The sequence below is a fragment of the Jeotgalibacillus alimentarius genome (genome assembly GCF_000829445.1).
GTDB classification, from domain to species: domain Bacteria; phylum Bacillota; class Bacilli; order Bacillales; family Jeotgalibacillaceae; genus Jeotgalibacillus; species Jeotgalibacillus alimentarius.
In genome coordinates, this window is the sequence record NZ_JXRQ01000029.1 from 57,672 (window position 1) to 115,342 (window position 57,671).

At 44.3% G+C, this 57,671-nt stretch carries 60 protein-coding genes and 2 pseudogenes (2 of these 62 cut by a window edge); 33 read left to right on the plus strand and 29 right to left on the minus strand.

Annotated features, from left to right (window positions below; genetic code table 11):
• Positions 1-371, minus strand: partial view of an SRPBCC family protein gene (locus KP77_RS15200; protein ID WP_041123601.1) — the 5' portion only. The gene continues 100 nt to the left of window position 1, outside the view; the window shows 371 of its 471 coding nt (coding positions 1-371); its start codon is at positions 369-371; its stop codon lies off the left edge, out of view.
• A gap of 158 nt (positions 372-529) precedes the next feature.
• Here KP77_RS15200 and KP77_RS15205 point away from each other — a divergent pair, with 158 nt between their 5' ends.
• A complete protein-coding gene (locus KP77_RS15205) occupies positions 530-1,339 on the plus strand; it encodes an SGNH/GDSL hydrolase family protein (RefSeq protein ID WP_041123602.1) in 810 nt (269 codons plus the stop codon).
• Positions 1,340-1,642: 303 nt separating this feature from the next.
• Here KP77_RS15205 and KP77_RS15210 read toward each other — a convergent pair whose 3' ends face one another.
• The 6 genes from KP77_RS15210 to KP77_RS15235 form a co-directional block, all read right to left on the minus strand.
• A complete protein-coding gene (locus KP77_RS15210; protein ID WP_041123603.1) occupies positions 1,643-1,951 on the minus strand; it encodes a hypothetical protein in 309 nt (102 codons plus the stop codon).
• A 14-nt stretch (positions 1,952-1,965) separates the two neighbouring features.
• On the minus strand, positions 1,966-2,934 hold the full coding sequence (msrB, locus tag KP77_RS15215; RefSeq protein WP_041123604.1) for a peptide-methionine (R)-S-oxide reductase MsrB: 969 nt from the start codon (positions 2,932-2,934) through the stop codon (positions 1,966-1,968).
• Entirely contained in the window at positions 2,931-3,719 is a 789-nt protein-coding gene (locus KP77_RS15220) for a hypothetical protein (protein ID WP_041123605.1), read from the minus strand. The genes msrB and KP77_RS15220 overlap by 4 nt, the downstream gene beginning before the upstream one ends.
• A gap of 99 nt (positions 3,720-3,818) precedes the next feature.
• On the minus strand, positions 3,819-4,187 hold the full coding sequence (locus KP77_RS18560) for a response regulator (protein WP_052474321.1): 369 nt from the start codon (positions 4,185-4,187) through the stop codon (positions 3,819-3,821).
• A 198-nt stretch (positions 4,188-4,385) separates the two neighbouring features.
• On the minus strand, positions 4,386-4,757 hold the full coding sequence (locus tag KP77_RS15230; RefSeq protein ID WP_041123606.1) for a VOC family protein: 372 nt from the start codon (positions 4,755-4,757) through the stop codon (positions 4,386-4,388).
• Positions 4,754-5,017 (minus strand): hypothetical protein, encoded by a 264-nt coding sequence (locus KP77_RS15235; RefSeq protein ID WP_041123607.1) that lies wholly within the window; start codon positions 5,015-5,017, stop codon positions 4,754-4,756. Before KP77_RS15235 ends, KP77_RS15230 begins: the two co-directional genes overlap by 4 nt.
• 437 nt (positions 5,018-5,454) lie before the next feature.
• Here KP77_RS15235 and argC point away from each other — a divergent pair, with 437 nt between their 5' ends.
• The 8 genes from argC (at position 5,455) to KP77_RS15275 (ending at position 15,589) form a co-directional block, all read left to right on the plus strand.
• Positions 5,455-6,486 (plus strand): N-acetyl-gamma-glutamyl-phosphate reductase, encoded by a 1,032-nt coding sequence (gene argC, locus KP77_RS15240; protein ID WP_041123608.1) that lies wholly within the window; start codon positions 5,455-5,457, stop codon positions 6,484-6,486.
• Between the two features lie 56 nt (positions 6,487-6,542).
• Entirely contained in the window at positions 6,543-7,769 is a 1,227-nt protein-coding gene (gene argJ, locus KP77_RS15245; RefSeq protein WP_041123609.1) for a bifunctional ornithine acetyltransferase/N-acetylglutamate synthase, read from the plus strand.
• Positions 7,732-8,505 carry an acetylglutamate kinase gene (gene argB / locus KP77_RS15250; RefSeq protein ID WP_041123610.1) on the plus strand — a complete coding sequence of 258 codons (774 nt, stop codon included), beginning with the start codon at positions 7,732-7,734 and terminating at the stop codon, positions 8,503-8,505. Before argJ ends, argB begins: the two co-directional genes overlap by 38 nt.
• On the plus strand, positions 8,502-9,656 hold the full coding sequence (locus KP77_RS15255) for an acetylornithine transaminase (RefSeq protein WP_041123611.1): 1,155 nt from the start codon (positions 8,502-8,504) through the stop codon (positions 9,654-9,656). The genes argB and KP77_RS15255 overlap by 4 nt, the downstream gene beginning before the upstream one ends.
• A gap of 274 nt (positions 9,657-9,930) precedes the next feature.
• Positions 9,931-10,992, plus strand: coding sequence for a carbamoyl phosphate synthase small subunit (locus tag KP77_RS15260; RefSeq protein WP_041123612.1), 1,062 nt, complete (start codon positions 9,931-9,933; stop codon positions 10,990-10,992).
• The gene (locus tag KP77_RS15265; RefSeq protein WP_041123613.1) at positions 10,985-14,053 is read left to right on the plus strand and encodes a carbamoyl phosphate synthase large subunit; all 3,069 of its coding nucleotides are present in this window, start codon (positions 10,985-10,987) and stop codon (positions 14,051-14,053) included. Before KP77_RS15260 ends, KP77_RS15265 begins: the two co-directional genes overlap by 8 nt.
• Positions 14,050-14,991, plus strand: coding sequence for an ornithine carbamoyltransferase (argF, locus tag KP77_RS15270; protein ID WP_041123614.1), 942 nt, complete (start codon positions 14,050-14,052; stop codon positions 14,989-14,991). Before KP77_RS15265 ends, argF begins: the two co-directional genes overlap by 4 nt.
• Before the next feature lie 127 nt (positions 14,992-15,118).
• Complete coding sequence (locus tag KP77_RS15275; protein ID WP_041123615.1) at positions 15,119-15,589, plus strand: hypothetical protein; 471 nt, start codon at positions 15,119-15,121, stop codon at positions 15,587-15,589.
• A gap of 253 nt (positions 15,590-15,842) precedes the next feature.
• Here the strand turns inward: KP77_RS15275 and KP77_RS17690 are convergent, their stop codons facing one another.
• The 3 genes from KP77_RS17690 to KP77_RS15290 form a co-directional block, all read right to left on the minus strand.
• Positions 15,843-17,048 carry a general stress protein gene (locus KP77_RS17690; protein WP_052474323.1) on the minus strand — a complete coding sequence of 402 codons (1,206 nt, stop codon included), beginning with the start codon at positions 17,046-17,048 and terminating at the stop codon, positions 15,843-15,845.
• A gap of 325 nt (positions 17,049-17,373) precedes the next feature.
• Entirely contained in the window at positions 17,374-18,201 is an 828-nt protein-coding gene (locus tag KP77_RS15285) for an aldo/keto reductase (RefSeq protein ID WP_041123616.1), read from the minus strand.
• A 102-nt stretch (positions 18,202-18,303) separates the two neighbouring features.
• A complete protein-coding gene (locus KP77_RS15290; protein ID WP_041123617.1) occupies positions 18,304-19,047 on the minus strand; it encodes a Cof-type HAD-IIB family hydrolase in 744 nt (247 codons plus the stop codon).
• Between the two features lie 419 nt (positions 19,048-19,466).
• On the opposite strand from KP77_RS15290, the gene KP77_RS15295 reads away from it, so the two are divergent.
• The 10 genes from KP77_RS15295 to KP77_RS15340 all read left to right on the plus strand — a co-directional run bounded on the left by KP77_RS15295 (position 19,467) and on the right by KP77_RS15340 (position 30,121).
• On the plus strand, positions 19,467-20,453 hold the full coding sequence (locus KP77_RS15295) for a LacI family DNA-binding transcriptional regulator (protein ID WP_041123618.1): 987 nt from the start codon (positions 19,467-19,469) through the stop codon (positions 20,451-20,453).
• 21 nt (positions 20,454-20,474) lie between these two features.
• Positions 20,475-21,803: an ABC transporter substrate-binding protein gene (locus KP77_RS15300; RefSeq protein ID WP_041123619.1), complete on the plus strand. Its 1,329-nt coding sequence runs from the start codon at positions 20,475-20,477 to the stop codon at positions 21,801-21,803.
• Between the two features lie 263 nt (positions 21,804-22,066).
• Positions 22,067-23,344, plus strand: coding sequence for a carbohydrate ABC transporter permease (locus KP77_RS15305; RefSeq protein WP_152614759.1), 1,278 nt, complete (start codon positions 22,067-22,069; stop codon positions 23,342-23,344).
• Between the two features lie 12 nt (positions 23,345-23,356).
• On the plus strand, positions 23,357-24,178 hold the full coding sequence (locus KP77_RS15310; protein WP_041123621.1) for a carbohydrate ABC transporter permease: 822 nt from the start codon (positions 23,357-23,359) through the stop codon (positions 24,176-24,178).
• A 180-nt stretch (positions 24,179-24,358) separates the two neighbouring features.
• Positions 24,359-25,087, plus strand: a complete 729-nt coding sequence (locus KP77_RS15315) for a ThuA domain-containing protein (RefSeq protein WP_041123622.1) — start codon at positions 24,359-24,361, stop codon at positions 25,085-25,087.
• 3 nt (positions 25,088-25,090) lie between these two features.
• Positions 25,091-26,113 carry a Gfo/Idh/MocA family protein gene (locus tag KP77_RS15320; RefSeq protein WP_041123623.1) on the plus strand — a complete coding sequence of 341 codons (1,023 nt, stop codon included), beginning with the start codon at positions 25,091-25,093 and terminating at the stop codon, positions 26,111-26,113.
• Between the two features lie 9 nt (positions 26,114-26,122).
• The gene (locus KP77_RS15325; RefSeq protein WP_041123624.1) at positions 26,123-27,160 is read left to right on the plus strand and encodes a Gfo/Idh/MocA family protein; all 1,038 of its coding nucleotides are present in this window, start codon (positions 26,123-26,125) and stop codon (positions 27,158-27,160) included.
• 98 nt (positions 27,161-27,258) lie between these two features.
• On the plus strand, positions 27,259-28,227 hold the full coding sequence (locus KP77_RS15330) for a sugar phosphate isomerase/epimerase family protein (RefSeq protein WP_041123625.1): 969 nt from the start codon (positions 27,259-27,261) through the stop codon (positions 28,225-28,227).
• Positions 28,228-28,491: 264 nt separating this feature from the next.
• Positions 28,492-29,322 carry an STAS domain-containing protein gene (locus KP77_RS15335; protein ID WP_041123626.1) on the plus strand — a complete coding sequence of 277 codons (831 nt, stop codon included), beginning with the start codon at positions 28,492-28,494 and terminating at the stop codon, positions 29,320-29,322.
• 136 nt (positions 29,323-29,458) lie between these two features.
• The gene (locus KP77_RS15340) at positions 29,459-30,121 is read left to right on the plus strand and encodes a GNAT family N-acetyltransferase (protein ID WP_041123627.1); all 663 of its coding nucleotides are present in this window, start codon (positions 29,459-29,461) and stop codon (positions 30,119-30,121) included.
• A 193-nt stretch (positions 30,122-30,314) separates the two neighbouring features.
• On the opposite strand, the gene KP77_RS15345 is transcribed toward KP77_RS15340, so the two are convergent.
• From KP77_RS15345 to KP77_RS15360, 4 genes are all read right to left on the minus strand, one after another.
• Positions 30,315-31,478: a serine-tRNA(Ala) deacylase AlaX gene (locus KP77_RS15345; protein WP_041123628.1), complete on the minus strand. Its 1,164-nt coding sequence runs from the start codon at positions 31,476-31,478 to the stop codon at positions 30,315-30,317.
• Entirely contained in the window at positions 31,475-32,197 is a 723-nt protein-coding gene (locus tag KP77_RS15350) for a CBS domain-containing protein (protein ID WP_041123629.1), read from the minus strand. The genes KP77_RS15345 and KP77_RS15350 overlap by 4 nt, the downstream gene beginning before the upstream one ends.
• 435 nt (positions 32,198-32,632) lie before the next feature.
• Positions 32,633-32,842 carry a hypothetical protein gene (locus KP77_RS15355; protein WP_041123630.1) on the minus strand — a complete coding sequence of 70 codons (210 nt, stop codon included), beginning with the start codon at positions 32,840-32,842 and terminating at the stop codon, positions 32,633-32,635.
• 12 nt (positions 32,843-32,854) lie between these two features.
• Entirely contained in the window at positions 32,855-33,115 is a 261-nt protein-coding gene (locus KP77_RS15360) for a DUF4190 domain-containing protein (RefSeq protein ID WP_041123631.1), read from the minus strand.
• A 217-nt stretch (positions 33,116-33,332) separates the two neighbouring features.
• Between KP77_RS15360 and KP77_RS15365 the strand changes: the two are divergent.
• Positions 33,333-34,076: pseudogene (locus tag KP77_RS15365) on the plus strand (alpha/beta hydrolase).
• Between the two features lie 26 nt (positions 34,077-34,102).
• Here the strand turns inward: KP77_RS15365 and KP77_RS18565 are convergent.
• Positions 34,103-34,234, minus strand: a complete 132-nt coding sequence (locus KP77_RS18565; RefSeq protein WP_268747478.1) for a hypothetical protein — start codon at positions 34,232-34,234, stop codon at positions 34,103-34,105.
• 172 nt (positions 34,235-34,406) lie between these two features.
• Here KP77_RS18565 and KP77_RS15370 point away from each other — a divergent pair, with 172 nt between their 5' ends.
• Positions 34,407-34,535: a hypothetical protein gene (locus KP77_RS15370; RefSeq protein WP_041123632.1), complete on the plus strand. Its 129-nt coding sequence runs from the start codon at positions 34,407-34,409 to the stop codon at positions 34,533-34,535.
• Positions 34,536-34,599: 64 nt separating this feature from the next.
• Here the strand turns inward: KP77_RS15370 and KP77_RS18245 are convergent, their stop codons facing one another.
• Positions 34,600-34,737 carry a hypothetical protein gene (locus KP77_RS18245; protein ID WP_160289542.1) on the minus strand — a complete coding sequence of 46 codons (138 nt, stop codon included), beginning with the start codon at positions 34,735-34,737 and terminating at the stop codon, positions 34,600-34,602.
• Positions 34,738-34,942: 205 nt separating this feature from the next.
• Between KP77_RS18245 and KP77_RS15375 the strand changes: the two genes are divergently transcribed.
• Positions 34,943-36,709: a PAS domain-containing sensor histidine kinase gene (locus KP77_RS15375; RefSeq protein WP_041123633.1), complete on the plus strand. Its 1,767-nt coding sequence runs from the start codon at positions 34,943-34,945 to the stop codon at positions 36,707-36,709.
• 16 nt (positions 36,710-36,725) lie between these two features.
• Here KP77_RS15375 and KP77_RS15380 read toward each other — a convergent pair whose 3' ends face one another.
• From KP77_RS15380 to KP77_RS15390, 3 genes are all read right to left on the minus strand, one after another.
• Complete coding sequence (locus KP77_RS15380; protein ID WP_041123634.1) at positions 36,726-38,048, minus strand: TrkH family potassium uptake protein; 1,323 nt, start codon at positions 38,046-38,048, stop codon at positions 36,726-36,728.
• Positions 38,049-38,356: 308 nt separating this feature from the next.
• Entirely contained in the window at positions 38,357-38,917 is a 561-nt protein-coding gene (locus tag KP77_RS15385) for an NADPH-dependent FMN reductase (protein ID WP_041123635.1), read from the minus strand.
• A 57-nt stretch (positions 38,918-38,974) separates the two neighbouring features.
• On the minus strand, positions 38,975-39,325 hold the full coding sequence (locus tag KP77_RS15390; RefSeq protein WP_041123636.1) for a hypothetical protein: 351 nt from the start codon (positions 39,323-39,325) through the stop codon (positions 38,975-38,977).
• 161 nt (positions 39,326-39,486) lie between these two features.
• On the opposite strand from KP77_RS15390, the gene KP77_RS15395 reads away from it, so the two are divergent.
• A complete protein-coding gene (locus KP77_RS15395) occupies positions 39,487-40,626 on the plus strand; it encodes a zinc-dependent alcohol dehydrogenase (RefSeq protein WP_041123637.1) in 1,140 nt (379 codons plus the stop codon).
• Between the two features lie 242 nt (positions 40,627-40,868).
• Positions 40,869-41,723 (plus strand): zinc transporter ZupT, encoded by an 855-nt coding sequence (gene zupT, locus KP77_RS15400; protein ID WP_041123638.1) that lies wholly within the window; start codon positions 40,869-40,871, stop codon positions 41,721-41,723.
• 37 nt (positions 41,724-41,760) lie between these two features.
• On the opposite strand, the gene KP77_RS15405 is transcribed toward zupT, so the two are convergent.
• The 4 genes from KP77_RS15405 to KP77_RS15420 all read right to left on the minus strand — a co-directional run bounded on the left by KP77_RS15405 (position 41,761) and on the right by KP77_RS15420 (position 46,442).
• Positions 41,761-42,243, minus strand: coding sequence for an STAS domain-containing protein (locus tag KP77_RS15405; RefSeq protein WP_041123639.1), 483 nt, complete (start codon positions 42,241-42,243; stop codon positions 41,761-41,763).
• A gap of 93 nt (positions 42,244-42,336) precedes the next feature.
• The gene (locus tag KP77_RS17695) at positions 42,337-43,872 is read right to left on the minus strand and encodes a methyl-accepting chemotaxis protein (protein WP_052474326.1); all 1,536 of its coding nucleotides are present in this window, start codon (positions 43,870-43,872) and stop codon (positions 42,337-42,339) included.
• Positions 43,873-43,985: 113 nt separating this feature from the next.
• Positions 43,986-45,491: a cryptochrome/photolyase family protein gene (locus KP77_RS15415; protein WP_041123640.1), complete on the minus strand. Its 1,506-nt coding sequence runs from the start codon at positions 45,489-45,491 to the stop codon at positions 43,986-43,988.
• 126 nt (positions 45,492-45,617) lie between these two features.
• Positions 45,618-46,442 carry an SDR family oxidoreductase gene (locus KP77_RS15420; RefSeq protein ID WP_041123641.1) on the minus strand — a complete coding sequence of 275 codons (825 nt, stop codon included), beginning with the start codon at positions 46,440-46,442 and terminating at the stop codon, positions 45,618-45,620.
• A 129-nt stretch (positions 46,443-46,571) separates the two neighbouring features.
• Between KP77_RS15420 and KP77_RS15425 the strand changes: the two genes are divergently transcribed.
• On the plus strand, positions 46,572-46,829 hold the full coding sequence (locus KP77_RS15425) for a hypothetical protein (protein ID WP_041123642.1): 258 nt from the start codon (positions 46,572-46,574) through the stop codon (positions 46,827-46,829).
• On the opposite strand, the gene KP77_RS15430 is transcribed toward KP77_RS15425, so the two are convergent.
• Together KP77_RS15430 and KP77_RS15435 are read right to left on the minus strand one after the other, a co-directional pair.
• A complete protein-coding gene (locus KP77_RS15430; protein WP_052474329.1) occupies positions 46,818-47,693 on the minus strand; it encodes a hypothetical protein in 876 nt (291 codons plus the stop codon). The two genes, KP77_RS15425 and KP77_RS15430, sit on opposite strands and share 12 nt — an antisense overlap.
• A 52-nt stretch (positions 47,694-47,745) precedes the next feature.
• The gene (locus KP77_RS15435; RefSeq protein WP_041123643.1) at positions 47,746-48,768 is read right to left on the minus strand and encodes a tetratricopeptide repeat protein; all 1,023 of its coding nucleotides are present in this window, start codon (positions 48,766-48,768) and stop codon (positions 47,746-47,748) included.
• A 165-nt stretch (positions 48,769-48,933) separates the two neighbouring features.
• Between KP77_RS15435 and KP77_RS15440 the strand changes: the two genes are divergently transcribed.
• From KP77_RS15440 to KP77_RS18250, 8 genes and pseudogenes are all read left to right on the plus strand, one after another.
• Complete coding sequence (locus KP77_RS15440; protein ID WP_041123644.1) at positions 48,934-49,257, plus strand: nucleotidyltransferase family protein; 324 nt, start codon at positions 48,934-48,936, stop codon at positions 49,255-49,257.
• Entirely contained in the window at positions 49,233-49,439 is a 207-nt protein-coding gene (locus KP77_RS18345; protein WP_052474331.1) for a nucleotidyltransferase substrate binding protein, read from the plus strand. Before KP77_RS15440 ends, KP77_RS18345 begins: the two co-directional genes overlap by 25 nt.
• Complete coding sequence (locus KP77_RS18660; RefSeq protein WP_407637939.1) at positions 49,436-49,612, plus strand: nucleotidyltransferase substrate binding protein; 177 nt, start codon at positions 49,436-49,438, stop codon at positions 49,610-49,612. The genes KP77_RS18345 and KP77_RS18660 overlap by 4 nt, the downstream gene beginning before the upstream one ends.
• Before the next feature lie 203 nt (positions 49,613-49,815).
• Complete coding sequence (locus KP77_RS15450; protein WP_052474334.1) at positions 49,816-50,241, plus strand: MerR family transcriptional regulator; 426 nt, start codon at positions 49,816-49,818, stop codon at positions 50,239-50,241.
• Between the two features lie 38 nt (positions 50,242-50,279).
• Positions 50,280-51,590, plus strand: a complete 1,311-nt coding sequence (locus KP77_RS15455) for a hemolysin family protein (protein ID WP_041123645.1) — start codon at positions 50,280-50,282, stop codon at positions 51,588-51,590.
• Between the two features lie 200 nt (positions 51,591-51,790).
• Positions 51,791-52,795 (plus strand): sodium:calcium antiporter, encoded by a 1,005-nt coding sequence (locus KP77_RS15460; protein WP_041123646.1) that lies wholly within the window; start codon positions 51,791-51,793, stop codon positions 52,793-52,795.
• 133 nt (positions 52,796-52,928) lie between these two features.
• Positions 52,929-53,252, plus strand: a pseudogene (locus tag KP77_RS15465) (sodium:calcium antiporter); the annotation flags it as partial.
• Positions 53,253-53,320: 68 nt separating this feature from the next.
• Entirely contained in the window at positions 53,321-53,491 is a 171-nt protein-coding gene (locus KP77_RS18250; RefSeq protein ID WP_160289543.1) for a hypothetical protein, read from the plus strand.
• A gap of 144 nt (positions 53,492-53,635) precedes the next feature.
• Here KP77_RS18250 and KP77_RS15470 read toward each other — a convergent pair whose 3' ends face one another.
• The 4 genes from KP77_RS15470 to KP77_RS15485 all read right to left on the minus strand — a co-directional run.
• Positions 53,636-53,818, minus strand: a complete 183-nt coding sequence (locus KP77_RS15470; protein WP_041123648.1) for a CsbD family protein — start codon at positions 53,816-53,818, stop codon at positions 53,636-53,638.
• A 19-nt stretch (positions 53,819-53,837) separates the two neighbouring features.
• Entirely contained in the window at positions 53,838-56,138 is a 2,301-nt protein-coding gene (locus KP77_RS15475) for a bifunctional diguanylate cyclase/phosphodiesterase (protein WP_235420742.1), read from the minus strand.
• Between the two features lie 171 nt (positions 56,139-56,309).
• Complete coding sequence (locus tag KP77_RS15480; RefSeq protein ID WP_160289544.1) at positions 56,310-57,404, minus strand: Ger(x)C family spore germination protein; 1,095 nt, start codon at positions 57,402-57,404, stop codon at positions 56,310-56,312.
• Positions 57,401-57,671, minus strand: the 3' portion of a protein-coding gene (locus KP77_RS15485; RefSeq protein ID WP_041123651.1) for a GerAB/ArcD/ProY family transporter. 815 nt of this gene lie beyond the right edge of the window; only the last 271 of its 1,086 coding nucleotides appear in the window; the start codon falls outside the window, past its right edge; it ends in the stop codon at positions 57,401-57,403. The genes KP77_RS15480 and KP77_RS15485 overlap by 4 nt, the downstream gene beginning before the upstream one ends.

A 57,671-nucleotide genomic window follows, 5' to 3' on the forward strand; every position in this document is an offset into this window, starting at 1 on the left:
ATCATACCTTTAAATAACGAGCGGGCAAACCCCTGTGTTGTGATCGTTCCGTCAAATGTAACGAATGTACTGTTTTCATCTTCAGCACTGAATGTATAACGGAAGTTAATCTTTACACCATTTTGCTCACTGGTTACGGCATAGGATTTATTTTCAACGAACTCAGTTACAACGAGCTCTGACTGAACTTTCCGTCCGCCAAGGTCTCTCACTTCTTCATACCTGGTTCCTTTTGCCGGCGGCCCATCCGTCAGTTTCTTTATGCTGACCACCTGATCCATGATTTCAGGGGATTTCTCCATTTGAATGGTTTCCTGAAATACCGTTTCAAGCGGCCGTTCAATCACCATTGTCTGATTTAATGCACCCATCACTTGACCCTCCTGTACACTTTTACTTTTTTCCATTATAACGTGTTCACCGGTCTTATGCTGAGTAGACGACAGACGCCCTATTGAGTAATTGTTACATTTGTGTTACAATTGCATTTATAACGTGTTACTGAAAAACGAAAGGATGTACCTGACTGATGAAACATTTATCTAAGTTGCTGCTAATCAGCTGTGTGTTCCTCGTACTCATGGGAATGGTACGCGGTGAATACCGTTCGAAACAAAGTGCTGTAGCTGAAGAACTGCAAAAGCTTAATCCTGCATATAATGATGAACTCTCATATATAGATTTCTTAACCTACCGCGTCTTAAAAAACGGATCAGCCCGCGTCGCCACGCTTGGAAGCAGTGTGACAAAAGGCGTTGGTGCCGGTACACCGTCACAAACATGGCGTGCCCTGCTGCAGAATGAAATCCGCAGCACATCAAGACCGCTTAAGCATGTGACCATTGCAAACCATGGACATTCAGGCTACACATCAGAAATGCTCCTTCGTCCGGAAGTGATTGAAGGCGTACTGAAGAGCAGACCTGATCTGCTGATTCTCGAAACATCCGTGATTAATAACTACCGTCAGAGTGTCACGCTTGATGTCACAAAAGCGTCTCTAGAAGAACTCTATCGCACATTCACACAACGGATTCCTGGCGTTGAAATTCTCTTCATCTCTCCAAATCCGATTTTAAAAACAAACCTGACTGAATCAGGCCTGAATGAACTCGGACTGACATTTGCCGACTACAACAACCTGACAAAAGCAGTAGCCGCTGAAAACGGCTGGCACTACTTCGATACACATGATGCGATTTTAAATGAAATGACTGAGCGCAATATTGCACTCGAGGATATGCTCGATGATAAAATCCATCCAAATGCCCTTGGCTATGAGATGTGGTTTAACCAGCTGTACAATAACAAATTAACATTGCCGAATTTTGGCGAGTAAATGGAAAGAGCCTGAGAATCGTCTCAGGCTCTTTTAACCGTTTCGCTGCGCTTCAGGCGGATGCTTCTTGGGAGATGGTAGTAAAGCTTTTTAATCATCAAGCTTTATTAAAGCCCATTAATAACTTAACTCAGCTGGTGATTGGAGCGTAAGGGGACGACTCCAGCAGGAGAAGCGTGACAGGTGAGACCCCGCAGGCGAAGCCGAGGAGGTCCGATTGAACCGGAGCCAAAAGACGGCTCATGCGGAAAGCGTTCCCCTGAAGCGGAAATCAACAGCCAATATCAACAGAGCCGAATTCAACTACCCATTAAAGATCGTCGCAAAAATAAACGTAAACAAAATCGGTGCAATCCATATAATCGGCAGGCTGTTCACAAGTAGCATCTTTTTCCAGTTATAACGGTGATATGACATCCACGAGATCACAATTGCCACCATCAGCACAACCGGGTAAGATCCCACCGCATACAGCACCATCCGCCCTGCAAATGAACCATCCTGTTCAATATTCATCAGAGATACGCCGTAAAAAGTAAACCAGACCGGCAGAAATAACAAATAAAAAAACTGGCTTCCGAATAACAGTAAAGCCACCTTGGCGTTTTTCAACAGAAGGTCCTCCTCTAATCTTTCTTTAAAGCAAATAATATCATAAAGTCACCGTAACCTTCTTCTTCAAGCCGATTCTTAGGAATAAACCGGAGCGCTGCAGAATTAATGCAGTACCGCATGCCGCCTTTATCAGCAGGTCCGTCTTCAAACACATGTCCGAGGTGCGAATCAGCATGACGGCTTCTGACCTCCCGACGCGTGTTCTTCGTAGACACGTCCCACTTTTCTTCCACCATAGAATCAGTAATCGGCTTTGTGAACGAAGGCCATCCGCACCCTGCATCATACTGATCGCGCGATGAAAAGAGCGGCTCCCCTGATACGATGTCCACATAAATTCCTTCACGTCCATTATCCCAGTACTCATTTTCATATGGAGGCTCCGTCCCGTTCTCCTGCGTGACTTTATACTGCATCTCAGTCAGCTTTTCTTTCAAATACGTTCTGTCTTTCGGCCAGTATGTCCGCTGAAACTTTTCACGTCCTGAGCCCTGAACGTACAGGGCGTAACGAAAACTATTTTTCAGATCAAAATCCTGATGAAAATCTTCTGCCGGATAAAAAGAGCCCACTTCCCTGACCTCAGTCACAATCGGCTGATCAAAACGGCCGCTTTCAGCAAGTTCACTTTTCGACCGGAGCGCCTCCTGCTTCTGATCATCGGTATACGTAAAAATAATCGAGCGGTATGCTTCACCACGGTCTGAAAACTGTCCTTCAGCATCAGTTGGATCTGTCAGCGGCCAGTAAATATCGAGCAGCTCACGATACGAAATCCGCTCAGGATCATACTCAATATAAACAGCTTCCACATGTCCTGTGCCGCCATTTTTCACCTTTGAATAAACAGCATTCTCAGCTGAACCGCCCGTATAGCCCGAAATCACTTTTAAGACGCCTTCCCGCTCCTGGATCGGCCTGACCAGACACCAGAAACATCCGCCTGCAAACATTGCTTTTTCCATTTCACTCACCTCTATCTATTGCCGCGCTGCAGATAGCTCATCCAGTAGCAGACAACTGCTGCGGCAAGGGTTTTTTCATTATCCGAAAGCTCTTCACCGACTTTAACCAGATCCTGTCCATTGGACTTCTGAAACTGCGGCTTCATGGCGTACTCAAAGTACCCGTGCATATATGAAGCAAAAAACCTGCCATCCACTGTCGATAGATTAAAATCTCCCATCATCGACTTCGACTTCACATCACATAATAGTTCTCCATCAGCTGTATAAATTGCACCGTTCGTTCTTGTTAACTTTTTCTCTTCTTTATAATACCCGGCTGTTTCACCCCTGTGGTTTCTGATCTCAAGGACGTTCCGGCCATTTTCTTTCCGCTTTTGAAAAGCAACGGCTGGTTCATTATGAGAGGTGAAAATCCCTCCTGTAAAAGCGTAATACGTATCCAGCCCCGGGAAAAACATTGAAACTGCTCTTTTCCAAAACGGCAAATTGACAATTTTATAAGCACCGGTATATTCTCCGTCTTTATTTATAATGGTCAATGCCTCATAAGAACTGCCATTAAACTCAAAAATCCATTCCTTTTCATCGAGCAGCGAGCGCCCTTCAAGCTCGGCAGCCTCTGGCAGCCATCTTGCCTGTTTTTCTTTAGCTCTTATGTAAAAATACGGCCCTGATCCAATTGCTACAATCGGATACACCAGTACATTCAACCACTGGCTTTCCAGATAGATCATCAATGCTCCAGTCCCGACTATAAAAGCGATCCCTGCAATCAGCGCAATATTCTCTTTTTTCATTCCAGACACCCCGTTTCTTCTATAGCTTAGATACGTATGAAGGAAGCGGTTTGTTTCACAAAAGAAAAACCCCCAGGCTTCTGCGTGGGAGTCAGTCATCTATTTCAATCTATTTTTTAAATGCTGTGTCAATGTATTTCTTAACATTTCCGACGTCAGCGGCAAAATATCTCCTGTTGTCTTACGTCCTTCTCTTGCCAGTTGTAACCCTCTTGTTGCATCTTCATGATGCCACAGATAGACAATCGGACATTTGGAATACTCTCTGATTTGACGGTACCAGTAAAAGCCGTCGAAATAAGGCAGTTTTACATCCAAGAGCACCAAGTCTGGTTTTTCTTCGATGAAATGCTCTATAATCCGTTCAAAATCTGTGACCGGTATGGATTGATACCCCAGGTCTGAAACCTGTTCCGTGAGATCCAGGCGAAGGTCAGCGTTATCTTCAATAATCATGATTCGCTGCATGCTGATGACCTCCTTACATTTTCATTCCATAAGCAGAACGGTCACTTGTACTCTCTATTAAACTTTGAACTAAATACGCTCCTTACTAAAAACACTTTCGTTCAACAGATTGCGATCTGTTGTTCTCATCTTTTCACACTTAAGCACTTTTGTCAAAGGCTGTCAGCGAGAAGCCTGTTTACCTCTGATGTCATAGGCTTAAACGTGATATTCAAGAAATTCTAATTTATTGCCAAAAGGATCCCGCACAAAAAAACGGGTTCTTCCTTCAATCGGCTGTTCTTCCTGAATCGTGATATTCTCTTCAGTCAAACGAATGCGGAGCTGCTCCAGATTTTTTACCACGAAGGCTGGATGTGCTTTTCTTGGAGGCGTATAGGGCTCTTCACGGCCAATATGAATTTCCTGATTCCCACATAAAAACCAGCACCCGCCATTCCCGCGAAGATTAACAGGCTTAGGTGTCTCTTTCAACCCCAGAAGATCTATATAAAAGCGGCGTGCCTCATCTTCACTGCCTGCAGGCGCTGTTAACTGTACATGATCAATACCTTCAAACTGAAAACTCATCCCTTCATCTCCCTTATCTTTTCTTCAACAATTCTGATAAATGCAATTGGGTTTTCTCTCACTTTATAAGGAAAAAGCCCTTTTGTCGTATGAACATAGAGCAGTCCGAAACTTCTCATGCTTTCTTTATAGGAAAGATCAAGAATCTCGTGGAAATAAAATTCGTTGGAATCGTCAGTCAGTTTTTGAGGATAGAGATGAAGAAAACTTTCGTGTTCAATAATATGCTGTTCTTCCCATTCAATCTTTCGCGTGATCATAATATATGGCTGTGATGCAATACGGCTGATAAGAAACCCTCCTCTGTTTAGTAAAATACGGCCGATTCATTTACGCTCCAGGCGTAGGCTTTCCGGACAGCGGCCGCTGAGTCCCCGCCTTCCACTTCAATGAACCTCGTCTTTCTATACTTTCTAAGTCTTAAGATAAAAATATATTTATAAATGAGTGGTACCTCTAACAAACGTTTATAGATTTCATTTTGTTTACCTCCTATTATTTTAACGAATTTAACCCCGGAAAGATATCCGCAGGTCCTAACTGGTTAATGAATGATAGAAAAAACTTTCTCCCTACTGCTACCTATGTTGTAAGCGTTACCATTAACTGAATTGCACAACATTTTATAAAAATACGGTTGATTTTATTTTTATACATACCTATAATATGCCTAACATATTTTTTTGGAGTGATGGATGTGAAAGTTGGAATTATAGGAGCAACCGGCTATGGCGGTCTTGAGTTAATCAGACTTTTACATCGTCACAGCGGAATTTCTTCAATTGACCTGTTTACTTCTTCTGAAGAAGGAGAGTTGTTCTCTCATAAATATTCATACTTAATGAATATTTATGATACACCTCTTCATAAAATCAGAATTGAACATTTAGCTAAAATGGATGTGATTTTCACGAGTACACCAAGTGGCGTAACGAGTAAGCTGCTTCCTCCACTGATCGGCAAAGGGCCAAGAATCATTGATCTCTCAGGCGATTACCGGCTGTCAGCAAAGGATTACACTGAGTGGTACGGCAAAGATGCAGCACCGGAAACATCTTTGCAGAAGTCAGTATACGGACTGACGGAATGGAACCGCGGGGCAGTAAAAGATGCTGTCATGGTTGCAAACCCCGGCTGTTACCCGACAGCAGTGCTGCTCAGCCTGCTCCCGGCAGTGAAAAACGGACTGATTCTTACAGACAGCCTGATCATAGACGCTAAAAGCGGTGTGTCAGGTGCAGGAAACAAGCCGAATCAGATGACTCATTTCAGCGAAACCAATGAGAGTTTATCAATATATAAAGTAAATAAACATCAGCATATCCCTGAAATTGAAACCGGTCTTGCCCGGTTCGCGGAGAAGACACGACCCATCACCTTCAGCACTCACCTCGTGCCAATGACGCGGGGAATCTTGGCAGCCGCTTATGCACCGCTTGCTGACGGTGTAACTAAAAAGCAGCTGCAGGAATGTTATGAGGACAGTTACCGAAACGAAACGTTTGTCAGAGTGATGCCACCGGGACCGAAATTCAGCACAAACCAGGTATATGGATCAAATTACTGCGACCTTCAAGTCCACGTGGATCCGCGAACGAACCGCGCCACGATCGTCTCAGTCATTGATAACCTCGTAAAAGGTGCAGCCGGTCAGGCAATCCAGAATATGAACGTTCAATTTGGATTTAAAGAATCAGAAGGGCTTGATTTAGTCCCTTCGTATATTTAGTTGAAAATGAACAGCCAACTTAAAGCACACCGTACTTTTAAGGAGATGAAGTTTGTATGACGACTGTCTATCCATCGATTAAGAAGATTTCAGGGAATAATATTGCTTCGCCAATCGGATTTAAAGCTGCGGGTCTTCACTGCGGTATTAAACATAAAAAGAATGATCTTGCGCTGTTAGTCAGCGAAGTGCCTGCGAATGCAGCTGGTGTCTACACGACAAATGCCGTCCAGGCTGCTCCTTTAAAAGTAACGAAAGAGGCACTCGCTGTTGAGCAGAAGATGCAGGCAATTATCGTGAATTCAGGTAATGCCAATGCCTGTACCGGAAAACAGGGCTATGTGGATGCGCAGACGATGCAGCATTTAACAGCGAACCTTTTAAATATTGAACCTCACCTTGTAGGCGTCGCTTCTACTGGTGTCATTGGTGAAAAGCTGCCAATGGACAGACTGAAATACGGGATTCCAAAGCTTGAACCTGTAGCGGGTTTAAAAGGGTCAATCGACTTTTCACAGTCGATCTTAACGACTGATACTGTTTCGAAAAACACAGCATATAAAGTGGATATTGACGGTAAAACTGTGACAGTTGCCGGCACCGCAAAAGGATCCGGGATGATTCATCCGAATATGGCTACGATGCTTGGATTCATTTCAACAGATGCGGCCATTGAATCAGATCACCTGCACGGTGCATTGAAGTCAGTGGTCGACCGCTCATTCAACTCAATTACAGTCGATGGTGATACATCAACGAATGATATGGTGCTTGTCATGGCCAATGGTCTTGCGGAAAATGAGACGCTCACGCCATCCCACCCTGACTGGAAAGTATTTGTCCAGACACTGCTCCACGTCTGTGAAGACCTCGGAAAAATGATCGCGAAAGACGGCGAGGGTGCGACAAAGCTGATTGAAGTGGAAGTAAACGGCGCAAAAAATGATGAGGAAGCGCGGAAAATTGCTAAGACCGTTGTTGGATCACCTCTTGTGAAAACAGCTGCATTCGGTTGTGACGCCAACTGGGGACGCATATTAGCAGCCGTCGGATACAGCGGTATGACGATTGATCCGGAGGAAGTGGAGATCCTGATCGGTTCCACGCCTGTTGTCCGTGAAGGTGAGCCGCTCGCATTCTCAGAAGATGAACTGACTGAGTATTTAAAGCAGCCGGAAATCAAGTTAAAAGTGAATGTGAATCAAGGTGATGGAAAAGGACTGGCATGGGGGTGTGATCTGACTTATGACTACGTACAGATCAACGCAAGCTATAGAACCTGAGACAGTCGTAATCAAGCTCGGCGGCAGTTTACTCGAACGTCTGACGGCTGACTTTTTTAAAGGCATTCACCAGATGATTCAAAGCGGAAAACGGGTCATCATCGTGCACGGCGGCGGCCCCGCCATTAACCGCACCCTTCAGGAAGCAAATATACAAACACCGGTCATAAACGGCTTACGTGTAACGCCTGAAAAAGCCATCACGCTTGTTCAGACAACGCTGATTGGCTCAGTCAACCCATGGATCGTTCACCAGCTTGGACAGTCTGATATCAGGGCAGTCGGCTTAAGCGGCTTTGACGGCGGTCTGATTGAAGCGTCTTTTCTCGATAAAAACGTATATGGTTTTGTCGGGAAAATTGAGAAGGTTGACCCTTCAATCCTTCAGATGTTAAACGATGCGGTACCGGTTATTTCATGTATCGGCAGCACAGCTGATGGTCAGGCGTTGAATATTAATGCTGATACAGCCGCTGAAAAAGTGGCTGCTGCTATCGGTGCAGATGAGCTTTTGTTTGTCACGGATACACCCGGTATAAAAGTAAATGGCGCAACCATTTCAACAACGAATCCTGACGAGATCAAAGCCTGGATTGAAGACGGTACAATATATGGCGGTATGATTCCAAAAGTTCAGGCAGCAGCCGGCTGCCTGCAAAGCGGTATTCCAGCCGTCCGGATCGTCAATGAGATGCTAGAAGGCACAACCATTTTAAAGGAGGTGGCAGTCAGATGAGTGCACTGTTTCAAAATTACGCAAGGCGTTCCCTTCATATTGTCAAAGGTGAAGGCACAATCGTCTGGGATGATCAGGGTAAAAGCTATCTTGATTTCACCAGCGGCATTGCAGTTGTCAGTCTCGGACACAGCCACCCGAAAATGGTGAGTGCCATCCAGGCTCAGGCTGAAAATCTCTGGCATATCTCAAACCTGTTTGAAAGTCCTGCCCAGGAGACACTAGCAGCTGACTTAGTAAAAGATACATCTCTATCACGCGCGCTTTTCTGTAATAGCGGTGCAGAAGCGAATGAAGCAGCGATCAAGCTTGCCAGAAAAGCAACCGGAAAGCACGTGATTATCACATTTGAGCAGTCTTTTCATGGCAGAACAACCGGTGCGATGGCTGCAACCGGTCAGGATAAAGTAAAAGAAGGATTCGGACCGCTCATGCCTGAGTTCAGAACGATTCCTTTTAATGATCAGGATGCATTAAAAGAAGCCATTGATGAAAACACAGCAGCTGTTATGCTCGAAGTGATTCAGGGTGAAGGCGGCGTCAACCCGATTGACCCTGACTTTGCCGCAACGCTACAGCAGCTGTGTGAATCAAACGGACTTTTACTCATCATAGATGAAGTCCAGACCGGTATCGGCCGCACAGGCAGCCGCTACGCTTTTGAACAGACATCACTCAAGCCTGATATTGTGACACTTGCAAAAGGACTCGGCGGCGGCTTCCCTGTCGGTGCGATTCTCGGATCAGAGGCGTTAGCTGACCATTTCGGACCAGGAACGCACGGTTCCACATATGGTGGCAACCCGCTCGCAGTTACTGCGGCACAAACTGTCGTTGATCATGTGTTTGAAGAAGTGTTTCTTGAGGAAGTCCGGAAAAAAGGCGCATATCTCCGGGAACAGCTTGCTTCCCTATTTGGATTATCTAGCGTCACATGCGTCCGCGGTCAGGGCCTGATGCTCGGAATCGTCCTCAGCACAGATGCCGCGCCGATTGTGAAAAAAGCAGAGGAAAACGGGTTGTTGCTCGTGCCAGCCGGACCAAATGTCATCAGGCTGCTGCCTCCGCTGACTGTCAGTTATGAGGAATGTAGACAGGCTGCCGCGGTGCTTGAGAAAACGATGATGCAGGTTGAGTATACGGTTAGTTGAGGTTTTTTGAGGTTCGACGTAAAATCATGGGTGTTCGGCGTAAATCATCGCTGGTTCGAAGTTTAATCACTCGTGTTCGACGAAAAAACGGTATAGTTCGACACTAAGTCACCAATGTTCGCCACTTAGTGTAATTTGACCTATACCAGTCGCGCATCCAGCCAAACCCAAATACCAGCTGTCCTGGAATTCACTTTCCTGGACAGTCTTCTTATTAACTAAAATGAATAAAATTACATTATAATTTATATTTATACAAAAGGAGGCGGTTCTCATGAAAGGAACGCTGTCACTGTCGAATGGACAGTCATTCGAAGGATCATGGAAAGGCGCAGTTAAAGACGTACAGGGAGAAATCGTCTTCTTCACAGGGATGACAGGCTACGAGGAAGTACTTACAGACCCGTCCTATTATGGACAAATCATTGTATTTTCCTACCCGCTGATGGGCCAGTACGGAATTCAGAATCTGCATCTTGAATCATCTGATATTCAACCTGCAGGTATTGTTGTCACTGAACTATATGAAGGGACGCTTGAGCGCGGATTTTCACTTTTAGAGTTTGCTGTGATGCACAATGTCCCCATTATGACAGGCGTGGACACGCGCTCTGTCATTCAGACAATCCGCGAAGACGGTACGATGCAGGCGGTGATGCAGCTTGAAGGAAAGCCGCTTCCTGCCTGGGAGCCAATCCGCACATTTGTCGTGCCGCATGTAACAGCGAAAGAGGCTGTGACTTATGGGGAAGGTTCACCTCATATCGGATTGATTGATTTCGGTTATAAAAAGTCCATTTTACAGGCGCTATTGGACCGTGGCTGTACGGTGACTGTATTTCCGTATACGGTATCCACGAGCGAATTGATGAGTACGCCATTAGATGGATTACTGTTTTCAAATGGCCCTGGGGACCCTGCATCTCTTATGCATAAAATTGATGATTACCGCGCATGGGCGAATGTATATCCGACACTTGGGATCTGCCTTGGTCATCAATTGCTCGCGATTGCTTTTGGTGCTTCAACTGAAAAGCTGGCGTTTGGACACCGTGGTGCGAATCACCCTGTCATGAATGTAAAAACGAAGCGCGTCAGCATGAGCTCGCAAAATCACAGCTACGTAGTAAAGGAGGGTTCTATTCCTTCTAACGTAGACATTTTATATACAAATGTAAATGACAGCAGTGTGGAAGGTCTGCAGCATCAGAATCTTCCACTGTTGACTGTTCAGTTCCACCCGGAGGCTTCCCCGGGACCGGCTGAGCATCATGAAGTATTCGATTCATTTTTTAATTTGATCTATCAGGAAAAGAAGGTGTCACAACATGCCTAAACAGCAGGAAATTAAGAAAGTACTTGTAATCGGGTCGGGTGCGATTGTGATCGGTCAGGCCGCTGAGTTTGACTATTCAGGCACTCAGGCCTGCACCGCGCTTCGTGAAGAAGGAATCGAAGTCATTCTGATCAATAATAATCCGGCAACGATTATGACAGATGAAACGACTGCAGACCGCGTGTATTTTGAACCACTGACAGTTGAAAGTGTGAAAGAGATTCTTGAAAAGGAAAAACCGGACGGACTGCTTGCTACAGTTGGCGGTCAGACGGGATTGAACCTCGCAATGGCACTGACTGATCAGGGGATTCTTGATGAGTACGGCGTGAAGCTGCTTGGCACAGATATTCACTCCATCAAAAAAGCGGAAGATCGTGAAGCTTTCCGTTCATTGATGAAAGAACTGAACGAGCCTGTTCCGGACAGTGAAATTATTTATAACGAAAAGGAAGCTCTGGCATTTGCTGATACATGCGGCTACCCGATTATCGTGCGCCCTGCTTATACACTTGGCGGCTTTGGCGGCGGGATTGCTCTTGACCAGGAGACTTACCTGACGCTTGTCAAACAGGGGCTATCTGCAAGTCCGATTCATCAGTGCCTCGTTGAAAAAAGCATTGCAGGCTATAAGGAAATTGAGTATGAAGTGATGCGTGATGCAGCGGGTACATGCATTACGATTTGTAATATGGAAAACCTCGATCCGGTTGGTGTGCATACCGGCGACTCGATTGTGACAGCGCCGAGTCAGACGCTGCATGATAAAGAGTATCATATGCTCAGAACATCTTCGATTAAGATTATTGAAGCGCTCGGCATTGTCGGCGGATGTAATATTCAGTTCGCGCTGCACCCTTCAAGCGGCGATTATTTCCTGATTGAAGTGAACCCGCGTGTGAGCCGTTCATCTGCCCTTGCGTCAAAAGCAACCGGTTATCCGATTGCACGACTTGCTGCAAAACTTGCAGTCGGTTATTACCTGCATGAATTGAAAAATCCCGTGACAGGAACGACATTTGCAAGCTTCGAGCCGGCACTTGATTACGTCACTGTTAAAATTCCGCGCTGGCCGTTTGACCAGTTTACGAATGCGAACCGCAAGCTTGGAACCCAGATGAAAGCAACGGGTGAAGTCATGGCGATTGAACGTTCAATCGAAGCAGCTTTTCAAAAAGCGATCCGCTCACTTGATCAGAAAATTGACGGCCTCTTCCTCCCTGCCCTGTCACATTTTACGACAAAGGAGCTTGAAGTACTTGTAAAAGAGCCGGATGACCGCAGACTGTTTGCAATTTTTGAGCTTTTAAAAAGAGGCATTTCAACCTCAACACTGCATGACTGGACAAAAATTTCACCCTATTACCTGTCAGTACTTTCAAGACTTGTTCAGGCGCAATGTTCTTATGAAGAGCTTGCCTGGCCTGAAGTGACAAAGGACAAATTGCTGGCAGCAAAAAAACTGGGCTTCACTGATAAGCAGCTTGCAGGCTGCTGGAATGTTCCTGTTTCCCTGATCAAGCAGCAGCGTGAAAAGTGGCAGATCACTCCTTCATACAGAATGGTTGATACGTGCGCAGCTGAGTTTGAAGCGAAGACGAATTACTTTTATTCAACGTGGAGCGGCTCTTCTGATACACGCAACAGCAATAAACCGAAAGTTGCTGTTATCGGTTCAGGCCCGATCCGTATCGGTCAAGGAATTGAGTTCGACTACTGCTGCGTTCACAGTGTACTTGCCCTGCAGAAGATGGGTTATGAAGCAGTTTTGATCAATAACAACCCTGAAACGGTCAGTACGGATTATGAAGTCGCAGATGCGCTCTACTTTGAGCCGTTATGCGCTGAAGATATTATGAACGTGCTTGAATTTGAAGGTATCACTGCAGTCATTGTGCAGTTTGGTGGACAGACGTCTATTAATGTAGCAAAAGAGCTTGAAGATGCGGGATATAACCTGCTCGGTTCCACTTCTGACATTCTGGATGAGATGGAAGACCGCGACCGCTTCTACACATTTTTAAAAAACGCAGGACTGCCGGTGATTCCGGGATTTACTGCGAACCAGCCGGCAGAAGTCTGGCAGGCTGCAGATGACCTAAATTATCCGATTCTGTTACGTCCTTCTTATGTGATTGGTGGCAGCGGAATGATCAAGCTGAACAGCGATGAAGAACTCGAAGCCTATTTAGCTTCAGCGCAGATTGAATACCCGGTCCTTGTTGATAAATTTATTCAGGGGAAAGAAACTGAAGTTGATGTCCTGTCTGATGGAAAAACTGCCTGGGTCACAGCTGTCTATGAGCATATCGAAGGAACCGGTGTCCATTCAGGCGATAGTATTGCAATCACACCGCCTCTGTCACTCTCAGCTTCGATGCTTGATCAGGTATGTGATACAGCGGTTCATATTGCGAAGAAGCTCGATTTCAAGGGACTTTTCAATATCCAGTTCGTCTGTCAGGACAGCGGACTATATGTCATAGAAATTAATCCGCGTGCTTCAAGAACAGTGCCGATCAGCAGTAAATCAACGAATGTTCCACTCGTTCAGCATGCAACATCTATCATGCTTGGCAAAAAGCTGAATGAACTCGGCATCTCACAAATTTTCAACGGACAACGCGGCTTTACAGTCAAAGCACCTGTCTTCTCACATATCAAGCTGCCAGGCCTGTCTCCTGAGCTGACGCCTGTGATGACATCAACTGGTGAAGTCATGGCTTCTGACAGAGACCCTGAAATCGCAATGAAAAAAGCATTATCCGGTGCAAGCCAGCAGCTCGCTGACTTATGGAGCGGCGGCAGCATCTATATCACAGATCAGCAGGAAACCGGACTGATTAAATCATGGCAGGAAAAAGGCTTTTTAGTCTACACACCTGAAACAGCCGATTTCTCTGAATGGATGGACCGCGATGATAAAAAAGCGGTGATTTCACTTGAAGCTGATCCCGATAAAGTCAGAACAGCAGCGATTCACCGCCTGCACGTCTGGACAAGAAAAGAAACTGCGGAAGCATTTTTCAACACGCTTCCCAAAAAAGGAGTTTTCGTATGAATATGCTCATTCCCACACTTCAGCATAAAGATCTGCTGACGTTAAGAGACTATACATCTAACGAAATATTAGAGTTAATTGAATTTGCAGCTGAACTGAAAAAGCCTGAAAATAAGCACCTTCCTCTTTTACAGGGGAAAGTGCTCGGGATGATCTTCGAGAAATCATCGACCCGTACGCGCGTGTCGTTCGAAGCAGGCATGCTGCAGCTCGGCGGACATGCGATGTACCTGAGCACAAAAGATATCCAAATGGGACGCGGCGAGACAATTGCTGATACTGCACGCGTCCTGTCAGGCTATCTTGATGGCATCATGATCCGTACATTTGCACAAAGTACAGTATCTGAGCTTGCTGAAAACGGCTCTATTCCTGTGATCAACGGACTGACTGATGATTATCATCCGTGTCAGACGCTTGCTGATCTGCTCACCATCCATGAAACGTTCGGGTCATTTAAGCATAAAAAGCTGGCATATATCGGTGACGGCAACAACGTCGCGCATTCGCTCATGATCAGTGCTGCAAAAACAGGGATGCACTTCACGCTCGCCTGTCCGGCAGGCTTCGAGCCAAATCAGGAAATTCTGGCATATGCACAGGCTGAAGGCACTAAAACAGGTGCGGACATCACCGTTACACACGATCCGGCAGAAGCAGCGACAGGCGCTCACGTGATCTACACTGACGTCTGGGCAAGCATGGGGCAGGAAGCCGAACAGGCAGCACGACTGAAGGCGTTTGAAGGCTTCCAGGTCAATGAATCGCTTGCTGCACACGCAGACCCTGACTATATTTTCATGCACTGTCTCCCTGCCCACCGTGAAGAAGAGGTAAGCACAGCTATTCTTGAAGGTGAGCATTCGGTTGTCTTCCGTGAAGCGGAAAACAGATTACATGCGCAAAAAGCTTTGCTTGTTGCGCTGATGGGGAAGTGATTACTGCGGCTGAGACATTCCATCTCAGCCGCTTTTTCCTGAGCACTCACAAAATCACTCTCATATGGTGAACGCTGCACAATATGCTATAATAAACGGCATCTATTAACGAACGGAGGCAGACTGTATGCTTACTTTTGAACAAAAGCTTGAAATCATTGAATCATTTGAAGAATTAACGCGGCATAACGTATCGCTTGGACGGGTTAATTTTCATTTTGAAGGAAGCATCCGTGAAAAGAAAACGGTTGTCTACCACCTTCATCCAAACGGAAACGGCTTTGTCTATACTGCACATTTGAATGACTATCCATCTGACGCAAAAGGAATGACAAATATCCGTGATTGCAGCGAAGAGGATCTGCGCAGTATCATTGCAGCGTCTATTGATTCTCTCATGACTGAAGAACTCGCTGACTTTGAACCTTTCACAGATGAACCGTGGGTCAATGCAAACGGTCAGGAACTGATGCTGACACGTGAAGACGCTGATACTTGGAGCGTCTATGCTGACGATATGCTCGACGGGATCTTCACCACATATGAAGAAGCTGCATCTTACCTGGATCAGGAAGGCTTCTCGAAAAAAACGCGCTGATTGGCGCGTTTTTTGTTTAGGGTTATGTGGTTGGGTTCGGCGTAATACAGTGGATGTTCAGCGTTGAAGGGCGATGTTTCGGCGAATGTAAGGCAAACTTCGAAGGATAACATTGAATGTTCGACGCTTAAAGTGAATTGTTCGCTTTATCGGGTCATATGACCTACCCCCTATCCGCCACTCCCACCCGTTCCCACACACAAAAAACCCGGTTACAGGCATCTCTGCCCGCTCCGGGTTCACTCTCCACTGATTATAAACGATCTTTATTTCTAAAATGATTTTCTTCCATTAACAGTCGACGTTCCTTCTCTTCCTTATCGAGTCTAGGGTCATGAGATGGCTTTGCACGATCACGGTCGCGCAGCGTTGTTTCCTCTCCCGGGTGCTCCTGGTGGGCATGTTCATTGGGATTCTGCTCAGAAATGTCTTCCTGACCACGCAGACGGCCTTTGCTGTCAGCTTCAGCTTTAACATCTCTGTCACTGTTAGCCTGGCTTCTGTCCACCCATACTGATTCCTGTCCATCCACCACACGGCGGTTGTTATCCGCTCCACCATGCTCTTCCGGTGGTTCAACCTCTTCATGACGGTGTTTACCAGACGGATCTCCCTGGTAGTTCGGCTGATCCGGTCTGACCTGGCCGCGCGGTGTACCGGCATCTACTGCGTCAGGTGAAAACTCTTCATCTCCCTGGCCTCCGCCATATTGCTTCTTATCATGTTCAGAAGGCTCAAGGATTTTGCCGCGGTCATCCGGTGCACGATATTCTTCAGGATCTTCATCATGACGATCTGCTGCAGCGGCATCTTTATGTCCTGAATGATCAGGTGTGCGCTGTTCTTCAGCTCTGATCACATCTTCTCTGCTGTCATTGACCGGCTGTGTTGGTTCGGGATTATCAATATTCGGATCAACATAACGGTCGCGATCACCCAGTGCGCGGTCATGATCCACACCTGCAGTGTTATGGTCTGTTCGTTCAGCGAGCGGTCTGCCGGCACCTTCAGCAGCTGATGTACGGCTGTGCGTCTGGTCCTCTGTAAAATTCGTTCCGCTCACCTGATGATCTGCACGTGAATCCGGATCAAGTCCACCGGCTGCCGGACTTACATAATCATCGTTCTCATCTGCATAAGCACTATCGGCATATAATAAATATGCACCGTTTCGTACTTCATCGTAATAACGTTCCGCATCTTCTTTTTCCATTCCCATACGGTCAAATGCTTCTCTTACAGAAGAATCTCCTGCAACAAATGCTTTGAATTTATCCCACCAGTTTCCTTCAACTGCTTCGATATCAGCGTCAGTGCGTCCTCTTACCAGTGACAATTCATCTTTATCACGTGCAACTACATACATATCACTTTCTTTGTATCCCTGTAATTTAAGGTCTTCGATTTTCTTTAGAACATCCTGTTCTGAATGAAATGTTTCTACAAATGTTTTTGACATGGTAGTTCCTCCTCTGGAGTCGTTCTGAATTTTTTCAACATAGTTTGGAAATACCCTGTCTATGAAATGTTAAAACAACCTGAAGTGTTTCGTAATGGTAAATAATGATATTTACCTACTAATTGTAATATTTGTCATGTGCTCTGTTCACCGCGCTTCGGGTGGACGCTTTCCGCAGGGACGCCGCCATCCGTTCCGCTCATTTCTCATGGACTATTAGTCATATGGCATGATCAGGTCTCAGACTTATATCATTATTTTCTTAAAAAAGCTTTTGTCCACGAAAAAACCCGGAAGCACTTCAGCTCCCGGGTCAATCAATCATTTATTCTTTATTCATTTCATTTGGATGTGGACCTTTACGCTCGCCGCGGTCAAGGGCATTGATACTTTTCAGTTCGTCTTCAGTCAATGCGAAGTCAAAAACGTCGAAGTTTGATTCGATGCGTGACGGTGTCACTGACTTCGGAATCACAATGCTGCCAGACTGAAGGTGCCAGCGGATAACAACCTGTGCAGGCTCTTTGCCGTACTTTTCAGCGATATTGCGGATGATATCATCTTCAAGTACTTCTCCACCCTGCATTAGCGGGCTCCATGCTTCAAGGAAAATGTCATGCTTCGCACAGAATTCCTTCAGCTCATGCTGTCCGTGGTACGGGTGGCACTCTACCTGATTTAAAACAGGCTTCACTGTGCACTCATTCATCAGGCGCTGCAGGTGCTCAATTTCAAAGTTACATACGCCGATCGCTTTTACTTTTCCGTCTTCATACAGCTTTTCAAGCGCTTTATATGTTTCTACATATTTATCTTTTTCAGGCATTGGCCAGTGAATTAGATAAAGATCCACGTAATCAAGCCCAAGCTTTTCAAGACTTGTCTCTAATGCTTCAAGCGTGCTGTCATAGCCCTGGTCTGCGTTCCAGACTTTTGTCGTGATGAATAGTTCTTCACGGGGCACGCCGGCTTCTCGGATACCCTGTCCGACAGCTTCTTCGTTTTTGTAAATCATGGCTGTGTCAATTGAGCGGTAACCTGTTTGGATCGCTTTCTTTACTGAGTCAACGCCTGTTTGATGATCTTCAACCTGCCAAACGCCAAGTCCGATCTGAGGCATTTTCAGCCCGTTATTTAATGTAACGATATCCATGTGAAAAACTCCTTTCGAATGTGAAAATTCAGATTAAGTATATACATGTGCATCCTTAAAGTCACATTCTTTGTTATTTCCGTTTCCGAAAGAAATAAACCATCACTTGAGCACAAAGCGTCTGATCGCTTCTGCTACACCATGATCCTCATTGGAATGTGTAACCCAGTCAGCTGCTTCTTTTACTTTCGGCTGAGCGTTTTCCATTGCAACGCCAATACCTGATTCTTTGATCATCGCAAGGTCATTCAGACTGTCGCCGACTGCCATAACCTCATCCATACTGATATTCAATCTTTTACAGACTTTGCGGATTGCAGCAGCTTTATTAATGCCGGCAGCGTTGACTTCTATATTAGTCATACTGGAATTCGTCACTTCGAGCTCCTCCCGCATTGATAACTCGTTCCAGATCAGTTCCCGTACATCATCATCTTTTATATCAAAGCCGAACTTCAGCCACTGGAAATCATAAATGTTTTTCGGGAAGGTTGTGTTTTTATTAAAGACACCTTCTACGGTTGAAGACCAGTAATGCGTGTCATGTTTCAGTGCCATGTCCAGCATAAACTCAACATGAGACGAATCAATGATTGTTCTTTCAATCAATGTGCGCTCAGGACTCCAGATCTCCCCTCCGTTAACCGTGATCAGATAGGTCGAGAGGTTCAGGGAGTCAACAATTTTTTCCGCGTATAAAAGGGGACGTCCAGTACTGACCATGACTGCTTTCCCCTGTTCCTGTGCCGTTTTAATAGCTTCTCTGTTCTCTTCAGACACGCTGTGATCATTTCTGAGAAGCGTGCCATCCATATCAAGAGCAATTAACTGTATATCTTTTTTCATGTGAGTCTCCTTCCAAATCTTCTGCATACAAGTATAGACGTTTCAACTGATTAAATCGACCGGAACCCTTTGTGAATCAAGGTTCACGAAAAATGTTTCGTTCTCCAAAATACTATTTAATGAATAATATTTACCTCAGATGTATAGACAGGAAGGCGCTTTCATGTTTTCATAGTGTTAACCCGGCTGACCTCCAGTTATTTATGAAGGAATACATAGGAAATTCGCTTTCACAGGCACTTACACCCACTCTATCCAATGAAAAACATTTCAATTGTCATGATTAATCAGAATAAAAAGAATATTAAGAATTTTTTTATTTAGTATTGAAATCGATTTCATAATGTTATATGCTTGAGACGTGAAAACGATTTCATATGAATTCACAAATGGGGGTGTTCCTATAGGAGGGTCAGCGCGTGTACACCATTAAAGACGTGGCGCTAAAAGCTGGGTTGTCACAGGCTACCGTATCAAGAGTGATTAACAATCATCCGTACGTCAGTGAAGACAAAAAGCAGGCTGTACAAAGAGCGATGGAAGAGCTTGGTTATGTACCGAACTCCTCTGCACGGAGACTGCGCAACATAAAGACAAAGAAAGTTGCCGTTTTGATCTCCAGAATCGTGAATCCTTTTTTCAGCCAGCTGGTCGATGCGATGGAGCAGAAAGCAGCAAAACATGGCTATCAGTTGATTCTTTGTAACACAAGAATCAATCCTGAAAAAGAATTGGAGTATTTTGAGCTGCTTCAGTCCAAGCAGGTCGACGGCATTATTCTGGCAGCAGCCGAAAACAAATGGGAAGCAATTGCCCCGTTTACAAGGTACGGCACTGTCATTTACTGCAATGAATACGATCCCGATGCAACAGTCACGAGAGTCCGTCTCGACCAGGTTGAAGGCGGATATATTGGTACGAAGCACTTACTCGACAAGGGACACAGAAAAATCGGTTACTGCCAGGGGAACGACAGCAGCGTTTCTGTGAATCGCCGCAAAGGATATTTGAAAGCGATTACAGAAGCCGGAATCGAACCAAACCCTGAGTGGATGTTCAAGGACATTTTTACAATTAAAGATGGCAGAGACATTTTCAGACGCATTGCCGCAATGGAAGACCGCCCTACTGCTTTCTTTACCGGAAGTGATGAAGTGGCAGCAGGAATGATTAAGGAAGCACAGTTGAATGGCTGGTGCGTCCCTGATGATCTTGCAGTTGTCGGATTCGATGATCAGCCGATTGCTACGCTGATGGATCCTCAATTTACAACGATTAATCAGTTCACTTCTGATATTGGTGAAAAAGCGATGGAAGTCATGCTTGAAATTATTGAGGGAAAACGTGAAAACAGGGCAGAAGATATTCTTCTACCTTTGAAATTAATTGAAAGACAATCAACTTAAAAACTAAGGGGGCTTTACTTTATGAAACTTTGGAACAAAAAAGTTGCCGGCGCTACTGTACTGACAATGAGCTTACTTCTTGCAGCATGTAGCGGAGATGACGAATCAACAGACACTGGAAATAACGACGCAGGTTCAGACACAGGCGGAGATGATGGCGCTACTGAAGAACAGGAACAAGTAACGATCACTTATGCTGCAGGTGTTGACGTAACGGGTGCAACTGACAAACTAATCGAAGAGTTCGAAGCGCAAAACCCGAACATTGATGTTGAGTACCGTGAAATGCCTGCAGATACAGGGGCTTCTCATGACCAGTACGTCACAATGTTCAGTTCGCAGGATGCCTCTATTGATGTGTTCGACGCAGACGTAATCTGGCCGGCTGAATTTGCCCAGGGACAGTACGCACTTGAGCTTGACCGCTTCATTGAAGCAGACGGCATCAATATGGATGATTACTTCCCGGGTACGGTTGCTTCAGGTCAATTCAATGGACGCCAGTATGCAATGCCTAAGTTCACTGATGCAGGGCTACTCTACTATCGTACAGATATCGTAGAAACACCTCCTACAACATGGGATGAGCTAATGACAATGGCTGCTGAACTTCAGGGTGAAGCAGGAACTGAGTTCGGTTATCTGATGCAGGCTAATCAATATGAAGGAATGGTTACAAACGCGATTGAATTCATCGCTTCTCACGGCGGACAAGTTGTTGACGAAAACAACGAAGTCGTGGTGAACAGCCCAGAAACAATTGCAGGGATCCAGACAATGATCGATATCGTTAACTCTGATTTCGTACCAAGCAATATCTTAAGCTTCCAGGAAACTGAAACAAATAACGCATGGGTTGGCGGACAGGCAGTATTTGCCCGTAACTGGCCTTACATGCAGTCAACTTCAGCTGACGAAGAAGCTTCTGAAGTTGCAGGTAACGTAGGATTCGCAACACTTCCTGAAGGGGATGCAGGAAGCGCGGCGACACTTGGCGGATGGATGACAATGATTAACCGTTATTCTGAAAACCAGGAAGCTGCATGGGAATTCGTTAAATTCATGACTGGTGCAGAAGGCCAGACAATCAGTGCAGTTGAAGGTGGACGCGCACCGACAATTGAAGCACTTTATGAAGAGACTGAAGTTCAGGAAGCTGCAACACTATTTGCTAACGAGCAGTTCGTTGAAACACTTCAAAATGCTGTACCAAGACCGGTAACACCGATCTATCCACGTATTTCTGACATCATGCAGGTTCAGCTTTCAAGAGCACTTGCAGGAGAAATCACAGCTGAAGAAGCAGCTGCTAACATGCAGGAAGAAATGGAAGCAGCAATGGCAGAATAAAAGCGTAAGGCGCTTGATCAGCTGCGACAAGCATAAGACGCTGAGCGAAAAAGGGCGAACTTTCCCTTTATCGCTCAGTGGCTTATGACTCGAGCAGCTAGCGCCTGGAGCTGGATATCGTAAAAGCGTAAGGCGCTAAATGACAACAGGACGAAGGGGGGGTGTTTTTTCACCTCCCCTTCTCCTGATTAAAAAACATTCTATGAAAAAAGTAGGTGAAACCGTTGAAGTTTCAATTGAACGAAAAACAGCTTGGTTATGCAATGGTCGCGCCCGCTCTGATTCTCGTTATCCTCGTTACACTTTGGCCGGTTGCGCAGTCATTTTATAACAGTTTATTTGATTACCGGCTGAATGACCCTTCCCGATCAGAGCGTTTTTTAAGCTCAAATATGGACCTTGAGCGCTATGCGAATGATTACTTTTACCTCTCAAGAGATCTTGAAGCATTAGAAGGTCAGGCACCTGATCCGGATGATGCTGCAGCTGTAGCTGAGATCAGTCAGGAATTTGAAGCTTACCACGCAGAACTCCTGGAAATGGATGGTCTGGCGGAACAGTATGAAGAAGTTGAAGGCATGATTGCTTCTTTTACTGCCATTGCAGACCGTGATTTAAAATATGCTTCAGTGGAAAATGACTGGGCAGAAGGTTTTAAAGCCTTTTTGGATGATGCAAGTGAACAGCTGACCACCATCTCACAGAATACTGAAAATGAAGAGTTCTCGGTAACTGCCGGAAACGTAGCAGGTTCTCTCGATTCAGTGAATACAGCTGTCATTGAATCAAACTTTATCGGATTTGATAACTATCAGCGTTACCTCACAGACGGCCGTATGTGGCAGTCAATGGGTAACACGATGCTCTTTACTATCGTGTCAGTATTTGCAGAGCTTGTACTCGGTCTGATGATCGCACTTCTGATCAACCGTGCATTTGTCGGGCGTGGGATTGTACGGGCATCAGTACTGATTCCGTGGGCGATTCCAACCGCGGTTGCCGCGATGATGTGGGGCTTCCTATATGATGGACAGACAGGGATTGTTGCCCACTATTTTGAACAATTCGGGTTAATAGATGATGCTTCTGTGCTTCTATCTACCGGAGCAGGTGGTATGTTCTCTGTTATCTTTGCAGATGTCTGGAAAACAACGCCTTATATGGCCCTTCTGTTACTTGCAGGGCTTCAGACCATTCCAGGCTCTCTTTATGAGGCGGCTGAAGTGGATGGTGCCGGAAAGATGCAGCAGTTCTGGAAGATTACACTTCCATTATTAAAGTCATCAATCCTTGTTGCTTTGCTCTTCCGTACGCTCGATGCATTCCGCGTATTCGACCTGATCTTTGTACTGACAGGCGGTGGACCTGCAAACGCAACAGAGTCAATCTCCATCTATGCGTATATCACCCTCTTCTCTCAATCTAACTTTGGAGCGGGTTCAGTATTATCAGTTATCGTATTTATCTCAGTAGCGATTATCTCAACACTGTTTATCAAATTCATCGGGTCGGATTTGTTTGCCGGCAAAACGGGTCGATAAGGAGGAATCAAGATGAACAAACGTGCAGGAATAGGCTTTTATATTTTTCTCGTCGTGTTTGTATTTTTCGTGATGTTCCCTTTCATCTGGGTTTTCCTCACGTCGATCAAACCGCCGGGTGAGATTTTCAACAACTTTAATTGGTTCACAGCAGATCCGTCACTCGCATCCTATGAAAATGCGATTACGAATCGTCCACTCTTCAGATATATGTGGAACAGTTTCGTAGTATCAACATTGACAACTTTAATTGCAATCGGATTTGCATCGGTTGCAGCTTACGCGCTGACGCGTCTGCCAATCCGGTTTAAAGGTGTTATTTTAGGAATCATTTTAGCAGCATCCATGTTCCCACAGATTGCGATTATCTCGCCAATCTATAACTTTGTAACAGCTGTTGGTCTTCGTAACAGCTATATGGGTCTTGTGATTCCGTATATTACGGTCTCCCTCCCTCTTGCAATCTGGATTCTCGCAACCTTCTTCCAGAAAATTCCGTGGGAGCTTGAAGAATCAGCAAAACTGGATGGTGCATCACCTTTCCAGACATTCAGAAAGATTATTTTCCCGCTGGCTGCACCTGGTGTATTTACGACAGGGATCCTCGTCTTCATCGCAGCGTGGAATGAGTATTTATTTGCACTAACGATTAATACGTCTGATGAATGGCGTACAGTACCGGTTGGAATCTCATTCTATCAGAGTCAGTTCACGATTCCTTGGGGAGATATTTCAGCTGCGACTGTTCTAGTGACCATTCCTATTGTTATACTGGTATTGATTTTCCAAAGAAGAATTGTTGCCGGACTGACTTCAGGCTCGGTGAAAGAGTAATCAGGAGTGTGCCGGGTCCATATGAGGTCCCCGGCCCTCTTTATGAGTTAAGTTGAAGGAAACGGTGTAAATATTTCCTTCTGAGTTGTTAAATCTGTTAAAGTAAAGGAAGCGGTTGCATATACAACCTACCCTATTTTTAGAGCGCTTACAGCGATCATTAAAGGAGTGTTTCAAAGTATGAACGTTACAGTTTGGAATGAATTTAGACATGAGAAAAAGCATGATGCAGTGAAGGAGATTTATCCAGAAGGCATCCACCGCGTGATTGCAGATGCACTTACTGAGCACGGATATGACGTGAAAACGGCTACATTGGATGAGCCTGAGCACGGACTGACTGAAGATGTGCTGAATAATACAGATGTTCTCTTGTGGTGGGGACACCTTGCACATGAAGAAGTCGATGATGCAATTGTTGAAAAAGTGCAAAAGCGTGTTTGGGAAGGCATGGGTCTGATCGTCCTCCACTCTGCTCACTTCTCTAAAATCTTCAAACGTCTAATGGGGACAGGATGTGACCTGAAATGGCGTGAAGCAAACGAACGTGAGCGTCTATGGGTAGTTGACCCTAGTCATCCGATCGCTGACGGTATTGGTGAATATATTGAACTTGATGAAGAAGAAATGTACGGTGAACATTTTGATATTCCTGCACCGGACGAGCTGATTTTCCTCAGCTGGTTCCAGGGCGGCGAAGTATTCAGAAGCGGTGCAACATTCAAGCGCGGCAACGGAAAGATCTTCTACTTCCGACCAGGTCATGAGACGCACCCGACTTACCATAACAAACAAATCCAGCAGGTCATTGCGAACGGTGTAAAATGGGCAGCCCCAACAAAGCGCGACTACCCTGTATACGGCAATGCAAAGCCGATCGAAAAGCTTGAAGGATATAAGGAGGACTAATCCATGGCAAAGTTAAAAGTTGGTGTAGTGGGTGCAGGGAGTATTGCAAAGCACCGCCACCTTGCAGAATATGCAGCAAATGACAATGTAGAAATCGTAGCAATCTGCGATATTAATGAAGAACGCGCAAAAGAAATGGCTAAAAAATTTGGTGCTGCGCAAACGTTTACTGATTACAAAGACCTTGTGAAACAGGATCTCGATGCAGTGAGCGTCTGCACACCAAACTACCTTCACGCACCTGTCTCGATTGCAGCACTTGAAGCAGGCAAACATGTGTTATGTGAAAAGCCGATGGCAACAAGCGAACAGGAAGCTGATGATATGATCGCAGCTGCTGATAAAGCAGGCAAATTGCTCATGATCGGACATAACCAGCGCTTCGTAGCATCACATCAGAAAGCAAAAGAATGGCTTGCTTCAGGTGAGCTTGGCAAAGTTTACAGCTTCCGTACTGCTTTTGGACACCCTGGTCCTGAAGGCTGGAGTGCTGACGGAAAAGACAGCTGGTTCTTCAAAAAAGATGAAGCATTTATCGGCGCAATGGGTGACCTTGGCGTGCATAAAACTGATCTGATCCGCTACATATTAGGTGAAGAAATGACAGAAGTAGCGGCAATGGTTGAAACGAGCGCCAAAGAAAACACTGATGTCGATGACAATGCCGTACTCGTCTTAAAATCAGAAAGCGGCATTATCGGAACACTTGCAGCTAGTTGGTCTTACGTTGCTGAAGATAATGCAACCGTGATCTACGCTGAAAAAGGCGTACTGCGTCTTGAAGATGATCCTGAATATTCAGTTGTCCTTCAGAAAGCGGACGGCACGAAAGAAGAACTTTCACTTGGCAAGATCCAGTCAAATGACGAAGGCGGCCAGGTATCAACCGGCGTCATCGATCATTTCGTGGACTCGATCCTGTCAGGCAAGCAGCCGCTGATTGACGGTGAAGAAGGCAAACGCTCCCTCAAAATCATTCTAGGAGCGCTTGAGTCTAACAAATCCAAACAGATTGTTAAGTTATAGGTGATCAATATGGATAAATTAAGAATTGGCATTATTGGAGTCGGGGGCATCGCGGTATCGCGGCACCTCCCCTCCTTTCTTGCGTTAGGAAACGACGTTGATGTAACAGCGGTATGTGATGTGAATGGCGAGCGTGCAAAATCGGTCGCTAAAGACTATCAGGTTCCCTACCATACAGATGACTTCCATCAGATTTTTGATAAAGTGGACGCTGTTACGATCTGTACACCGAATAAATTTCATGCTGAAATTGCCATCGCTGCACTTGAAGCTGGCAAACATGTGTTATGTGAAAAGCCGATGGCGATGACAACAGCAGAGTGTAAAGCGATGATTGAAGCATCTGAAAAAGCTGATAAGGTCCTGATGATTGCTTATCACTATCGTCATACAAAAGAAGCAGTAGCAGCTAAGCGCTTTATTAATGCCGGTGAAATCGGGCGACCACTCGTCTCACGCGCACAGGCGATCAGACGCCGTAAAGTGCCGGGCTGGGGCGTATTCACAAATAAAGATCTGCAGGGCGGCGGCAGCCTGATTGACTTTGGCTGTCATTTCCTGGACCTTGCCCTCCACTTAATGGATTTCCCTGAAATTGCTGAAGTCTCAGGTGCTACGTACAACGAACTGAGCCGTCAGGACGATGTTGTCAACCAGTGGGGTAAATTTGATCCGACCACGTTTGAAGTTGATGATCACGCGACTGCTTATATTAAATTTAAAGATGGTGCTACGTTATTATTTGAAACGTCGTGGGCTGCAAACCTTGCAGATGACCAGGAGACGGTTACGGTTTCAGGTACAAAAGGCGGCCTTGATGTATATCCGCTGAAATTATATCAGGCGAAATACGGCATGCTGCTTGATCAGGAGCCTTACTGGATCTCAGACGATGAAAACCCTGGACTTCCCCAGGCATATAACTTCCTTGAAAGCTGCCGTGGTAATCAGCAGCCGCTTGTGAAGGCTGAGGAAGCAATGATTGTGTCAAAAGTAATTGAAGCGATTTATGAGAGCAGTGAGACCGGGAAGTCGATCAGGTTTTAGGCTCTGTAAGACTGGCTGATGATTAGCTGTGAAAAAACAATAACGATCTTTAGTAAAGCTAAGGTTTAATCATTTCAATATATGGAGGTATCTCTGTTATGAAGTTAGGTGTATTTGCAGTATTATTCGCACAGAAACCGTTTGAAGAAATGCTTGATTATGTAAAGGATTCAGGTCTTGATGCAGTAGAGATCGGCACAGGCGGATATCCGGGTAATGACCACTGTCCGATTGATGAGCTGCTTGAAGACGAAGGTAAGCGTAAAGAGTATCTTGAAAAAGTAACATCACGCGGGCTGACAATCAGTGCATTCAGCTGTCACGGTAACCCTGTCAGCCCTGATGCAGCATTCGCTAAAGAAAGTGATGAAGCGCTTCGCAAAACGATTAAGCTTGCGAAGCTTTGCGGTGTTCCTGTTGTGAACACGTTCTCAGGTACGCCTGGTGCCGACGCTGACGCAAAGCATCCAAACTGGCCTGTTTCACCTTGGCCGAATGAATACGGCGATATTATGAAATGGCAGTGGGAAGAAAAACTAATTCCTTACTGGAAAGAAATCGCTGAAATCGCAAAAGAAGCAGATGTAAAAATCGGCCTTGAACTACACGGCGGATTCTCTGTGCACACACCATATACAATGTTGAAGCTTCGCGAAGCGACAAACGAGTATATCGGTGCGAACCTTGACCCAAGTCATCTTTGGTGGCAGGGAATTGATCCTGTTGGTGCAATCAAAATTCTTGGTAAAGAAAATGCGATTCACCACTTCCACGCAAAAGATACGTATATTGACCAGGACAACGTAAATATGTACGGCCTGACTGATATGCAGACATACGATAAAATCCAGACGCGTGCATGGAGCTTCCGCTCAGTTGGAATGGGACACCCTGCAGACGAATGGGGCCGCATCATCAGCGCACTGCGCACATACGGCTACGACCACGTCGTCAGCATCGAACACGAAGACCCAATTATGAGCATCGAAGAAGGCTTCCAGCGCGCAGTACAAACGCTGAAGTCGGTTAATATTAAAGAACAGCCAGCGGATATGTGGTGGCTGTAAGAATCAGAGACCCCAAAAACTTCCTCAGACTCCGTCTGCAGGAAGTTTTTTTGCGCTTTGCGCATAGGTCAAATGACACTAAGTGGCGAACATTCACTACTAAGCGTTGAACATAGACATATGAGTGGCGAACATAACAGGTTATGTCGCGAACACTCAGCTTTATATAGCGAACAAGAACTATTTTCCGCCGAACCCCCCTCCGCTATCTAGCTATATCCCCTTCCATCAAGTAAAATAAAAATAAAAAAGGTGTGAACTGCTGTGCCTCATCTTGTGAAATTTGCAGAATACGTGAGTCGTCATAAGACGGAAATGGCTGAAGAAATTGTTGATGCTGTCATTGAAAGAGCAAATCTTTCTATATCAACTGAAGAGCGCGAAGATGCGACCTCGATGTATATGGAATTCCTGACTTTTCTAGGTGACATTGCTGAACAGCACCGTACGACTGCCCCTGATGCGCTTATCAGCTGGAGTAAGGAAAATGCGGCAAGACAGGTTGCTGCGGGTGGTAAGATTTCAGAAATCATCGTAAGGTACCAGCCTACCCGTGAAGTCTTTATTGAAGTGGTAAATGAAATTGGAGAGCAACTGAAGCTCTGTATTAAAGAACAGTCGGAGATTATTAAAAAAGTTGACCTCTTACTCGATACAAGTTTAAATGAGACGGTTTTTGCCTATGAAGCGATGACGGAGCGTAAGGAAGAACGTTACCAGGAAGAGGCTGCAAGACTGTCTGCACCAATTGTTCCTGTAAGAGAAGGTGTGGTCGTACTTCCACTGATTGGTGAGATGACAGCTTTCCGGGCAAGATACATATTAGAACACGTACTGCCTGAACTTGCAGGATCTGATATTCATTACGCGATTATTGATTTCTCAGGTATCACCCCTGTTGAGATTGAAGTGGCACAGTATCTGAATCAGATGAAAGGTATGCTGCAGCTGCTTGGGGTGCAGGTTCTTGCTACCGGCTTCAGACCTGACACAGTCAAATCACTAGTTGACAGTGGGCTTGTTGATTTTAAGAATACCCGTGCTTTTACAACTGTCAAACAGGCACTTGATAGTCTTGAGAAAGTAAATGTCTAATCGTGATAGAGCGGCCATCACTGGTGCGCTCTTTTTTAATGCACCTTTCCATTTTTGATCTATTTTTAGAAAATATTGTAGAGCTTCACCGGTTAAGGTAGAATTTTATTAACATCTATTCTCAGGGAGAAAGCGTATGGAATTTATTTTAATGTTAGCCGGAGCTGTTATCTCGCTGCTCATTTTCTATTTCATCATCCGGGCAGCAGTAACAGATGGAATCAACCGTTCAGTGATTGGACAGCGATTTGCACAGCAATCCATTCAGGAGCCGCAAAGAGCCGTTCAAAACTTTTCAATGATGAAAGGCGGCAGAGTTATTACGTATCAAAAAGCAACAGAAGCCAGATATGAAGAGATTCTTAGACTGCTTAAAAGCTGCGCGGCAGATCTTAAGGAAAAGGGCATTAATCAGTGGGGTTACCTGTTATCAGGTGGTGAAGACGCTGAAGTCAGGAAAGATATTGTAAAAGGTCATACATACGGTATGTTTGAAAAAAATGAAGTGGTCGGTACATTTACAATCAGAAAAGGCCCAAATTCCTGGGATGAGCATGTCTGGCAGGACAGAGTGGAAAAAGATGCTTTGTATCTTCACAGACTTGCCGTTACACCTGTTTTTCGTCAGGAAGGAATCGGAAGCGCCGCTCTTGATTGGATTTCTGAGAATTTTCAGGGGGAAGTGCTGATGCTCGATTGCGTTGAAAAGAATGAGGAGCTGAGTCATTTTTACAATGAACGCGGTTTTGAGTCGGCAGGTACGTATGATGGGCATCATCGATATTGGAAAAGACTATAAGAAGCGTACAAAAAAGCTGATGGCCGCCATCAGCTTTTTTGTATACAGTTTTGCCGGTAGCGCGGCTGATACGGCTTTCCCAGACGATGATACGACCACCAATCCGGGTGTATCCGGTCTTTCCTGCAAAGAATACGACCTTCGCCACACAAAACGCGACCTTCAATGGATTAGCAGCAGCACCCGGCTATGCCTAAATGTTTGCCACGCATGCCTCAAGAAATGCTTCAGCTGACATACGTTTTTCTCCTCCGCCCTGAGCGAAGTCCGGCTTTCCACCTCCACGTCCGTCAATCAGCGGCAGGACAGATTTGATCAGCTTGTTCATATCTGTTGTTACTTCAGCCCCTCTGCCGCAGACCAGCTGGAGCTTGTCATCAGTTTCATTTACAAATAGAACGGTTTTTTGATCAGGTCCAGCAATGATCATTTTGGCAAGCTTCTGAAGTTCAGCAACCGGCCGGTCAGTGAATACTTCCTTTACCACATCTCCCTGATACTGCTTCGCTTCAAAAGTCAGCAGCTGACTTTTGAGCTCTTCTACTGTCTTTTCAAGCTGACGGTTCTGATCAAGAAGCCTGTCTGCAGCATCCACCAGTTTTTCCTGAGGGGCACTCATTTTTGCAGTCAGTGCCTGGATGACTTCATGTTTTTCACTAAGCTGACGTGTCACTCTCTTCCCGCAGACAAAATAAACCCTCGTCTGTCCGCGCTGCTTTTCAGTGTGAAGAATGTTGATCGCACCTACCTGTCCGGTAGACGTTGGATGTGTTCCGCCGCAGCCGTTATAATCAGCTTCCGGGATGATCACAAGCCGGATATCATCTGTGACGGCTACATCTTTTCTGAGAGGATACTGCTTTAACTCCTCCTGGCTCACCCATTTCGTTTCAATTGGTCGGTTTTCAAGTACAAGCTCATTTGCCTGCCTCTCAGCCATGCTGAGCACTTCATCACTGACCTGTTCTGCTTCGAGGTCAACTGAACAGACCTCTTCTCCTAAATGAAAGCTGACTGTCTTTAAGTTAAAGTTGTTTTCAAAAGCGGCAGACAGGATATGCTGACCTGCATGCTGCTGCATATGATCAAAGCGGCGATCCCAGTTCACTTCACCATGGACAGTTTCAAGTAATGGATCAGTTCCTTCTATATAATGTCTGACTGCCCCGTCCACTTCTTCCACATTATAAACAGGCGCCTGATTCAGAAGCCCGGTATCATGCGGCTGCCCTCCGCCTGTCGGGTAAAAAGCAGTCTGATCGAGGACAACATAGCGCCGTCCCTGTTCATCTGTTCCTTCATCGATTTTTTTCGCCTGAAAGGTTTGCAGGTTAACATCTTCATAGAATAATTTCATGGTGTACTATTTCCTTTCTCTTTGGTATCCATGACATCCCACGGCGTAATGATACCAAGTATCGGTTTATTACTTGCGCCGTTTTCAGTTATAATCAGCGCCACCAGTTTTTCACCGCGCTCAGCTGCCTGCGCAAAGCGGTCCTGCGCTTCATAGAGGCTCGCTTCTTTACGGATAAAACGGTAGCTCTTTTTCTTTTTATCAAAAGGCTGCAGATCTTTAACCCGCACATCCTTAATCGACACACTGTCCTGATCGAGATGCGCTGCCAGCCAGTTCGCGACCCCACTGTCTGTAACAAGGGATGTAACGAGATCATGCTGATCAACGAGCGGAAATTGTGAGTACGCTTTTTCATTCATGTTCTGCAATACCTGTTTTAAAGAAGAATGTTCATTCAGCGTTACAACCTCTTTCATAAATCGCTCTACAGTCGGCGGCACCACCAGCTTGCTTCTGATTTCTTCAATCAGCTCAACAATATAAAGGGTCGGCTCAGCCAGTACTTCATTTGTATATGTATGAACAATCGCATTACGCAGCTCAGCAATTTCCTTCAGGTCACTGATATAGCGCTTCACAATACGGTCATTACGCTGAGCGGCTTTATCCAGAAGTGCCTGAAAGCTCATATAATCGCCTTTATTGTGCTTTGTCTTAAGATAACTTTCGATTTCGTTAAAATCACGCAAAAACGCGCGGGAATTGGCAGAGTCCATAAGTGTGTCCCCTTTTCGATTTATGATACAGGTTTTCCATAGACAGGTCATCTAATATGATAGCCATCTTTCTTCATTAAAAACGTCCGGATCACGATGACTGGACGTTTTTAAAAAGATATTATATTAATTTGACCCTAATCGCTTTAATGTATCCCAATCAATCAATTGTTCACGCTGTTCAACTTGAAAAGTATAATTCACTTTAAACCTCCGACTTTCATTCGGGGCCACGTGGTTCATGTGAAACGAAAGCGCCATTTTACTATCTGCCTTCAATTCAAAACCCTCAATATCTATAAGCTCTGCCGGACTGTCACGGTACACGCCAATACATACGGCTTCAGAAGTTCGACGACGCACATCAGTTGATGGTTTCATACACAATTAAAAAAGCCGAAATCATGATTTGATTCCGGCTTTTATCATCACATACTATTTACTGCCTTTTCCATACGTTTTGCTGTCCCAGGCCCAATCAAAAAATGAGGTGCCTGCTACAATGAACAATGGCAGAAAAAGATTTTCTCCCCAGGATACTTCACGGTTATTAAAAATATCGAGCATTGTTAGAAAAAAGAACATCACTCCACAAAATACCGCCCAGCGCCAGACTCCTTCTTTGAATTGTCCTGACTTCTTCAAACCTCCACCCCTTTACGCGCCTAAAAACGCTAGGCCAAAAAAGAAGATCCATATAATAATAGAAAAGCCCTGAACGATAATTCCTACAATACTGCAAATCATACCTGAGATCGCGAGGCCTTTACCGCTTTCTTCTGTGATGTCAATCTGTTTCATTGACATATTGGCTGTAATAATCCCGCCGATACCCAGTAAAATTCCTAATCCCGGTACCATAATAGAGAGAATGCCAAGGGTCAGCGATACGATTGACTGTGTATTTGTCTGTTCCATATGATCAGCTCCTTACTTTTATATACGGCCATAATAGCCAAAAGATTCAATAATCGACATTTTTTGTTTACGAATAAACCATTAGGGAAGGACATATATGTTACGATCAGATCAGTATATTGAGAGGGGTTGCAGGATGAAAGCAGATAAATGGCAGAAAACAGTGGATTCACCTGAGGAGCATACGATCACAGGTGACGTAAGAATTTTAAAAGACATGGACGTCCCGCAATTGGATACGACCAAAAATATATCGATTTACCTGCCACCAGGCTATGAGGAAAGTGATAAACGTTATCCAGTTTTGTACATGCATGATGGACAAAACGTATTTGATAAGGCAACGTCTAATGGTGAAGAATAGGGCGTTGACGAATCACTTGAAAAGCTGAGCAGTCAGAGTGAATCATACGAAGCGATTGTGGTGGCAGTTGACCACGGTGAAACTGAGCTTAACAATGAATACAATGTACATATCAACCTCGAACATCATTTTGGCGGTAAAGGAAAGGATTACTTAACATTCCTGACAGACACATTAAAGCCGTGGATTGATGAAACATTCAGAACACAACCTGAACCGGAGTATACATTGATTGGCGGGAGTTCTTTTGGCGCCTATATTTCACTCTATGCAGGTGTTGTACGTCCTGATGTCTTCGGGAAAGTTATGGCCTTTTCACTGATGGTCTGGCAGGATGAGCATACACTCAAAGATTTGATCGGTGAAACTGATGTGAGTTCACTTACGAAGGTTTATCTGAATATTGGTGATACCGAAGACAAAAGCCCACGTGGTGCAAAGCTGCTGGTGAATTACGTGAAAGATATTCATGAAGCGCTCCTGTCAAACGGTTTTCCTGAAGAACGGCTGCGCTTTGATATCATTGAAGGCGGCAAACACAATGAAGCTACATGGAAAGAAACATTCCCTGAAGCTTTCAAGTGGATCATCACATAAAAATAAAGCAGGCATCTGCCTGCTTCTTAACTTTTCTTTAACCTGCCGACTCTCATGGCAGTCATACAATCTTTGCATAATGGCTCGTAAAGCGTTTTTGATCCGTTTTTACCGCCTGGACGCTCAGCTTTGATGATAAATTCATCATAAAGCTTCATTTGCTGATTGCATCCACTGCACCTCAACCTGTTGGAAAAACCGCCCATTCTCTCATCCTCAACTCAAAAAATTGTCTTACCATACTATTCATTCCCTAAACACCCCTACTCATAACGTAAAAAATTATATTTTTTTCAAAAATGGGAAAGTTATTTCTATAGGAGGGTGATTATGATGACTGATGATACGAAAAATGATTCCGTCGAACAGCGTATGAAAAAAGAACAGGGACAGGATATTGAGCCTCAGCGCGATCCGGAAAAGCCGGCTCACACGAAAACTGCTAAAGGAAATATGTAGTGAAGAAGAGTCTGCAGAGACTCTTTTTTTATTGGTTAAGTCCCGGTTTGCGATGTGGTCTGTGTTATGCAGCAATCATTTTGAATGTCACTGCAACAAATCGTGATTTCACTACACCTGCGAGCCGTTTTACTGCAACAAAACCGGGTGTATCATACACCAGAAACGAAAAACACGACAGCTGATACCCAAAACACTGCAACTGATGTCTACGCCTCGCGATGCAGCCACTTCTTATTATCGCTACACTTGCCTCATAACACGGCTGACTAGATTTAACCTTACCCTTTTTCATAAACAAGGACATTCGCGGTGTGCAAATGGGCATTCATTTGCTAAAATTAGACATTAGCACTGCGGTTTGTCGAATGATCCGCACATTGAATTGAAGAAAGGAAGACCCTTTCATGGCGTTCTTTTTACTTTTAGCACTGGCCAGTATTCCATTATTCCTGGCGATTTCGCTATTATTTTACTCAAGAGCTGTTAATACAAAATCGTTTTCTGTTTTTCTATTGTTAATTTCGCTCTGGCAAATGGGCATTGCCGTTTTATACAGTCAGGACGTCTTTTCTATTACAGTTATTGACTGGTTATTCAGGCTGTTCAGAGCCGGTCCGGTCTTTTTGATGCCGATGATGTATTGTCTTGGCATTGTTATGGTAAAGCAAAACATTGAACTCTCATCCTACAGGAAATTGTTTAAATTCAGGGGATTTCTCCTGTTGCTCGGATTCAGTCTGGCTGTGTATGTGATTAATTTTACAAGCGCCGGTATCAACGGCTATGAATTTGTGCAGGACGGTATGTATTCTCCTGAACACCTGATGCCACTTTATGGTGCGTTGAATATAACATTCACGATCAATACGCTGCTGGTTATAACAAATACCATTCTATTTGTCATTGTGGCAAGACGGATTAAAAGCCGTTCTGTCCGGATTTTCCACCTGCAGATCAGTATTGGTGCAATATTTATCTTTCTCAATGGTGTACTAAGCGCCTTCAGTCCGCTTCCACTATATTTTTCAAGTTTCAATTCAATCATTATTGCCATTTTGCTCTTCTTAAGCTACGTGCGCATGCAATCTGTCATGCTGCTGAAGGCAAATTCAAACCTGTCTCAGCAGCGTACACTGCTCGAAAAGATTATGGATATTAATCCAAATTATCTGGCAGTCATTGATCGAAACGATCGTATTATCAGGCTGAACGATTCAATCTGCAGGCTGCTGTCGATTTCTAAAGACCAGATGATCCAGCAGGACCTCTCGACGCTTCTATCTATACGCGAACTGAACCCTGTTGAAGACAAAATGCTGACACGTACAGGGGAGACCCTTTACATTAAGTGGAGTTATGAAATACTCGAACTTGATAACCGGGAATCTTATACACTTTTTATTGGTGTTGACTACACTGAACAAAAGCAAAACGAGCAACTCCTGCTCGACTCTGAAAAGTCCAAGGTCGTTGGTGAACTCGCAGCAAGTATTGCCCATGAGATCCGCAACCCGCTGACTACAGTCAGAGGTTTAATTCAGCTTGCGAAAGAAAAATCAGAAGATCCGAAGCTTGAAAATATCATTCTTGATGAAATTGACCGGATCGTGGAAGTACTGAAAGAGCTCCTTCTGCTGGCACGTCCGGAAGCAAAAAATGAGCGTGAAGGACAGAGTGAAATTATCAATGTGATAGAGGAACTCGAAAATATTCACTTTCTCTATCAGTCTGTTTCGATCAGGGAAAACAAGTTTATCTCTATCGAAAATCTTTTAACGGCTAATGGTTTGATTGATATTCAAAAATCCCACTTCAAGCAGATCATGATCAACTTTATTAAAAACAGTCTTGAGGCTACGTCACCCGAAAACAAAATTAAAATAAAAGTTGATAGTGACGGTAAACATATCAGAATCAGAATCATCGATAACGGCAAAGGTATTATGAAATCACGACTCTCAAGAATCGGTGAACCTTACTACACAACCAAGGAAAAAGGAACAGGGATCGGTATGGCCGTCTGTTTCAAACTGATCAAGGAAAATAGCGGTGATGTTAAAGTGAACAGCAAAACAGGCTGGGGAACCAAGATTACTGTCACTTTCCCAAAGGCTTCTGCACTGACCGGAGAAGCTGTGGAACCCCTATTCAGAAGAGACAAATCCATTTAACAGATTTGTCTCTTTTTCACCCGGTGTATACATCTTCTTTTGCATAACGGATCTTATCCGGCTTAATTGCTGCTAATGAAAAGGCCAGCGTAATCGGACCAACTCTTCCAAGAAACATTAAAACGATGATAATCAATTTTCCCGGCGCACTAAGATCTGCAGTAATCCCCATGGAGAGTCCGACTGTACCAAATGCAGAAAACACCTCGAATGCCACTTCTAAAAATGACAGCTCTGGATCAGTGATAGTCAGCCCGAGTAAGCATATAAAAATCGTGATAAAGCCTGCAAATGTAATTGCAAAAGCACGCATCACAATGTTATTCCTGATCGTCCGGCCAAATACTGAGACCTCACTTTTATGCTGCAGGTAAGTCACAAATGTCAGGATAATAATAATCGCCGTTGTCAGTTTGATACCACTCCCGGTTGATCCACTTCCAGCACCGATAAACATCAGCACCATCATAAATAATACTGACGACCCCTCCATACTTCCGATATCGACGGTATTAAAGCCCGCTGTTCTCGTCGTGACGCCCTGAAAATAAGAGGCCCATAGTTTTTCTGATAAAGGCAGATTTCCTATTGTTGCGGCATTACTATATTCAGAGAAAAAGATAAACAATAGCGCAATCACATTCACCACAAGTGTTCCGATGATCATCAGCTTTGAATGAAGCGACAGTTTGTTAAACTGAGGCTTACGATATATATCTACAAGCACGGTGAAACCGAGTCCCCCCAATATAAAAAGTCCTGTAATAACCAGATTGATCACTGGATCTCCTACATAGCCCATCAGATTATCCGACCATAGCGAGAAACCCGCATTGTTAAATGCAGAGATCGAGTGGAATAAGCTGACGTGCAGCCCCTCTGTCCATCCATATTCCGGCACCCATACTGTAGCGAGCAAAACGACTCCCGCAAGTTCAATAATCAGCGAAAAGATAAACAAAGACAGAACGAGTCTGACAATACCGCCAATTGAAGTCTGACTTAGCGCTTCCTGAATCAGCAATCTCTCTTTCAGCGTAATTTTTCTTCTCAAAAAAAGAATAATTAGAACTGCAAAAGTCATAAATCCAAGTCCACCCACTTGAATCAATACCATAATCACAGCTTCGCCAAAAAGCGTGAACACTGTGCCTGTATCCACTACCGCCAGACCAGTCACCGTTGTAGCTGAAGCGGCAGTAAAAACTGCATCCATCCAGGATATCTTATCAACCGTTGAGACCGGCAGCATTAATAGCAGGGTGCCAATCAAAATCGTGATCCCAAAACCAGTCATCAAAAACTGTGGCGGCGATAACTTCACCCTTTTTATTTTCATGACGACTCCTCAATTCCACTATATTGACGTAAAATTACTCCTCAATCCATGTATTGTCAATAGGAGGGAATTGGAATAATTTTTCTGTCACGTCATAAAAAAGACCCCCCAATGGACAATGGGAGGCCAAGCTAGCAAAAACTAGCAAAAAGGTGATGTCGTCATGGTTCATAAAACCGTTGACTGTTTTTTCTATACCCGAATTTTTAAAGGTGAAAACAGTGATTTGGGGTGGGTGGCACATTGGGGACGGAGGTTAAAGTGTCATCTCATGACACTTTAACCTCCGTCCCCAACAATGTCATGCCCTACTCCCCAAATACCGTCACAAACCGGCTAAAACTCTCAATAAATTTATCAATCTGCTTTGCTGTGCTTTCGTCTGTCAGCCGGCCGGTTTCAGGGTCTATTTTGGTCTGGTAGCGGCTGGCGATGATTTTGGGATTAGTCATGATATTGGCGTTCATGTTGGTCAGAGTCTGACGCAGTTGCATTTGTGAGAGTGCAGTTCCGACGTTGCCGTTTGACGCGCCGGCAATTGCAACTGGCAGGTTCTTAATTGAAAATTCTTCCGGTGAGCGCGAAGCCCAGTCAAGTGCATTTTTCAAACCGCCAGGCATTCCTGCGTTATACTCAGGTGTCACAATGAGCACACCGTCTGCTTCCTTTAATTTTTTGCGGAACGATTTCACTGACTCCGGGTCTCCTGCTGCTTCAATATCTTCATTAAATAATGGAAGTTTCCCGATCTCCGCTTCTTTTACATGCCACTTTCCTTCTGATTGCTTGATGATTTCATGTAACAACTTGCGATTGAGAGAATCTTTGCGTAAGCTGCCGCACATTGCCACAATTCGCTTTGGTTCCATAAGCACATCCCTTTCAACCAATGTATTTCCTACTATTTTAACTGACTTTAGAGCAGGTTACATGTTTGAATGCTGTTCAGCAGTGGTGTGCTCCTGTTGCTGGTCCCTGTTCATCAGATATAGTATGCCGCTGATTCCGGCTGCTGAGATAAACATAGCGATCAAAAACCATAATGAATCAAAGTATACGAACCCTGCTAAACCGAATAGTAAAAGAATGATGGCAGGGAGCTCCATATTCTTATCATCTTTTGTAAGAAGTGAACCTCCAAATGTGATCAGCAGGCCCAGCAGCGCAATCTGTAACACTCTATGTAAGGTAAAGTCCGAATTCAACTGCAGGAAAGGTCCAATCACAGTCGCAACAACACCGCCGATCGTTTGCAGCGTTCTACCGATTTTTTTCATCAAATCCCCCGTTTTTTATCCTGATCTATACAGGTAAATCATACCATTATAAGCGGTTTTTTCAATAATCAGTTTTCAATTCTTCAGAACGGGTAAATCTGGAAATAGACTCGTTTTTAATTCTGCCACGGCCCATTTCATCATATTCTGGAGGTTTTAACATGAAAGCAGTCACGTTTCAGGGAACGAAGAAGATGAAAGTAAAAGAAGTACCGGATGCCAAGCTGCAGGAAAGAGATGATATTTTAGTCCGGATTACATCAACCGCCATATGCGGGTCAGATCTGCACATTTATCAGGGAGCTCTCCCTGCTCATAAGGATTACGTCATCGGTCATGAACCGATGGGAATCGTTGAAGAAGTCGGTCCTGAAGTAACAAGCGTACAAAAAGGGGACCGCGTCGTGATTCCGTTCAATATTTCATGCGGTGAATGCTACTTCTGTAAAAACGATTATGAAAGTCAGTGTGATAACTCCAATCCGAACCCGTCACTTGATACAGGCGGTTACTTCGGATTTACAGAGCGTTACGGAAACCATCCGGGCGGTCAGGCTGAATACCTGCGCGTTCCTTATGGTAATTTCATGCCGCTGAAAATTCCTGAATCAGTTGAACTTGAAGATGAAGCACTGCTTTTCATGTCTGATGTGCTGCCAACAGCGCTTTGGAGCGTTGAAAATGCAGGTGTTAAAAAAGGAAGTACAGTTGCAGTCCTCGGGTGTGGCCCGATCGGCCTGATGGCACAGAAATTTGCATGGATGAAAGGCGCAAGCCGTGTCATTGCAGTAGATAACCTTTCTTACAGATTATTCAAAGCACAAAAAATGAACAACGTTGAAGTCGTGAACTTTGATAACTTTGAAGATGCAGGTGAACATATCAGAGAAATCACGCAGGGCGGCGTTGATATCGTCATTGACTGCGTTGGAATGGATGGTAAGAAGTCAGCGGTTGAGGAGATCGGTCAGAAGCTCAGCCTTACCGGAGGAACAATCAGTGCCATTGAAATCGGCATGAAAGCCATCCGCAAGTTCGGAACGATGCAGCTGACCGGGGTATACGGTTCGATGTATCACGGCTTCCCTCTCGGTAATATGTTCGAGCGCAACATAGAAATTAAAATGGGACAGGCTCCTGTCGTACATTACATGCCACGACTCTTTGACATGATCCAAAACGGCGAATTTGACCCAACCGAAATCGTCACACACCGCATGAAAATGGATCAGGCCGAAGAAGCCTATCAGATTTTTAATGATCATGAAGATGAATGTATTAAAGTTGTGCTGAAGCCTTAATATGAATTTTTGAAAGCCTGTATGCCGGGATGGTATGCAGGCTTTTTTTAGGGGGCACAGCAGGAACGGAGCTTAGTGAGTCACTTTTGTAGTAATTCTAATTTCAGCACAATAACCTCCGTCCCCGCTGTGTCGCTTTTAGTCAAAGCAACCTTTATTAATCCCTCACAAAAAAGTTGCACTAAGCAAAGTTTTATCATATAGTGTCATTAGAATGATTTTAATCTAAAGGAGAATGCTTGATGGATGGTGCAGTTTTATATGCGTTTTTGCTGACGTTGTTTGCGGGACTCGCAACTGGTGTGGGCAGTATGTTTGCTTTTTTTGCGAAGCGGACGAATACAGCGTTTTTATCGATTGCGCTTGGCTTTTCAGCTGGTGTGATGATTTATGTTTCGTTCATCGAGATCTTTCCTAAAGCATTGGATGAACTAACATCTGTACACGGAGATCAGCCGGGTACATTGTTTACAGTGATTGCATTTTTTTCAGGGATGCTATTAATCGGTTTGATTGATAAATTAATCCCGACTGTCGGAAATCCCCATGAATCAAAGTTTGTTGAATCTGCACAGGACCCTGAAGGCGGTGAAACTGTAGCTGCCAAAGCTACGAAGAAAGCGACGCTCAGTAAAAGTGCAGCATTACGGTTGCGGAAAATGGGTGTGTTCATGGCGCTTGCGATCGCCATTCATAACTTTCCCGAGGGTCTTGCGACGTTTATCTCAGCACTCGATGATCCGGCTGTCGGACTTGCGATCGCCATTGCAATTGCACTTCATAATATTCCTGAAGGGATCGCTGTATCTGTACCGATTTATTATGCAACCGGCTCCCGGAGAAAGGCTTTTAAGCTGTCATTTTTATCAGGGCTGGCTGAACCGGCGGGAGCACTGATCGGCTTTTTGATTCTAATGCCGTTTCTTACGGATACAATGTTCGGACTCGTGTTCTCAGCAGTTGGAGGCATCATGGTTTTCATCTCGCTTGACGGCCTTTTACCTGCAGCGCGCGAATACGGAAAAGCGCACCATGCGATGTACGGAATGGTCGCAGGTATGATCGTGATGGCATCAAGTTTAATATTATTAATGTGAAAAAATCCTGCATGCTGATTGACAGCATGCAGGATTTTTAAACGGGCTTCATTTCATAGCCATTTGTTTTCATGAGATGCTGCAATGCGCTTCTGAAGGTTGAAAATGATTGGATCCGGATGTCTTTCAGTACACCTGAAAGTACCATTTCCCTTGCAAAAAGAGGAGAAAAACCAACGAAAATCGTTTTAGCTCCCATCAGCTTAACAGCGCCAACGAGGTCCTTCATCTTAGCAGCAATCAGCTGATAATCCGAGACATCAACATGGTTAATATTCGTCCCTGTCAAATCAATCAGTACATTTTCTACTTCTCCGTCCTCAAGGAACCTTACGATCGTTTCAACCACATGTTCAAACCGCTCCTCAGTTAAACCGCCAGTCAGCGGTACGAGAATGGTATGTGGCACAATAGATGGAATAATTGGTGCAGATAATTCCTTTATATATGATTCATATCGCTCAACTTTTTGATTCAGCTTCACAATCTCTTCTTTTAAACTTTCAATTTTTTCGGACATAAGAGTTCCCCTTTTTCTAATCAGGCATAATGGTTCTTTCATTCATTATACCCCTGTTTCAACAGACGGTAACCTGGGAGCTCATAAAATGAATTACGCAGTGAAGGCTTTGATTTCTTTTGATAGCTGTTCAAGGCCGCCTGTCATCTCTTCAAGCTGTTTGGCAAGTGTGAGAGAATCAGTTGCTGCCGCGAGTTGTTCTTCTGACATCGATGCCAGTTCTTCAGAGAGCAGGTTTCCTTTTTCAGCAGTAATGATTGAGTGCTCCAATGTTGAACGGATGATCGATTCCTGGCTGGCAATCTGTTCTGACAGTGCGATGATCCCTGCAATACTCTGCTGAATTTTCATAGAAGTCTGTTGAATTTGTGAGAACGCCTCATTTGTCTGAAGCATATCTTTTTCACTTTCAGTAATCAGCGCCCTTTCCTCACCGGCAGCTGTTTTAACGTGCGCCATTCTGGTCAGGATCTCTTTTACCGCTTCGTCAATCTGATCAGCTGTCCGGTCAGAATCACCGGCAAGCTTTCTGACTTCAGCAGCCACCACTGCAAATCCTTTTCCACTTTCACCTGCTCTCGCTGCTTCAATCGAAGCATTGAGTGCAAGCAGGTTAGTCTGGTCCGTAATGGATTTGATCATGCCTGTAAAGCCTGTGATCCGGTTGAACTCCGATTCAAACTGATTCAGTTCATTTTCCATATTTCCAGACAGTTCTGAGACATGACGGAACTTCTCAGCTGTATTGGCAATCAGTGTTTGTCCATTCTGCACTTCTTCTGCAGCGATTGATGTCTGCTGCTTCCATTCAGACGCCTGTGTTTCAAGTGTTTCTGAGATTTTGTTCAGGTTCTGGATTTCCTGGAGACCTTTTTGATTCTGCAGATACAGACTCTCTGCGTCCTCCTGCCAGTTTTGCAGAGTTGAAGCAGTTTCATGATTTACCTTTTGAGACTGCTCAGAGCCTGCAACTACCCCTGAGGAAACTTCCTGCATCGCGTACACACTATCTGACAGCTGGCTGATGATCTGTGAAAAGTATCGGTCACTCTCCTGCTTCTCTTCCTGGTGCACTTTTGCATGATGATTCTTATTGACTACCAGAGCGATGTTCGCAGCTGAAGTCAGGACCAGAAACACCGCATGAATCAGCAGCAGTGCAAACCCGTAATCAGTCGTTCCGCACAGCAGAACCGGATAGAGAAAGTAACCGCCAAGATGATGAGCTGCAAAAATGGCTGTACTGAGGATAATCATCGAGACAGATGCAAAATAGGCAATCAGAGCAATCACCATGAAAATTGAAAAGTGATACTCGACCCACCCATCTCCTGCAGCAATAATAAACATAGAGCCTAAAGTCAGAGACAAGGTTACGAATAATTTAAACAACATATGATTTTCATCTTTTCTATATTGAACAACAGCTGCAATAAACGTAATCAACATCAAACTGCCAATCGCAAAGAACACAAATTGATCAGAAGTGTTCCTCCCACCGGACCTGAGCAATTGCGCAGCTGACTGATTCAGTTGAAAAAACTCGTGAACACCCCAGACAATGACACCAATTAAAATCGTGATCAGGTTAAAAATAAGCATCAACCTGTTTCCATTTAAACTTTTCATTTATACCTCCGAAAATTGTGATTTTAGTCTTATATTAATACCCACAACTTTCGAATCACAAAACATTGAATGTGTTTTGGGTCTGCAGAAGCAGGTGTGACGCTAAAACCCATTCACGCATCCCCTTTCAGCACCCGCTCGCCCTTCTCTAAAATCTCTTTCTTCTTATCCGGATCCCCTTTTTGCCACTGTTTATAAACCAGTCCCAAACGGTGATTGTTGCCGAGCTGTTCTGCATGGCGGTCCAGGAAGTGCCAGTATAATGAGTTAAATGGACAAGCGTCTTCTTCAGTCTGATGGTTCACGTTATATTTGCAGGAGCTGCAGTAGTTACTCATTTTGTTGATGTACTTACCAGAAGCAATATATGGTTTAGTAGATAGCAGACCTCCGTCTGCATACAGTGCCATCCCCAGAACGTTCGGCAGCACGACCCAGTCATGAGCATCTATATACATTTCATTGAACCAGTCTGAGGTCTGCTGTGGCGCCAGCCCAAATAAGGTGGCGTAGTTCCCAATGACCATCAGCCGCTGGATGTGATGATTATAACCATGCTCGACAACCGGCCGGATCGCTTCGTGCATACAATTCATATCTGTTTTAGCATCCCAGAAAAACGTAGGCAGGTCGCGCTGATGATCAAATGTATTGGTATCGCGATACTCCGGCATCTTCTTCAAATAAATTCCCCGCATATACTCACGCCATCCGATCATCTGGCGGATAAATCCTTCCGCAGAATTAATCGGCACCTCTCCACTGTGATAGGCCTCCTCTGCTTTTCTGACCACTTCCATTGGTGTCAGTAAGCCGATATTGATTGAAGAGGACAGCAGTGAATGGGACATGAAGTCATTGCCTTCAAGCATGGCATCCTGGTAGGTTCCGAAGGTTTCAAGTCTCTCTTTCATAAATTGATTCAGTGCCTGCAGCGCTTCTTTTCGCGTAACCGGCCATCTGAATGGCTTCAGCTCACCGGGATTGTCTGCGAACTGTTCTTCCACCTTTTCCATCACCTGCTTTGTGATATCATCCGGCCTGAACGACCGTGCTTTTGCAAATGTGATATCTTCTTTGGCGGATTTGCGATTCTCCTGATCAAACGACCATTTCCCACCAACCGGGTCGCCATCTTCTGTCAGAATGTCAAAACGCTTGCGCATTCTTCTGTAAAAGGGATCCATCTTCCATGGGCCGTCACCCTTTAATTCACTTTTTATTTCCTCAGCAGACAGTAAAAAAAGCGGCCGGGCATCCAGCACCTCAACATCAATGCCGGACAGCGACTTCTCCCATTTCTTCATTGCCTGCGTCATACGGTAATCAGTATGAACAGTATAGTAAACCTGATCAGGATTAAATTCCTTCACATGCTCTTTCCACGCATCCTCAAAAGAATCTGCTTCCCGGTAGTCCACATGAAATCCTTTATCCTCAAGCTCAGCTGCAAAGTGTCTCATTGCAGAGAAAATCAGTACTAACTTTTGCTTATGATATGACTGCCACATTGACCGTGACTGCGCCTCAATCATCAAAAATACGTCCTCCTGGTCTGCTTCCTTTATAATCGGCAGCTCGTGACACAATTGATTCCCAAAAATCCAGCGTGTAGCCATGGGATCACCTCCTGATATTGTTATACCCTTTTTGCGGTGGGGCGAGACGGGAAGCGGCATACCTCCGTCCCGGCAATACACATTAAAAAAGCGCCACTCCTATGATTGGAGTGGCGCTGTATCATGTTATTCTGTGTCTTTTTTCCACTCATCCTGTTCGATCAGCATTTTACCCGGCCATGTGTATGCAAGAATGCCGCCGTCTGCTTTGATGTCCTCACCAGTTACATAAGAACTGTCATCTGAAGCAAGGAACAGCGCAACTGTAGCCATTTCACGGGGATCTCCAAGTCTGCCGAGTGGCGTGATCCACTTATTAGCTTCACGGAACGCTTCACCCATTTTTTCCTGTTTTGAACCTACTAATTCATCAACTAGCGGTGTCTCAATTGTTCCAGGCGAGATAGAATTCACGCGTATGCCGTTACGGGCGTAGTCAATCGCAGTTGCTTTCGTAAAGTTAATAATGCCGCCTTTTGCAGCATTGTACCCTGAGCGGTCAAGATCTGCCGCATGTCCTGACATGGATCCGTTATTAATGATAGATCCGCCATTATCAAGCATCAGCGGAATAATGAATTTACTCATTAGAAATGTTCCGCGCAGATCCACTGCAATGATGCGGTCAAATAATTCAATCGGATACTCGTGCACCTTACCGCCCTGCTGATCGACACCTGCATTATTAAACAGCACATCAACAGTCTGATACGCCTCTTTTATCTGATCAGCAAATGCCTTAACACTATTTTCATCAGATACATCCACTTCATAAGCAACAGCCTGTCCACCGTTATTCTTAATCTCATTTACAACCTGATCAAGCTTGTCTTTATTCACATCAGCAAGCACTGTCACAGCGCCCTGCTCTGCAAATACATGTGCGGTAGCTTCACCGATTCCAGTTGCGGCTCCTGTGATGATAGCTGTTTTATTTTCTAATCTCTTCATTGTAAAACCTCCCGTTATTTGTATATACAGGAAGTTCCCTTTTGATGATATGCTAAACATGCATATGTACAATTTCCCATATTATGATACACTTGCCAGCAACAAATTAAATGAAAGGATGAATAGTAAATGAAGGTTTTACAGCTTGCGGCTAAAATTGCTGCAACCATTGGTCTTGTGAATGTCGGATTCTTGATTTTCGGGAAAGGCTGGCTATTGCCAGAATCACTTATTATGCTTTTGATCGCCCTAATGTCGCTTACGACTGGAGTCGAATTATATGCAGATCAGGAACGTGGTAATAAATCGGCTTACGCTTATATTTCCCTAAGCGGATTGATCGTGTTTTCAGTGGGATGGATGGCAGTAAAAAATCTAACTGCTTAGTTCAACATTCTTTCTAACCGCCTCTCCAAGCTGTCTGATTGCGGCCCTGCCCCCATAGCTGCCATGACTCAGACCGTTGTTGTCCACGCCCCCGCCAAGTGCCAGAAATTGCTCAGATGGTTTGAAGTGCAAACCAATCACTTCAGCTCCAAATTCCTCACTGTAGCCAGTCTGAAAACGGGCAGCCGGATATCCTTCAATTTCATTCACCACCCCAAGCTGTGTTCCCGGATAAAACCGTTGAAATCGTTCGCAGTGTTCTCTACCAAGTATTAGAATCCTGCCAGGAGACAAAAATCGAATCGTGTCAGATAACAACGACCTGACTTCCTGCGAATTCGCCACTGATTCCCTACCTCTGATCTGTCCCATCTGTTTTAAAGTCGGTATAGGAAAGAAATCTATATGTACAACAGGACTTAGATTCATGTCCTTATAGAACGAATAACCAAGTCCATTCAAAAATCCTTCAAGCTTCGCCCCGTCACGTTTACCGAACCAGCCGCTATAGACGGTGTCCCGCTCAAAATAAGTCTGATAGTGCTGAATCGTCTCAAAGAGCGCCTGTTCATTACCCCGGTATTGATACAGACTGACACCCTCTTCCCTCACAAAAAAACGTGACTTTTCATCAGCAAGCAGACTTCCGTCAGTCGCCACAAACTCCTTAGAAGAAGGGTTTGTTCCAATTGTCACCAGCGAACCCGGACTGCGGCGGCCAAACCATACAACCGGAATCGAACGGTCCATCACCTGATCAGCAAATACAGTGCTTTTTAAACTCTCCTGGAAATTAACTGCTTTTTGAATGAGGCTGACTGCTTCTTGAAGTTCGTGTTCAGATAATCCGGTTGAGTTCATCATTAACATCCCTTCTATTTATGAAACACTCTTCATGTACACAAATAAACCAGTCCTATTTTTTCCTATTCCTTTTTGTTCTCTTTTTTTTCTTCTTTTCCTTAATCGGCTTAATTGGCGGACGATCCATATTCCTGAAAAATGTACGTTTTTGATAGGGCAGCTCTTTCGCACGGTCCGCCATATACATCTCGACAAGAGGAAAGAAAGATTCAGGTTCGTCAGGGAATACCTCTACTTCAAAATTAATTATGGACTTTGCTTCATGTTCTTCAGGACTTGGTAACTCAGGATGATCTGCGTAGTGGGCAAACAGCTCCACTTTTCCATTTGTTTTCTGTCGGATATCAAATAAGTAAGTATAACCATGCGCAAGCATTTCGCGTAGCTTCTCCGCATCCAATTGATCGTAGTAGCGCGCAAGTAGCAGAGCCTTATGAAAATGCGTGCCTGCCAATTCATATTCTTCTGCATCAAATAACAGCATTGCAATCGTATAGTGTGTTTCAAGCTGGGTTGGATCGACTTTAATAGCCTGTTCAAACGCACACATGGCAAGGTCGTGTCTGCCGCCTGCATGATAAAGATTGCCAAGCCTGTTCCATATAAATCCGTCATCATGACTTGCTTTAATCTTCCTAAGTAAATGTGCTTCACCATCAGTTGCATAGGTGTGTCTTGAGCCGTCTGATAAATATAACTCACCAAACCCTCTGCCTCCGCTTGCCATGCTCATTATACCTTTCATAAAGACATCACCCTGCATATCAGTAGAAAGGATCCAATTGCCGGCATCGTTACATGACTTGCATCTGAAGTAACCAGTCATTTGAATATAAGACTCTATATCAGCGTCTTCAGAAAACCTGTCATGATTAATCAGGATTTCTCCCGCATCATAAATTCCCTTTTTTCCGCAGGATTTACAGGTAAAGGAATGTCTATTAACTGGATGCAAATACTCCATCTTAGATAAGTGACTAGCAATCAGTTTTGTATACTTTCCCGGAAGCTGTTCCTTCTCATTCTTTTCTATGTTCAATAATTCTAAAAGCATCGGATTACATTGAATATCCATATGAGACCTCCTGAATACAAATAGTTAGTTTATTTTACCATCTGGATAAGAGGGATTCTAACAGTTAAGGTTTTATACATCATTTAACTGAAAAAAAGACAGCGAGCCTATATTAGTACACATTATTTCTCATGCTATAATAGACATAATAAAGGAGGGGATCAAATGAGCTATGAGGTTGAATCGAGAGAACGAATACTAGATCAGCTTCGGCAGATTGTTCAGACAAACATGAATTCCGAACCGGTTCAGGTTTATCTGTTTGGCTCTTGGGCCCGTCATGAAGAAAAGCGCAGCTCTGATATAGATCTGGCAATAAACTCGCTTTCTCCCCTATCTACTTCTAAATGGAACCGGTTAATTGAAGACATCGAAGAATCAACTATTCCTTATACAGTTGATATTGTAGACCTGGCACACGCTAACCCTATATTAGTCCAACAGGTGAAGGAGGAAGGTATTCTGTGGAAAGATTATACCACCGGCTGAAATCTGCCGAAAAAGCGCTTGATTCATTTGAACAACTGGCCCTCCTCAAACAAATGACTGATATCGAAAGAGACGCTGCAATTCAAAGGTTTGAGTTTTCCTTCGAAGCAGCCTGGAAAGCAGCAAAACAATTTTTTATGACATTGAAGGAATTGACTCCGCATCACCAAAAGGAGTCATAAGAAGCTGCCGTGAATTTGGACTTTTAGATGCAGAAGAAACAGAACTTTCATTAAAGATGGTTAACGACCGTAACCTGACAGTACACACTTATAATGAAGAAGTCGCAACTAAAATACAGTCTAATCTGGAAGTGTATTACCCTTCGGAAATGGGTACAGCAAATCCGTGCTAAAGCAGAAAAAAAAAGTCCGATAAGTGACGAATTTTTCATTCGTCACTTATCGGACTTTTTTATTAGGGCCGCATTAATATTACAAATAGCAACCCTGTCCCCGACGTGTACATTTCATGTCACTTAACCTCCATCCCCACTGTGTCGACTAAACAATTCTTGCCAAACCATCACGTTACACTGTATACTTTTCTTACTTTGATTTGCGAGAGGACGATGAGTATTTTGGGAAGGCGCTAATACGAATTGGAACGGTTGCGAAGCGCAGTGGGCTTTCAACCCGGACGATTGATTATTATACACAGATGGGCCTTTTGGCTTTTGAACGGTCAGATTCGAATTACCGGTTATATCCGGAGTCTGTCCTGGAAACACTGAGGGAGATTCAGTCGTTAAAAGACCGGCGGATGACGCTGGATGAGATTAAGGCGTTTATGGATGTGAAGCCTGTATCGAAAAGCCCGGCACTCGAAGAAGTAAATGCAGAGATTGTTCATCTGGAGCAAAAGATTTTATCGCTTAAAGAGGAGCTTGAAACAGCTGCCCCTGAAGAGAAGCATTATATAAAAGAAGAGATTCAGTTCAAAATGATCCCGCTGCTTCAGCTAATGACAACATTACTCAGTTAAAAATCTCGGAGGTGAATCCCCTTTTTCAGGGGAACTTATTGGATAGTATATTGATTTTAAATCTTGGCCTTGTAGCTGTACTGATTGGATTGACGGCCTTTTTTGTCGGGTCTGAGTTTGCGGTGGTAAAGGTGAGAATGTCGCGTGTTGACCAGCTGATTGCTGAAGGAAATAAGACGGCACCGATTGTGAAAAAACTGGTGACGGACCTGGACTATTATCTATCAGCGTGTCAACTCGGTATAACCGTAACTGCGCTTGGCCTTGGCTGGCTTGGTGAGCCGACTGTTGAAAAGATTCTGCACCCTGTGTTTGACAGCTTTGGTGTCCCTGCTGCGATGTCGACGATTGTGTCGTTCGCTGTAGCATTCGCACTGGTGACGTTTTTACACGTGGTCATTGGTGAACTTGCACCTAAGACACTGGCGATTCAGTTTGCAGAAAGAATGACATTGCTGCTGGCCCGCCCGCTTTACTGGTTTGGGAAAGTCATGTTCCCTGCGATCTGGACATTGAATGGTTCAGCACGTCTGTTACTGCGCGCATTTGGTGTGCAGCCGGCAGGACATGAGCAGGCACACTCAGAAGAAGAGCTGAAAATCATTATGGCACAAAGCTTCAAGAGCGGTGAAATCAATGAAACTGAGCTTTCATTTATGGAAAACATTTTTGCTTTTGACGAAAGTGTTGCAAAAGATATCATGGTACCCCGCGTACAGATGGAAACTCTTGATATCAACATGACAACCGATGAAATGCTCAGCATTATTGACGAGCACCAATACACGCGTTTTCCTGTAACGACTGATAACGATAAAGATCATATTATCGGCTTTATTAACGTGAAGGAAATGCTGACTAATATCGTGCGTGACCGTTCACACAAAATTTCGGATACACTGCATGAGATTGTGCTGCTTCCTGAACAGACACCGCTTCAGGATGCGATGCTGAAAATGCAGCTTGAACGCGTCCATATGGCGCTGATTATTGATGATCACGGCGGAACATCAGGGCTGCTAACGCTTGAGGATATCCTTGAAGAAATCGTTGGTGAGATCCGTGATGAATTCGACGAGGATGAACGCAATGATATTGAAGAAATCAGTGAACTGGCATACTGCGTGAATGGCCGCGTTCTGCTGGATGAGCTAGAGGAACGGTTTGGCGTGGAGTTTGAAGGCGCTGAAGATGTCGATACGATTGCCGGCTGGGTGCTTCATAAGAAAAATGAAGTGTCAGAAGGCGACCGGATTCCGAGTGATGAAAAGCATATCTGGACAGTTGAAGAAATGGATAATCATCAGATTTTGAGAGTTCGCCTGGATGTCCAGGGAGCCGAGGCTTAACATGAGACCATGACCCCGTACGGCATGCTGTGCAGGGTTTTGTGTACTGGGGCGGTCTGAGAACCTTCTTGAATGTGTGAAAATCACAATACAAAAAGCTGATGATGTGAAACCTGAAGAAGAGTCTTAAAAGGGGCTGCTGCTTTTGCAGTCCTTTTGTTATATAACGCTTAACCAATAATTATCAGAGGTGAGTACATATGGCATTTGTCTGGTTTGTTCTGGCTGCAATCGTTACTGTGTATGCAGCGATGAAACTCTCAACGTACGCTGATGTGATCAGTACGAAAACAGCAATGGGCGGTCTGCTCGTTGGTACGCTTTTACTTGCAGGAGCTACTTCTCTTCCTGAGGTGACAACGAGTCTCTCGGCTGTGTTAATCGGAAATAATGATATCGCAATTGGAAATGTGCTTGGATCAAATTTATTTAACGTTTTTATTCTTGCCTGCTTTGACCTTTACTACAGAAAGAAAAAGCTCTTTTTACAGGCAAGTAATGACCATCTATACACCGCAGGGCTTGGCTTATTGCTGACACTGCTTGTGATGGTCGCTTTAACATTACGGATTGATTATACGATTTTAGGAATGGGGATTGATTCAATTCTCATTGTAATCATTTATATTGCCGGGATCTCTATGATCGGACGCTTATCCAAGTCAGATCAGCCTTCACTTCCACAGTCAGAAGAACCTACCGCACATACGGCAGCATCTTCAGAATTTACGATGTCAGTGAAACACGCGGTAATCGGTTTTATTATTGCAGCGATTGTGATCATGGGTGCAGGTACAGTGCTGTCAATTATGGGCGATCAGATCGCAGTGATTACAGGACTTGGCTCAAGCTTTGTTGGAAGCTTTCTTGTGGCTGCGACGACGTCACTTCCTGAAGCAGTATCAGTCCTAGTTGCATTGCGACTGAAAAATATTAACCTTGCGATGGGATCGATTCTCGGAAGTAATATTTTTAACATGCTGATCCTTGCAGGGTCTGACCTGGTTTACCGTGAAGGTGCTATTATTACTACGGTATCAGATTCTCATCTGACAACAGCGATTGGTGTAACAATCCTGTCAGTCATTGCAATTTGGGCTGTACTGATGAAGAAAGCGACTTCTATGTTCAAATACATGCTTCCTTCGATTCTGGTCGTACTTGTGTATTTCATATCATCTTATCTGATTTTTATGAATAGCTGATAACTTGAACCCTGGATTAAAACACCAGGGTTTTTGTGTACACGGCGGGGGACATATTTTCTGTAAATGTGGGAAAACTATCAGATAGGATAGTGATGCCTGAGGGCGATTCTGCATAAGGAAGTGATATCATATGGCGTTCGTCTGGTTTTTATTTGCTGCAGTGGTGACAATCTATGCCGCGATGAAACTGTCTACATACGCTGATGTGATCAGTACAAAAACAGGGATGGGTGGTTTGCTGGTAGGCACACTTCTGCTTGCAGGTGCAACTTCTCTGCCGGAAGTGACCACAAGTTTTTCAGCCGTATTAATTGGAAACAATGATATCGCGATCGGAAATCTGCTTGGTTCAAATTTATTCAATGTTTTTATACTTGCCTGTTTCGATCTTTATTTCAGAAAGAAACAACTCTTTTTACAGGCCAGTAATGATCACTTATACACTGCAGGAATTCTGTTGCAGCAGCAGGGCATACACATGGCGGACAAATCAGCGTTCCCTTCACACCTCACTGGTCGTACATGACGCTCTTTAAAGGAGAAGAAGTACATGCTGATGGTTGGACAGAAACAGACTTCGGTCAGAGTGGCAACAGTCTTTATGTCAATCCGGGAATCGGATTCAGTGATGTGCCGCTCCGGTTTGCTACACCTCCGGAAGTGACTTATTTTGAATTGAAAGAGGTGGAATAGAGATTTTATGAGAGGCACAGCAGGGACGGAGTTAAGTGTGCCACTTTTTGAATGGTTATAAAAACAGCACAGCACGTTCGGTCCCCTGTTGTGCCGTCTAAAAAACTAAAACAAAAGCCCCTGCAATCACAGGAGCCCTACACATTACTTATTCGCGTTATTTTTAAAGTTGCCAATACCATCCTGAATATCGCCTTTTGTTTTGTCTTTTTTACCTTCTGCCTGCATATTCGGATCGTTTTTTGCGTTGCCTACCTGGTCTTTTGTTTCGCCTTTGACTTTGTTTACTGCGCCTTTGATTTTGTCGCTCATACCTTTATCAGCCATGTTTATCACTCCTGTAAGGTTAGTAGTTGGTCGATTCCCTTTTTGGAAACGGATAAACATTTTCAGGAAGTCTGCCAGCCGCCTTTTCAGAGAGGTTGAGCAGGATCTCTGTAAGTTCGCTGTCTTTTATAGGCTTACTAAAGTAGTAGCCCTGCATGTTTGAATTACTCTGCTCTGTAATGAATGAGAATTGTTCCTTGTTTTCCACGCCTTCAGTTACAACTCCTATTTTCAATTGTTTTAACAGGCTATAGATCCCGGTCAGCATGCTTGTGTTGAATTTTTCATGCGGAATACTTTCCATGAAACTGCGATCAATTTTAACAATATCAACCGGCAATTTTCGCAGACCGTGTAGTGAAGCTGTTCCTTTTCCAAAATCGTCAAGCGCGATCTTCATGCCTCTTCGCTGCACTTCCTGCATGAATGTCATGAGATCACTGTCATAATAAGATACTTCACTTTCAGTAATTTCCAGAATAAATGAAGCTGGAGGAATATCGTACTTTTTCATTTGTTTATCCAGGTGGGCAAGAAAATCGTACTTATGAAGAAGCTGCTTTTTTGAGAAGTTCACTGATAGTCTCAGGTATCGGTGACCTAAGTTATGCCACTGATGTAATTGTTTGAGAGATTCAGTCACCACCCACTTGCCCACTTCATGAATTACGCCATTGTCTTCCATCATACTGATAAAAAGTTCAGGTGAGATTGGACCGATTTCCGGATGCTCCCACCGGAGGAGCGCTTCTGCCCCTATTATATGTCCATTCTCCCCGCTCACAACCGGTTGAAAGACGAGTGAGAGCTCTCTATTTTTTAACGCTGTTTTAGAATCTTCTTTAAGACGTTCACTCTGCAGATACTTTCCTGCTTCAACCAGCTTCTTATACATCAGCACTTTGTTTTTTCCACCTGCTTTTGCTTCATACATCGCAGCGTCTGCTTTTTTCAATAAAGTTGACAGCCTTGTCCCATCTTCAGGATAGATACTGATGCCGATACTTGCTGAGACGTGTGCACTCACTGATCCCAGTATAAATTCTCTGCTGATCAGCTCTTTCAGTTCACTGCCAGCTTCCAACAGTTCTTCTTCTCTCTCAAATGAAACGACTGCTATGAACTCGTCTCCGCCGATTCTGGAGATCAGCACCTGTTCCTGTGGAAAGTAATTCTTTAATCGAACTGCCACTTCTTTTAACAAAAGGTCGCCAATTTCATGACCCCATGTATCATTTACTTTTTTAAAACCGTCAAGATCAAAGAAAATGACTGCTTTTTTGTTTTTTGAAGATGTCACAAACCCTTCAAAGTGCTTTTGGAGATAGAAACGGTTTTTCAGACCTGTTAACTGGTCATGATAAGCCATCAAAGTCATATCATCATTTGCACGCTGTACGTCCTGAATCATTCCAAAAAACTCGTTTTCAAGCTGTTTTACTTCAAGGAGGTTTCTGTAAAACCTGTTTCGTTTCACCGGAACTGTTTGATCGTGAGCCCTCAACGCGGCTGCAAGTCTCACAATCGGGCTGAGCACCAGCAGCTTGAACAGAAAATAGATCATGAGTGCAATCAAGATGAAGCCAATTGCTGCCATCATTTTGAACTTTTTCAGGTTAGTCACTTTTTCTTCATGAAAAGCACGGTCCGCCCCAACGCTTAAAGTAATTGCATCACTGCGGCCAACATTCTCAAGTTGATATTCACTGACAACCTTATTTGCCTGAGTCAAGCCGGCTGTGCGTGCTTCGGATGCCAGAGCCACATCTACAGACAGGGCATCACTTAATTCAGCCAGGTACCTATCATCAATGACCCGTCCCATCATCATAAACCCCGAAGGATCGGAAAAATCATTACGCGTGATCTCATGTGACGCCACCATCATCATTTCATCATTGTGCATCTCATAAAACACATGATTTTTATTCCCCTGCTCTTTTACAGATGATAAAAACGCCTTATCTATTGGAAAAGGCGTATCATCCCGGTCTACACCTGCCGTATAGGCTAATTCACCATTTTCATCCAGTAAGATGACCGTCTGCACCTGGATATTCGCGATCATATCCGGCTGCAGATTATCGGCAACGTAATCAGGGTTCTCGTCATTTATAAAAAAATACGTATCATCCCACGCACTCCAGTCAATCAGCTGATGCGACAAATCATCTTCCTCTTTCTCAAGATAATTCTTCACACGCTCCATATCCCGTTCAACAGCCTGCCTATCAAACTCATCCGCCTCTTCAAGCTGCAGAGGCGTCATGACAAATTGAATAAACATAACTGCTACAATCAAAAAGCCGCCAAGAATCACTATCGCCAACGTTCTTATTCTCATGACCGCTCAACTCTCTTTTATTCTTTATATCGGGTGAGAATAAAATGTTTTAAAATAAGGATTTGACTATAGGTTTTAGTATATGGTTCCTCCTTAAACTTTTCACATCGCTCATGTAAACCAGACGGACAATTCACCACATTTCAATCACTCTATAATTCCAGTACTAATCAGCTTGATATCCACATCCACTTCTTGATCAAGCTGCTGATAGGTTTCACTCCACGTCGCTTCATCCCATCGCTCCGCATTAAAAGAAGCTACCTGACTGCCAAGACCCAGTGCGTCTGATTTGGATGACTGGAGTTTTTTCAGTACACGACGAATATCTTCGGCTAGTAAATCTGATAATATATTCGTCAGTTCTTCTTCTTTTTTATTTGTAATTTTATTCTGTCCGTACTCAAGCACCACAATCTCTAAAGTCACCTCTGCACGCAGCTTTGACAATTGTCGATTTACTTTCAAATTGCTTTTTGCATCCTTTACCTCGATCGTAATCCAGTTCTCTACTTCAGGATTTCTGTCTTCATGAACACGGCGGGTAATTCTGGCCACCTCTTCAATATCATTATTCAGTATATTAAAAATGACACTTTCCTCTGTATTTAAATATTCTTCAGTGAACTTTTTTTGATGAAAAAGTGCAAGACCAGCTATTTTTGCACGCTTGGTTTTCTCATCATAAGTAATATAAGGCAAATACAGGTCTCTTTCAGGACTGAATATGATCGTACAGGCTTCCTGAAGTGACATATATGGAATGACACTGGTCAGTTCAGAGCTTTCGAGAATACCTTTAAAATACTCTGACTTATTTTTTTGCGTTTCAATTTCACTTGATAACAGATCCACTGCCGGCAGAGCAACGAGAGCCAGACGCGCATGCAGGTTACTGTCAGGATTCCGATACAGCTCATCCAAAAATGGATAGACGGAATCCGCAGCTAAGCTTTCTCCAATCAGTACAGTTTGAAGCTTTGAAAAATTAGCGTATTCTGCGATACGAAGATCCATTTCATACATGGTATCCAGCATTGAGTGTCCTGTTACTGTGACCTCATTTTCTACCCCGCCTTCTTCTACCGGTGGTGCTAATGTTGTAGCTTGAATATCTCCTTCCTCCGTCTGATCATACCCCGCTGTATAAACCAGCTGTGTATCCTTCAGCAGGTTTTGATCCCAGCAGGCAGCGAGAAAAAAGATCAGCACAACATGTAAAAGGAAAATAGCTCTTTTCATATTTCCTTTTCCTTTCTGAATAATAGATAAAAACATAATGTGCCCAGCGGCAAAATGACAGTAAAAATAATGGCCACAGCAGGAAGTGCTGTCTGCACGCCAATGATTTCCTGTTTTTCTTTGATAAAAAGAGATGTCACAAAGACAGCAAAGACGATAAATATAATCGGTCGTTTATGACTCTTTAAGTTAAATAAATTCTTTGATTCATTTGAAGCGATAAACAAAAAATTCACAAAAGATGTAAGCACAATGACGATCCACAGA

Coding starts and splice junctions, on each gene's coding strand:
- KP77_RS18560 (WP_052474321.1), bottom strand. CDS start 4,187: ATGCAGCGAATCATGATTATTGAAGATAACGCTGACCTTCGCCTGGAT.
- KP77_RS15425 (WP_041123642.1), top strand. CDS start 46,572: ATGAAGGTTTTACAGCTTGCGGCTAAAATTGCTGCAACCATTGGTCTT.
- KP77_RS15385 (WP_041123635.1), bottom strand. CDS start 38,917: ATGGAACCAAAGCGAATTGTGGCAATGTGCGGCAGCTTACGCAAAGAT.
- KP77_RS15375 (WP_041123633.1), top strand. CDS start 34,943: ATGGCGTTCTTTTTACTTTTAGCACTGGCCAGTATTCCATTATTCCTG.
- KP77_RS15430 (WP_052474329.1), bottom strand. CDS start 47,693: ATGATGAACTCAACCGGATTATCTGAACACGAACTTCAAGAAGCAGTC.
- KP77_RS15275 (WP_041123615.1), top strand. CDS start 15,119: ATGCTTACTTTTGAACAAAAGCTTGAAATCATTGAATCATTTGAAGAA.
- KP77_RS15345 (WP_041123628.1), bottom strand. CDS start 31,478: ATGAAATTATTCTATGAAGATGTTAACCTGCAAACCTTTCAGGCGAAA.
- KP77_RS15235 (WP_041123607.1), bottom strand. CDS start 5,017: ATGATCACGCGAAAGATTGAATGGGAAGAACAGCATATTATTGAACAC.
- KP77_RS15230 (WP_041123606.1), bottom strand. CDS start 4,757: ATGAGTTTTCAGTTTGAAGGTATTGATCATGTACAGTTAACAGCGCCT.
- KP77_RS18565 (WP_268747478.1), bottom strand. CDS start 34,234: ATGAAGCTTTATGATGAATTTATCATCAAAGCTGAGCGTCCAGGCGGT.
- KP77_RS15300 (WP_041123619.1), top strand. CDS start 20,475: ATGAAACTTTGGAACAAAAAAGTTGCCGGCGCTACTGTACTGACAATG.
- KP77_RS15310 (WP_041123621.1), top strand. CDS start 23,357: ATGAACAAACGTGCAGGAATAGGCTTTTATATTTTTCTCGTCGTGTTT.
- KP77_RS15435 (WP_041123643.1), bottom strand. CDS start 48,768: ATGGATATTCAATGTAATCCGATGCTTTTAGAATTATTGAACATAGAA.
- KP77_RS15290 (WP_041123617.1), bottom strand. CDS start 19,047: ATGAAAAAAGATATACAGTTAATTGCTCTTGATATGGATGGCACGCTT.
- KP77_RS15330 (WP_041123625.1), top strand. CDS start 27,259: ATGAAGTTAGGTGTATTTGCAGTATTATTCGCACAGAAACCGTTTGAA.
- KP77_RS17690 (WP_052474323.1), bottom strand. CDS start 17,048: ATGTCAAAAACATTTGTAGAAACATTTCATTCAGAACAGGATGTTCTA.
- KP77_RS15480 (WP_160289544.1), bottom strand. CDS start 57,404: ATGAAAAGAGCTATTTTCCTTTTACATGTTGTGCTGATCTTTTTTCTC.
- KP77_RS18250 (WP_160289543.1), top strand. CDS start 53,321: ATGACGCTCTTTAAAGGAGAAGAAGTACATGCTGATGGTTGGACAGAA.
- KP77_RS15440 (WP_041123644.1), top strand. CDS start 48,934: ATGAGCTATGAGGTTGAATCGAGAGAACGAATACTAGATCAGCTTCGG.
- KP77_RS17695 (WP_052474326.1), bottom strand. CDS start 43,872: ATGAAAAGTTTAAATGGAAACAGGTTGATGCTTATTTTTAACCTGATC.
- KP77_RS15320 (WP_041123623.1), top strand. CDS start 25,091: ATGGCAAAGTTAAAAGTTGGTGTAGTGGGTGCAGGGAGTATTGCAAAG.
- argB (WP_041123610.1), top strand. CDS start 7,732: ATGACTACGTACAGATCAACGCAAGCTATAGAACCTGAGACAGTCGTA.
- argJ (WP_041123609.1), top strand. CDS start 6,543: ATGACGACTGTCTATCCATCGATTAAGAAGATTTCAGGGAATAATATT.
- KP77_RS15205 (WP_041123602.1), top strand. CDS start 530: ATGAAACATTTATCTAAGTTGCTGCTAATCAGCTGTGTGTTCCTCGTA.
- zupT (WP_041123638.1), top strand. CDS start 40,869: ATGGATGGTGCAGTTTTATATGCGTTTTTGCTGACGTTGTTTGCGGGA.
- KP77_RS15265 (WP_041123613.1), top strand. CDS start 10,985: ATGCCTAAACAGCAGGAAATTAAGAAAGTACTTGTAATCGGGTCGGGT.
- argF (WP_041123614.1), top strand. CDS start 14,050: ATGAATATGCTCATTCCCACACTTCAGCATAAAGATCTGCTGACGTTA.
- KP77_RS15470 (WP_041123648.1), bottom strand. CDS start 53,818: ATGGCTGATAAAGGTATGAGCGACAAAATCAAAGGCGCAGTAAACAAA.
- KP77_RS15360 (WP_041123631.1), bottom strand. CDS start 33,115: ATGGAACAGACAAATACACAGTCAATCGTATCGCTGACCCTTGGCATT.
- KP77_RS15285 (WP_041123616.1), bottom strand. CDS start 18,201: ATGGATATCGTTACATTAAATAACGGGCTGAAAATGCCTCAGATCGGA.
- KP77_RS15260 (WP_041123612.1), top strand. CDS start 9,931: ATGAAAGGAACGCTGTCACTGTCGAATGGACAGTCATTCGAAGGATCA.
- KP77_RS15405 (WP_041123639.1), bottom strand. CDS start 42,243: ATGTCCGAAAAAATTGAAAGTTTAAAAGAAGAGATTGTGAAGCTGAAT.
- KP77_RS15340 (WP_041123627.1), top strand. CDS start 29,459: ATGGAATTTATTTTAATGTTAGCCGGAGCTGTTATCTCGCTGCTCATT.
- KP77_RS15415 (WP_041123640.1), bottom strand. CDS start 45,491: ATGGCTACACGCTGGATTTTTGGGAATCAATTGTGTCACGAGCTGCCG.
- KP77_RS15390 (WP_041123636.1), bottom strand. CDS start 39,325: ATGAAAAAAATCGGTAGAACGCTGCAAACGATCGGCGGTGTTGTTGCG.
- KP77_RS15460 (WP_041123646.1), top strand. CDS start 51,791: ATGGCATTTGTCTGGTTTGTTCTGGCTGCAATCGTTACTGTGTATGCA.
- KP77_RS15395 (WP_041123637.1), top strand. CDS start 39,487: ATGAAAGCAGTCACGTTTCAGGGAACGAAGAAGATGAAAGTAAAAGAA.
- KP77_RS15380 (WP_041123634.1), bottom strand. CDS start 38,048: ATGAAAATAAAAAGGGTGAAGTTATCGCCGCCACAGTTTTTGATGACT.
- KP77_RS15420 (WP_041123641.1), bottom strand. CDS start 46,442: ATGAAGAGATTAGAAAATAAAACAGCTATCATCACAGGAGCCGCAACT.
- KP77_RS15255 (WP_041123611.1), top strand. CDS start 8,502: ATGAGTGCACTGTTTCAAAATTACGCAAGGCGTTCCCTTCATATTGTC.
- KP77_RS15325 (WP_041123624.1), top strand. CDS start 26,123: ATGGATAAATTAAGAATTGGCATTATTGGAGTCGGGGGCATCGCGGTA.
- KP77_RS15220 (WP_041123605.1), bottom strand. CDS start 3,719: ATGAAAAAAGAGAATATTGCGCTGATTGCAGGGATCGCTTTTATAGTC.
- KP77_RS15305 (WP_152614759.1), top strand. CDS start 22,067: ATGGTCGCGCCCGCTCTGATTCTCGTTATCCTCGTTACACTTTGGCCG.
- KP77_RS15315 (WP_041123622.1), top strand. CDS start 24,359: ATGAACGTTACAGTTTGGAATGAATTTAGACATGAGAAAAAGCATGAT.
- KP77_RS15370 (WP_041123632.1), top strand. CDS start 34,407: ATGATGACTGATGATACGAAAAATGATTCCGTCGAACAGCGTATGAAA.
- KP77_RS15350 (WP_041123629.1), bottom strand. CDS start 32,197: ATGGACTCTGCCAATTCCCGCGCGTTTTTGCGTGATTTTAACGAAATC.